This is a genomic window from Chryseobacterium sp. Mn2064, from assembly GCF_049319685.1.
Lineage (GTDB): Bacteria > Bacteroidota > Bacteroidia > Flavobacteriales > Weeksellaceae > Chryseobacterium.
The window spans coordinates 922,745-979,595 of the sequence record NZ_JBMOUE010000002.1 but is presented as its reverse complement, the minus strand read 5'-3'; the positions used below and the strand labels follow the sequence as shown (position 1 = coordinate 979,595).

At 35.9% G+C, this 56,851-nt stretch carries 59 protein-coding genes and 1 riboswitch (2 of these 60 cut by a window edge); of the genes, 32 read left to right on the top strand and 27 right to left on the bottom strand.

The genetic code is table 11. The features are described from left to right. Both ACL9RH_RS11530 and ACL9RH_RS11525 read right to left on the bottom strand, forming a co-directional pair. Positions 1–518 carry the beginning of a lysophospholipid acyltransferase family protein gene (locus tag ACL9RH_RS11530; protein WP_422693510.1) on the bottom strand. The gene continues 1,324 nt to the left of window position 1, outside the view, so the window shows 518 of its 1,842 coding nt (coding positions 1–518); its start codon is at positions 516–518; its stop codon lies off the left edge, out of view. A 22-nt stretch (positions 519–540) separates the two neighbouring features. Further along, positions 541–1,779, bottom strand: a complete 1,239-nt coding sequence (locus ACL9RH_RS11525; RefSeq protein ID WP_422693509.1) for an aspartate kinase — start codon at positions 1,777–1,779, stop codon at positions 541–543. Positions 1,780–2,103: 324 nt separating this feature from the next. Here ACL9RH_RS11525 and fbp point away from each other — a divergent pair, with 324 nt between their 5' ends. Together fbp and ACL9RH_RS11515 are read left to right on the top strand one after the other, a co-directional pair. Next, a complete protein-coding gene (gene fbp, locus ACL9RH_RS11520; RefSeq protein WP_422693508.1) occupies positions 2,104–3,120 on the top strand; it encodes a class 1 fructose-bisphosphatase in 1,017 nt (338 codons plus the stop codon). Continuing rightward, on the top strand, positions 3,121–4,125 hold the full coding sequence (locus ACL9RH_RS11515; RefSeq protein WP_422693507.1) for an o-succinylbenzoate synthase: 1,005 nt from the start codon (positions 3,121–3,123) through the stop codon (positions 4,123–4,125). A 14-nt stretch (positions 4,126–4,139) separates the two neighbouring features. Here the strand turns inward: ACL9RH_RS11515 and ACL9RH_RS11510 are convergent, their stop codons facing one another. Together ACL9RH_RS11510 and ACL9RH_RS11505 are read right to left on the bottom strand one after the other, a co-directional pair. Next, positions 4,140–4,307, bottom strand: a complete 168-nt coding sequence (locus tag ACL9RH_RS11510; RefSeq protein ID WP_422693506.1) for a bacteriocin-like protein — start codon at positions 4,305–4,307, stop codon at positions 4,140–4,142. 508 nt (positions 4,308–4,815) lie between these two features. Next, a complete protein-coding gene (locus ACL9RH_RS11505; RefSeq protein ID WP_422693505.1) occupies positions 4,816–5,949 on the bottom strand; it encodes an alpha/beta hydrolase in 1,134 nt (377 codons plus the stop codon). 154 nt (positions 5,950–6,103) lie between these two features. On the opposite strand from ACL9RH_RS11505, the gene ACL9RH_RS11500 reads away from it, so the two are divergent. Then, the gene (locus ACL9RH_RS11500) at positions 6,104–7,777 is read left to right on the top strand and encodes a glutamine--tRNA ligase/YqeY domain fusion protein (RefSeq protein WP_422693504.1); all 1,674 of its coding nucleotides are present in this window, start codon (positions 6,104–6,106) and stop codon (positions 7,775–7,777) included. 82 nt (positions 7,778–7,859) lie between these two features. Here ACL9RH_RS11500 and ACL9RH_RS11495 read toward each other — a convergent pair whose 3' ends face one another. The 3 genes from ACL9RH_RS11495 to ACL9RH_RS11485 all read right to left on the bottom strand — a co-directional run bounded on the left by ACL9RH_RS11495 (position 7,860) and on the right by ACL9RH_RS11485 (position 11,937). Beyond that, positions 7,860–8,756 (bottom strand): 3-hydroxyacyl-CoA dehydrogenase, encoded by an 897-nt coding sequence (locus ACL9RH_RS11495; protein ID WP_422693503.1) that lies wholly within the window; start codon positions 8,754–8,756, stop codon positions 7,860–7,862. Positions 8,757–9,028: 272 nt separating this feature from the next. Beyond that, positions 9,029–10,969 (bottom strand): oleate hydratase, encoded by a 1,941-nt coding sequence (locus ACL9RH_RS11490; RefSeq protein ID WP_422693502.1) that lies wholly within the window; start codon positions 10,967–10,969, stop codon positions 9,029–9,031. A gap of 89 nt (positions 10,970–11,058) precedes the next feature. Beyond that, positions 11,059–11,937 carry a helix-turn-helix domain-containing protein gene (locus ACL9RH_RS11485; protein WP_422693501.1) on the bottom strand — a complete coding sequence of 293 codons (879 nt, stop codon included), beginning with the start codon at positions 11,935–11,937 and terminating at the stop codon, positions 11,059–11,061. A 302-nt stretch (positions 11,938–12,239) separates the two neighbouring features. Between ACL9RH_RS11485 and ACL9RH_RS11480 the strand changes: the two genes are divergently transcribed. Beyond that, on the top strand, positions 12,240–13,421 hold the full coding sequence (locus ACL9RH_RS11480) for an MFS transporter (RefSeq protein ID WP_422693701.1): 1,182 nt from the start codon (positions 12,240–12,242) through the stop codon (positions 13,419–13,421). A gap of 90 nt (positions 13,422–13,511) precedes the next feature. On the opposite strand, the gene ACL9RH_RS11475 is transcribed toward ACL9RH_RS11480, so the two are convergent. Beyond that, a complete protein-coding gene (locus tag ACL9RH_RS11475) occupies positions 13,512–14,483 on the bottom strand; it encodes a YpdA family putative bacillithiol disulfide reductase (protein ID WP_422693500.1) in 972 nt (323 codons plus the stop codon). 361 nt (positions 14,484–14,844) lie between these two features. On the opposite strand from ACL9RH_RS11475, the gene ACL9RH_RS11470 reads away from it, so the two are divergent. Then, complete coding sequence (locus ACL9RH_RS11470; RefSeq protein WP_422693499.1) at positions 14,845–15,489, top strand: hypothetical protein; 645 nt, start codon at positions 14,845–14,847, stop codon at positions 15,487–15,489. Positions 15,490–15,529: 40 nt separating this feature from the next. Here ACL9RH_RS11470 and ACL9RH_RS11465 read toward each other — a convergent pair whose 3' ends face one another. From ACL9RH_RS11465 to ACL9RH_RS11435, 7 genes are all read right to left on the bottom strand, one after another. Then, entirely contained in the window at positions 15,530–16,816 is a 1,287-nt protein-coding gene (locus ACL9RH_RS11465; protein ID WP_422693498.1) for a glycosyl transferase family 1, read from the bottom strand. Positions 16,817–16,892: 76 nt separating this feature from the next. Further along, the gene (locus tag ACL9RH_RS11460; protein ID WP_422693497.1) at positions 16,893–19,433 is read right to left on the bottom strand and encodes a YfhO family protein; all 2,541 of its coding nucleotides are present in this window, start codon (positions 19,431–19,433) and stop codon (positions 16,893–16,895) included. 33 nt (positions 19,434–19,466) lie between these two features. After that, positions 19,467–19,697 (bottom strand): hypothetical protein, encoded by a 231-nt coding sequence (locus ACL9RH_RS11455; RefSeq protein ID WP_422693496.1) that lies wholly within the window; start codon positions 19,695–19,697, stop codon positions 19,467–19,469. Between the two features lie 111 nt (positions 19,698–19,808). Then, a complete protein-coding gene (locus tag ACL9RH_RS11450; RefSeq protein WP_422693495.1) occupies positions 19,809–20,858 on the bottom strand; it encodes a DUF6263 family protein in 1,050 nt (349 codons plus the stop codon). 15 nt (positions 20,859–20,873) lie between these two features. Beyond that, on the bottom strand, positions 20,874–22,001 hold the full coding sequence (locus tag ACL9RH_RS11445) for a serine hydrolase domain-containing protein (RefSeq protein WP_422693494.1): 1,128 nt from the start codon (positions 21,999–22,001) through the stop codon (positions 20,874–20,876). A 4-nt stretch (positions 22,002–22,005) separates the two neighbouring features. Continuing rightward, a complete protein-coding gene (gene rlmB, locus ACL9RH_RS11440) occupies positions 22,006–22,764 on the bottom strand; it encodes a 23S rRNA (guanosine(2251)-2'-O)-methyltransferase RlmB (RefSeq protein ID WP_422693493.1) in 759 nt (252 codons plus the stop codon). A 103-nt stretch (positions 22,765–22,867) separates the two neighbouring features. Further along, on the bottom strand, positions 22,868–23,341 hold the full coding sequence (locus ACL9RH_RS11435) for a DinB family protein (RefSeq protein ID WP_422693492.1): 474 nt from the start codon (positions 23,339–23,341) through the stop codon (positions 22,868–22,870). Positions 23,342–23,592: 251 nt separating this feature from the next. Here ACL9RH_RS11435 and ACL9RH_RS11430 point away from each other — a divergent pair, with 251 nt between their 5' ends. From ACL9RH_RS11430 to ACL9RH_RS11385, 10 genes are all read left to right on the top strand, one after another. Continuing rightward, positions 23,593–24,597: an AAA family ATPase gene (locus ACL9RH_RS11430; protein WP_079243966.1), complete on the top strand. Its 1,005-nt coding sequence runs from the start codon at positions 23,593–23,595 to the stop codon at positions 24,595–24,597. 2 nt (positions 24,598–24,599) lie between these two features. Next, complete coding sequence (locus ACL9RH_RS11425; protein ID WP_422693491.1) at positions 24,600–25,058, top strand: GNAT family N-acetyltransferase; 459 nt, start codon at positions 24,600–24,602, stop codon at positions 25,056–25,058. A 49-nt stretch (positions 25,059–25,107) separates the two neighbouring features. Continuing rightward, positions 25,108–25,971, top strand: coding sequence for a DUF58 domain-containing protein (locus ACL9RH_RS11420; protein WP_422693490.1), 864 nt, complete (start codon positions 25,108–25,110; stop codon positions 25,969–25,971). Between the two features lie 58 nt (positions 25,972–26,029). Continuing rightward, positions 26,030–26,926 carry a BatD family protein gene (locus ACL9RH_RS11415; RefSeq protein ID WP_422693489.1) on the top strand — a complete coding sequence of 299 codons (897 nt, stop codon included), beginning with the start codon at positions 26,030–26,032 and terminating at the stop codon, positions 26,924–26,926. Next, positions 26,919–27,911 carry a VWA domain-containing protein gene (locus ACL9RH_RS11410; protein ID WP_422693488.1) on the top strand — a complete coding sequence of 331 codons (993 nt, stop codon included), beginning with the start codon at positions 26,919–26,921 and terminating at the stop codon, positions 27,909–27,911. The genes ACL9RH_RS11415 and ACL9RH_RS11410 overlap by 8 nt, the downstream gene beginning before the upstream one ends. Next, positions 27,911–28,918, top strand: a complete 1,008-nt coding sequence (locus tag ACL9RH_RS11405) for a vWA domain-containing protein (protein WP_422693487.1) — start codon at positions 27,911–27,913, stop codon at positions 28,916–28,918. Before ACL9RH_RS11410 ends, ACL9RH_RS11405 begins: the two co-directional genes overlap by 1 nt. Before the next feature lie 100 nt (positions 28,919–29,018). Next, positions 29,019–29,759 carry a tetratricopeptide repeat protein gene (locus tag ACL9RH_RS11400; RefSeq protein ID WP_422693486.1) on the top strand — a complete coding sequence of 247 codons (741 nt, stop codon included), beginning with the start codon at positions 29,019–29,021 and terminating at the stop codon, positions 29,757–29,759. After that, complete coding sequence (locus ACL9RH_RS11395) at positions 29,759–31,498, top strand: BatD family protein (protein WP_422693485.1); 1,740 nt, start codon at positions 29,759–29,761, stop codon at positions 31,496–31,498. Before ACL9RH_RS11400 ends, ACL9RH_RS11395 begins: the two co-directional genes overlap by 1 nt. A gap of 44 nt (positions 31,499–31,542) precedes the next feature. Beyond that, complete coding sequence (locus ACL9RH_RS11390) at positions 31,543–32,145, top strand: MarC family protein (protein ID WP_422693484.1); 603 nt, start codon at positions 31,543–31,545, stop codon at positions 32,143–32,145. A gap of 5 nt (positions 32,146–32,150) precedes the next feature. Further along, positions 32,151–32,348, top strand: coding sequence for a hypothetical protein (locus ACL9RH_RS11385; RefSeq protein WP_422693483.1), 198 nt, complete (start codon positions 32,151–32,153; stop codon positions 32,346–32,348). 183 nt (positions 32,349–32,531) lie between these two features. Here the strand turns inward: ACL9RH_RS11385 and ACL9RH_RS11380 are convergent, their stop codons facing one another. The 5 genes from ACL9RH_RS11380 to ACL9RH_RS11360 all read right to left on the bottom strand — a co-directional run bounded on the left by ACL9RH_RS11380 (position 32,532) and on the right by ACL9RH_RS11360 (position 37,184). After that, a complete protein-coding gene (locus tag ACL9RH_RS11380; protein ID WP_422693482.1) occupies positions 32,532–33,500 on the bottom strand; it encodes a chorismate-binding protein in 969 nt (322 codons plus the stop codon). Positions 33,501–33,715: 215 nt separating this feature from the next. After that, positions 33,716–34,144 (bottom strand): PaaI family thioesterase, encoded by a 429-nt coding sequence (locus ACL9RH_RS11375; protein ID WP_422693481.1) that lies wholly within the window; start codon positions 34,142–34,144, stop codon positions 33,716–33,718. A 70-nt stretch (positions 34,145–34,214) separates the two neighbouring features. Next, a complete protein-coding gene (locus ACL9RH_RS11370) occupies positions 34,215–34,802 on the bottom strand; it encodes a 1-acyl-sn-glycerol-3-phosphate acyltransferase (RefSeq protein ID WP_422693480.1) in 588 nt (195 codons plus the stop codon). 316 nt (positions 34,803–35,118) lie between these two features. After that, complete coding sequence (locus tag ACL9RH_RS11365; RefSeq protein ID WP_422693479.1) at positions 35,119–36,843, bottom strand: PspC domain-containing protein; 1,725 nt, start codon at positions 36,841–36,843, stop codon at positions 35,119–35,121. Between the two features lie 11 nt (positions 36,844–36,854). Continuing rightward, positions 36,855–37,184 carry a PadR family transcriptional regulator gene (locus ACL9RH_RS11360; protein ID WP_002977573.1) on the bottom strand — a complete coding sequence of 110 codons (330 nt, stop codon included), beginning with the start codon at positions 37,182–37,184 and terminating at the stop codon, positions 36,855–36,857. Between the two features lie 414 nt (positions 37,185–37,598). Between ACL9RH_RS11360 and ACL9RH_RS11355 the strand changes: the two genes are divergently transcribed. After that, complete coding sequence (locus ACL9RH_RS11355) at positions 37,599–38,297, top strand: XAC2610-related protein (RefSeq protein ID WP_422693478.1); 699 nt, start codon at positions 37,599–37,601, stop codon at positions 38,295–38,297. Between the two features lies 1 nt (position 38,298). Then, the gene (locus ACL9RH_RS11350; RefSeq protein WP_422693477.1) at positions 38,299–38,889 is read left to right on the top strand and encodes an HD domain-containing protein; all 591 of its coding nucleotides are present in this window, start codon (positions 38,299–38,301) and stop codon (positions 38,887–38,889) included. 193 nt (positions 38,890–39,082) lie between these two features. On the opposite strand, the gene ACL9RH_RS11345 is transcribed toward ACL9RH_RS11350, so the two are convergent. The 4 genes from ACL9RH_RS11345 to ACL9RH_RS11330 all read right to left on the bottom strand — a co-directional run bounded on the left by ACL9RH_RS11345 (position 39,083) and on the right by ACL9RH_RS11330 (position 41,561). Next, on the bottom strand, positions 39,083–39,466 hold the full coding sequence (locus tag ACL9RH_RS11345; protein WP_422693476.1) for an acyl-CoA thioesterase: 384 nt from the start codon (positions 39,464–39,466) through the stop codon (positions 39,083–39,085). Positions 39,467–39,581: 115 nt separating this feature from the next. Beyond that, positions 39,582–39,761: riboswitch (cobalamin riboswitch) on the bottom strand. Between the two features lie 34 nt (positions 39,762–39,795). Next, a complete protein-coding gene (locus ACL9RH_RS11340) occupies positions 39,796–40,596 on the bottom strand; it encodes a hypothetical protein (protein ID WP_422693475.1) in 801 nt (266 codons plus the stop codon). A 30-nt stretch (positions 40,597–40,626) separates the two neighbouring features. Continuing rightward, positions 40,627–41,289 carry an ATP-binding cassette domain-containing protein gene (locus tag ACL9RH_RS11335; protein ID WP_422693474.1) on the bottom strand — a complete coding sequence of 221 codons (663 nt, stop codon included), beginning with the start codon at positions 41,287–41,289 and terminating at the stop codon, positions 40,627–40,629. Then, a complete protein-coding gene (locus ACL9RH_RS11330) occupies positions 41,286–41,561 on the bottom strand; it encodes a hypothetical protein (RefSeq protein WP_422693473.1) in 276 nt (91 codons plus the stop codon). Before ACL9RH_RS11330 ends, ACL9RH_RS11335 begins: the two co-directional genes overlap by 4 nt. Positions 41,562–41,655: 94 nt before the next feature. Between ACL9RH_RS11330 and ACL9RH_RS11325 the strand changes: the two genes are divergently transcribed. Next, positions 41,656–42,738, top strand: a complete 1,083-nt coding sequence (locus ACL9RH_RS11325) for a GEVED domain-containing protein (RefSeq protein WP_422693472.1) — start codon at positions 41,656–41,658, stop codon at positions 42,736–42,738. A gap of 104 nt (positions 42,739–42,842) precedes the next feature. On the opposite strand, the gene ACL9RH_RS11320 is transcribed toward ACL9RH_RS11325, so the two are convergent. Next, complete coding sequence (locus ACL9RH_RS11320) at positions 42,843–44,990, bottom strand: endonuclease MutS2 (protein ID WP_422693471.1); 2,148 nt, start codon at positions 44,988–44,990, stop codon at positions 42,843–42,845. A gap of 62 nt (positions 44,991–45,052) precedes the next feature. Here ACL9RH_RS11320 and ACL9RH_RS11315 point away from each other — a divergent pair, with 62 nt between their 5' ends. From ACL9RH_RS11315 to ACL9RH_RS11300, 4 genes are all read left to right on the top strand, one after another. Next, positions 45,053–45,337, top strand: a complete 285-nt coding sequence (locus tag ACL9RH_RS11315) for a hypothetical protein (protein WP_422693470.1) — start codon at positions 45,053–45,055, stop codon at positions 45,335–45,337. 61 nt (positions 45,338–45,398) lie between these two features. Then, the gene (locus tag ACL9RH_RS11310) at positions 45,399–45,929 is read left to right on the top strand and encodes a GNAT family N-acetyltransferase (protein ID WP_422693469.1); all 531 of its coding nucleotides are present in this window, start codon (positions 45,399–45,401) and stop codon (positions 45,927–45,929) included. Between the two features lie 38 nt (positions 45,930–45,967). Further along, entirely contained in the window at positions 45,968–46,972 is a 1,005-nt protein-coding gene (locus ACL9RH_RS11305) for an acyltransferase family protein (protein WP_422693468.1), read from the top strand. 37 nt (positions 46,973–47,009) lie between these two features. Then, positions 47,010–47,651 carry a uracil-DNA glycosylase gene (locus ACL9RH_RS11300; RefSeq protein ID WP_422693467.1) on the top strand — a complete coding sequence of 214 codons (642 nt, stop codon included), beginning with the start codon at positions 47,010–47,012 and terminating at the stop codon, positions 47,649–47,651. A 12-nt stretch (positions 47,652–47,663) separates the two neighbouring features. Here ACL9RH_RS11300 and ACL9RH_RS11295 read toward each other — a convergent pair whose 3' ends face one another. Together ACL9RH_RS11295 and ACL9RH_RS11290 are read right to left on the bottom strand one after the other, a co-directional pair. Next, positions 47,664–48,152, bottom strand: a complete 489-nt coding sequence (locus tag ACL9RH_RS11295) for a hypothetical protein (protein WP_422693466.1) — start codon at positions 48,150–48,152, stop codon at positions 47,664–47,666. A gap of 14 nt (positions 48,153–48,166) precedes the next feature. Then, on the bottom strand, positions 48,167–48,661 hold the full coding sequence (locus tag ACL9RH_RS11290) for a DUF456 domain-containing protein (protein WP_422693465.1): 495 nt from the start codon (positions 48,659–48,661) through the stop codon (positions 48,167–48,169). 226 nt (positions 48,662–48,887) lie between these two features. Here ACL9RH_RS11290 and ACL9RH_RS11285 point away from each other — a divergent pair, with 226 nt between their 5' ends. The 10 genes from ACL9RH_RS11285 to ACL9RH_RS11240 all read left to right on the top strand — a co-directional run. After that, positions 48,888–50,156: a mechanosensitive ion channel family protein gene (locus ACL9RH_RS11285; RefSeq protein ID WP_422693464.1), complete on the top strand. Its 1,269-nt coding sequence runs from the start codon at positions 48,888–48,890 to the stop codon at positions 50,154–50,156. 174 nt (positions 50,157–50,330) lie between these two features. Continuing rightward, on the top strand, positions 50,331–51,050 hold the full coding sequence (locus ACL9RH_RS11280; protein WP_422693463.1) for a pyridoxine 5'-phosphate synthase: 720 nt from the start codon (positions 50,331–50,333) through the stop codon (positions 51,048–51,050). A 138-nt stretch (positions 51,051–51,188) separates the two neighbouring features. After that, positions 51,189–51,968 carry an alpha/beta fold hydrolase gene (locus tag ACL9RH_RS11275; RefSeq protein ID WP_422693462.1) on the top strand — a complete coding sequence of 260 codons (780 nt, stop codon included), beginning with the start codon at positions 51,189–51,191 and terminating at the stop codon, positions 51,966–51,968. Between the two features lie 116 nt (positions 51,969–52,084). Continuing rightward, positions 52,085–52,312, top strand: coding sequence for a microviridin/marinostatin family tricyclic proteinase inhibitor (locus ACL9RH_RS11270; protein WP_422693461.1), 228 nt, complete (start codon positions 52,085–52,087; stop codon positions 52,310–52,312). 38 nt (positions 52,313–52,350) lie between these two features. Beyond that, the gene (locus ACL9RH_RS11265; protein ID WP_422693460.1) at positions 52,351–52,593 is read left to right on the top strand and encodes a microviridin/marinostatin family tricyclic proteinase inhibitor; all 243 of its coding nucleotides are present in this window, start codon (positions 52,351–52,353) and stop codon (positions 52,591–52,593) included. Between the two features lie 50 nt (positions 52,594–52,643). Beyond that, positions 52,644–52,868, top strand: coding sequence for a microviridin/marinostatin family tricyclic proteinase inhibitor (locus ACL9RH_RS11260; protein WP_422693459.1), 225 nt, complete (start codon positions 52,644–52,646; stop codon positions 52,866–52,868). 81 nt (positions 52,869–52,949) lie between these two features. After that, the gene (locus ACL9RH_RS11255) at positions 52,950–53,906 is read left to right on the top strand and encodes an MvdC/MvdD family ATP grasp protein (RefSeq protein ID WP_422693458.1); all 957 of its coding nucleotides are present in this window, start codon (positions 52,950–52,952) and stop codon (positions 53,904–53,906) included. Then, on the top strand, positions 53,899–54,903 hold the full coding sequence (locus ACL9RH_RS11250; RefSeq protein ID WP_422693457.1) for an MvdD family ATP-grasp ribosomal peptide maturase: 1,005 nt from the start codon (positions 53,899–53,901) through the stop codon (positions 54,901–54,903). The genes ACL9RH_RS11255 and ACL9RH_RS11250 overlap by 8 nt, the downstream gene beginning before the upstream one ends. 153 nt (positions 54,904–55,056) lie before the next feature. Then, positions 55,057–56,142 carry a DUF5700 domain-containing putative Zn-dependent protease gene (locus tag ACL9RH_RS11245; RefSeq protein ID WP_422693456.1) on the top strand — a complete coding sequence of 362 codons (1,086 nt, stop codon included), beginning with the start codon at positions 55,057–55,059 and terminating at the stop codon, positions 56,140–56,142. 180 nt (positions 56,143–56,322) lie between these two features. After that, positions 56,323–56,851: the 5' portion of an NAD-dependent epimerase/dehydratase family protein gene (locus ACL9RH_RS11240; protein WP_422693455.1), read on the top strand. It continues 485 nt past the right edge of the window; only the first 529 of its 1,014 coding nucleotides appear in the window; the start codon lies at positions 56,323–56,325; the stop codon falls past the right edge of the window.

The following is a 56,851-nucleotide window of genomic DNA, read 5'->3' as shown; positions in this document are numbered from 1 at the left end:
TAAGGATTGTTTTTATTGGAAACTTCTCCTGCCGGGAAAATACCTACACAGCCTCCGTTTTGCAAATGCTTGAGAGTTTCACGCATTCCTGAAGAGCTGCTGTAAGCTTCTTTTCTACCTTCAAAAGGGTTTACTGCAATTACATACGGTTCCATAGGCTTTATCTTCTCCAAAAGGAAATTACCCATTACCTTGAAATCCGGACGAACCTCGGATAAGACCTTGCACATCAAAATCCCGTCAATAGCACCCAGGGGATGATTGGAAACCAATACAAACGGTCCTGTTTTCGGAATTTTTGCCAGGTCTTCTTCAAAAGCTACATAGCTTAAGTTTCTCTCTCTCACAAATGAGTCGAAAAAGTCTTTGCCTTCCTTGTCTTTTAGTTTATCGTATAATTTGTTTACTTCGTTTATTTTGGCAATGCTCATTACAGCGGATGCTATCGGATTCTTGAGGAACCCGATTTTACTTAAGCCGGAAGCTTGGATTAGATCGTTTTTCGAAATTAAACTCATGTGTGTTTAGTCGCAATTATTATTATTGTGTTACCATTTGAAGAGTATTCTTGGAAATTTGTTCCAACAATACATTTTTTTCATGGTAAAATTTGTCAATGTGATCCATCTTCGCATTTCTTACTGTGAATAAAGATACATTTTTAATTGCTTCGGTTTTAAAAATTTTTTGAAGTTCTTCGTTAAGCTCTTCAATGTGATTAAATTTATCCTCAAGGCACAGTGCCAGTGAGATTGCAGAATTCTGCATCAGAGAAACCTTGATTTTATATTTTGATAAATATCCAAAAATTAGGCTCATATGATCTTCAGCAATGAAAGAAAAGTCTCTTGTTGAGATTTTCAGCAATGCCTGGTTTTCTTTTAAAATATAAGATTCCTCCTGTTGGTTTTGGTCAGATGCACCTACTTTTGTTCCTTCTTTGGTAGGATCTACGAAAGATTTTACATAGAAAGGAATATTTTTTTGCTGTAATGGCTGTAATGTTTTCGGGTGAATAACACTTGCTCCATAATATGCCATTTCAATGGCTTCTTCATAGGAAATATTGGAGAGAAGAGATACATCTTCGAATTTTCTTGGATCTCCTGTCATTACTCCAGGAACATCTTTCCATATCGTCATAGCATCAGCATTTAAGCAGTAAGCAAAAATAGCCGCAGAGTAGTCAGAACCCTCTCTTCCTAACGTCACCGTAAAATTATTGTCGTCAGAACCAATGAATCCCTGCGTTACATAGCAGATTTCAGGATTCAGATTGGAAATAAATTCTTCCGTTCTTGCCCAGTCTACCGTACCTTCTCTGTACGAATTATCCGTTTTGACATAATCTCGGGCATCAAGCCACTGATTGGTAAATTGGATTTCATTCAAATATTCGCTCACAATCTTTGTGGAAATCATTTCCCCGCAGCTTACCACTTGGTCATACACAAAGTTGTAATTAGGAGATTTATTTCTTCTTAGAAAAGAATCAATATCATCAAAAAAAAGATTGATTTCAGCAAAAACGGCATGATTTTCAGGAAAAAGTCCTTCCGCAATCTCAATGTGTTTTCGTTTTATCTTCTCAATCTCAGTTTGATAGTTATCCTTTTTGAAATAAAGTTCTACAACTTTTTCCAACTCATTGGTCGTTTTGCCCATTGCTGAAATTACCAGCAAACATTTGGCAAATCCCTGGCTTTTTAGAACCATAGACACGTTTTTCACACTTTCGGCGTCTTTTACAGACGCTCCACCAAACTTGAAAATTTTCATTAAATTGTTAAAAATAAAATTGTTAGATAAAAAATTACATGAGTTTTTTACGGACGTCAAAATTATAAATTTACAACGAGATATGAAATAGCCTATTGCGATGATAGAATTAAGATTTCCTTAAAATAAGGAATTCATGAAATAAACTGAATTTTTCATCTGTTTGTGATAACAAATTGGGTACTGTCATATTCTGAAATTCTGTGATGTTAAGTCAAGTTACGATTGTATTGTATTGAAAAACAATGATTAAAGTCTTTTTTAATTAAATTTTCTTAATGCAATAAATTTTCCGAAATTTGGGCAAAACGTAAAAAGAAAAATATGTCAAATCAACCATTACAGACTTTAGGAGAATTTCTTATTGATAAGCAGGACGATTTTCAGTATTCCACAGGTGAATTCTCTCGTCTTCTGAGTGCAATAAGATTGGCTTCGAAAGTGGTAAACCGAGAAGTAAATAAAGCCGGAATTGTAGATATAACAGGAGCTGCAGGAAACCAAAACGTTCAGGGAGAAGAGCAGCAGAAGCTTGATGTCATCGCTAATGAAATTTTTATTACGGCTTTGTCTCAGAGAGAGGTTGTTTGTGGTATAGCTTCTGAGGAAAATGATGATTTTATCGATATCAAATGCGGTGAAAATGGTCATCTAAGCAAATATGTAGTACTTATTGATCCTTTGGATGGATCTTCCAATATTGATGTAAATGTTTCTGTGGGAACTATTTTCTCTATTTACAGAAGAGTTACAGAACCAGGAACTCCGGTACAGCTGGAAGACTTTTTACAGAAAGGAATTAATCAGATTGCGGCAGGATATGTTATTTACGGATCTTCTACCATGATTGTGTATACAACAGGAAATGGTGTGAACGGGTTTACATTGGATCCATCTTTAGGTACTTATTATCTCTCTCATCCAAATATGACTTTCCCAAAAACAGGTAAAATCTATTCCATCAACGAAGGAAACTATATTAAATTCCCTCAAGGTGTAAAAAATTATCTTAAATACTGTCAGATGGAAGAAGGAGACCGTCCTTACACTTCCAGATATATTGGCTCTTTGGTAGCAGACTTCCATAGAAATATGCTGAAAGGAGGAATTTATATTTATCCTTCTTATTCACAGGCTCCGAACGGAAAGCTAAGATTACTGTATGAATGCAATCCAATGGCATTCCTTGCAGAGCAGGCTGGAGGTAAAGCAACAGACGGATTCAGAAGAATTCTGGAAGTAGAACCTACAGAACTTCACCAAAGAATTCCGTTTTTCTGTGGAAGTATTAATATGGTGGAGAAAGCAGAGGAATTTATGCGTATTGACAGCGTGAAATAAATGAAAGCGACGTATTTAAAATATTTATTAGAATTCAAACGCCCGAGTGGAACATCTCGCGGCGTTTTGCTTGATAAAGAGACCTTTATTTTTGAAATTTCGGACAACGGAAGAAAAGGAATAGGGGAATGTGCTATTTTCAGAGGCCTGAGTTTTGATGACAGACCAGATTATGAAGATAAACTGAAATGGCTTTGTGAAAATATTGGTAAAGAACCAGAATATTTAAAAGAAGAACTGAAAGAATTTCCTTCCCTATGGTTTGGTTATGAACAGGCAGTTCAGAATTTAAAATATGGTGACAGTCTTTATTTTCCAAGTGAATTTACAGAAGGGAAAGCAGCCATTACCATCAATGGACTGATTTGGATGGGAGATGTAGGATACATGGAAGAGCAGATCCAGGATAAACTGGAAAAAGGATTTCACTGTATTAAACTGAAGATCGGAGTCGACTGGAAATCAGAACATGTTATTCTACAGGAACTAAGACAGAAATTTTCTAAAGACCAGCTGGAATTACGGGTGGATGCCAATGGAGGATTCAGCAAAGATGAAGCAGTGATTGTTTTACAACAGTTGGCAGATCTGAATATTCACTCTATTGAACAACCTATAAAAGCTGGAAATTGGGCTGATATGGCAGAACTGTGTGCCCAGACACCTACTCCAATTGCCTTAGATGAAGAACTGATCGGAATTACAGATCCTGTAGAGAAAGAAAAGTTATTAAAAGCAATAAATCCACAATATATTATTTTGAAACCTGCCTTGGTGGGCGGATTTTCAGGATCTGATGAATGGATATCTCTTGCCGAAAAACAGAACATAGGCTGGTGGATTACCTCTGCATTGGAAAGTAATATAGGACTGAATGCTATTGCCCAGTATACATTCACAAAAAAAAGTCCAATGCCTCAAGGTTTAGGCACTGGAGCTTTGTTCGTCAATAATTTTGAATCCGATTTAGAGCTCAGGAATGAGTTGCTATGGTTCAAAATATAATTGAGAAAATTAGATTAACATGATGGGGCCGGTGAATTTGGACAAGTAGCTTGCCCACAATAATCAGTAGCCCAGGATCTGCAGCACATGGCAGCAGGATTCCAGTTGTTGCATCCAAGAGGTGGTCTTCCACCTTTGATGGTCTTTAATTTGTCTCTTTTGATTTTTTGTAGATTTTTCATAATGAATATTTTAATTGATTGGAAAGTAAATATCGAAAAGTTTTGTCAGATACGCAAAATAAATCAATAATTATTGATTAAAGTAAATGTGTTTGTTTTAAATCTATTATATTCAATAAATAAAAAACAGGGCTTTATGTGAGTCCTGTTTTTATATTTTATAGCGAGTTTGAATAAAAATTTTCTATTAGCGGTCTTTACATCTCATAGCAAAGTTCCCGCATTTTTGTAGGAATTTTAGATTTAAATTTGATTGTATGTAAAGAATAAAATAATGATTGGATCGGATAGTTTTTCTGTTTACAGGATTAAAAATTCAGTTAAATCACATCTTTTACGAAAATGGCTTTCTTTATATAATCTAAGAAATAAGAAAACCTCTTTTTAATTTTTTCCATAATAAAAAATTGTAATTCTCTATGCTATGAATTGGCAATCTCTATGCCATTCTGAAAAGCCCGCTACAACTTTAACACAGAGTTAATTTCTGTAATATTTTCTTAATAAATCAGTGAGATGCAATGGTGAAAATATTTTCACTCTCCTTTATTCTATTCGAAATAAGGTTTCGGTCTACTCCGTATAAATTCTGAAATATATCGTTTTGAACCTGCGAACTCGAAAGATATCCCCAATGATTTCCTACGTCAAACCTAAGGCCGCTAAGAAGATCGTCCTTCACAAAAGTACAGTCGATAATAGAAACTGTATCTTTATATTGAATGATGTCGCTAGGGCCATTTTTACCCAATCTTGGGGTAAGTATATTCTTGGTGAATTGAGAAATCCCCAGAATAACATCCTGTCTGTTCAGATACACAGAAATTCTGTTGGCCAGAAGAGGAAGTTTGTTGAAAGAATCTTCTGAATCCTCAAACACCTTATAACTCACATCAGCATTCAATAGCAGAACCTGATCAATTACTCTCATAATATTTTCTCTTTTGAAGCTGTAAAGCATACTTTGAAGAACCCGGTTTCCCATAGAATGGGCCATCAGATGAATTCTTTGGTTGCACGGAGCGAGATCGCGATTGGAAAAAATATCTTTTAAAAACTGAGTGTAAAAGTAGAAAAGCCTCAGAAGAGAATTTCCGGAATTGATACTGGAAGCTTTATCATCAAAATAAGTGAGTGGAACAATACTGCTGGAAGCCGGCCAGCTTACAAATAAAATATGTTCTACAGGAGAAGCTGGATTATCGATGAATATCTTCTTAAGATCCAGAATTGCTTTTAATTCATCATCGAAAGTGTAAGCATACCCGTGAATAAAAATTAATACATCACTTCGATCTTTGGTAGACGACATATTTTTGTACAGCTCATAGAACATTCTCTGGGTTCCACCGAGGTTGTTGGCTGTAAGGGAAGATTTTTTAAGTCCCTTTTCGTTCAAAAGAACTTCCAACACATTTTCGTAGCCTTGTTTTTCCGGTTCTGAAAAAAGCTTGTAATCCAGTATATTACGATTGGTGTAATCTTTTTTCTTTTTGGCTTGTGCAGAAGGCTCCTTGTAATCTTCAAAATTACATTTGGCAATCCTAAAATTAGGAATGGAGTATTCATCATTGGAAAAAGAATCTACTTTTTCGTCTTTATGACGCACAATTTTCCGGTTGCTTACGATATAAACGGCCATGATTCTTAATTTGATAAAATGGTTTTAGCTTTCCCTAAATTAATGAAAAATACTGAATAACAATACGTAAGGCTTTTAAATTATCACTTTCACAAACACTTATTTTTCCGTAACTTTGTATAACTTTTTTTGCTAAAAAATAAAAGCTAGTTTAATGGAAGAAGAAAAAAAATCCCTCAATTTTATTGAGCAAATTATTGAAGATGATTTGGCAAACGGACTGAAAAGAGAAGAAATCCGTTTCCGTTTTCCCCCTGAACCCAATGGTTATCTGCATGTAGGACACACAAAAGCGATCTGCATCAACTTTGGTTTGGGAGAAAAATACAACGCTCCCGTAAACCTTCGTTTCGACGATACGAACCCTGAAAAAGAAGAGCAGGAATTCGTAGATTCTATCATGAAAGATGTTGAATGGTTAGGTTTCAAGTGGGATAAAGTTTTGTACGCATCCGATTACTTCCAGCAGCTTTACGATTGGGCCGTTCAATTAATTAAAGAAGGAAAAGCTTATGTAGATGAGCAGCCGTCTGAAGTGATTACTGAACAAAGAAAAAATCCTGCAGAACCAGGAATAGAATCTCCCTACAGAAACCGTCCTGTTGAAGAATCGTTAGATTTATTCGAAAGGATGAAAAACGGAGAATTTGAAAGTGGTTCAATGTCTCTTCGTGCAAAAATTGACATGGTTTCGCCAAACATGAATATGCGTGATCCTGTTATGTACAGAATTTTGAATAAACCTCACCACAGAACAGGTACAGCCTGGAAGATTTATCCAATGTACGACTGGGCTCATGGGGAATCTGATTATATTGAACAAATTTCACACTCGCTGTGTTCTTTAGAGTTTGAAAATCACAGACCTTTATACAACTGGTATTTGGATCAGGTATACGAAGAAGGAAAAGTGAAAAACAAGCAAAGAGAATTTGCGAGGATGAATGTTTCCTATATGATTACTTCCAAAAGAAAACTTCAGCGATTGGTTGCTGAAGGAGTGGTAACAGGATGGGATGATCCTAGAATGCCTACTATTTCAGGGATGAGAAGAAAAGGTTTCACACCGACAGCAATCAGAAACTTTATTGAAAAAGTAGGGGTTGCAAAGAGAGAAAACCTGATCGAAATCCAGTTGCTTGACTTCTGTGTACGTGAAGACCTGAATAAAGTAGCTAAGCGTGTAATGGCTGTTGTAGATCCGGTAAAACTGGTCATCGAAAACTATCCTGAAGATAAAGAAGAATGGTTGGAGACTGAGAACAATCCGGAACAGGAAAACGCGGGGACAAGAGAAATTCCTTTCTCAAGAGAACTGTATATTGAGCGTGAGGATTTCAAAGAGGAGGCTAACAATAAATTCTTCCGATTGAAACTGGGAGGCGAAGTTCGTCTGAAGTCTGCTTATATCATTAAAGCAGAAAGAGTAGAAAAAGATGAAAATGGTGAAATCACTACCATTTATGCTACTTACGATGAAAAGAGCAAGTCAGGAAGCGGAACAGAAGAAAGTTTAAGAAAAGTAAAAGGAACTTTACACTGGGTATCTGCAAAGCACGCTATTCCGGTAGAGGTAAGAATCTACAACCAGCTGTTTACAGTAGAGCAGCCGGATGCTGAGAAAGATGTTGATTTCTTAAATTTCATCAACCCTGAATCTGTAACTACCGTAAAAGGTTTTGCTGAGCCAAACCTTAAAGAGGTTGCTATAGGTGAGCCATTGCAGTTCCAGAGAATAGGTTACTTTACAAAAGATCAGGACTCTACAGAGGATACATTGGTATTTAACCGTACCGTAACACTAAAGGATTCTTATAAACCTGAATAATTTTCAGGGTACATAATATAAAAAGCAGGGCTTCATTGAAGTCCTGCTTTTTTTAATAGTTTAAAATCTGAATTTTAATACTCTATTTCAGAAAATCTTTGTCTTTATAAGCCGGGTTGGGGTATTTATAAAACCCTTCACCAGTCAGAACACCAAGTTTTCCTTTATCAAGGTATTCTTCTTTTAACTTTTCAACTGCTTTGATCTTTAATGGATCTTGGGTTTCTTCGGCTTCCATTTTATTGATATTATACGCTGTGGTAATTCCTACAACATCCAGAATCCCAAAAGGACCTGTAGGCGCTCCGGTAGCCACCATCCATGTTTTATCGATGGTTTCAATATCTGCTACTTCATCAATCCACAAGTTAACTGCTGCTCCTAATAAGGGGACAAGTAGTGAATTGACAATATATCCGGGCTGTTCTTTGTAAATAGGAAGTGCTACCATTCCGATGGCTTTTGCAAAACTGATTACAGAATCAAATACCTCCTGTAATGTTCCGGGGTGTCGCATAACTTCTCCCGTATTGTGTTTCCAGATTTCATTGGCGAAGTGAAGTGCTACAAATTTTTCTGGTCTTCCTGTGGCTTCTGCAAACTGACTGGGAAGGAGCGTTGAAGAGTTGGTGGCAAACACCGTTTTTTCTGGAGCTACTTTTGCGAGTTTATGGTAAAATTCGATTTTAATGTCAGGATTTTCTGGAACGGCCTCTATCAGAAGATCTGCATCTTTTACTGCTTCGGCAAGATCAGATGAATAGCTGAGGTTTTTCAACGTAGTATCCAACTGTTCCTGAGTAGCATTCAAATCCTGTTTGTAGGCATCACTTAAAGCAGTAAGCTTTCCTTTGGCTTTTTCCAATACTTCATCATTGATATCATATACGGTAACTTTGAATCCGTGATAGGCTGTCTGGAAGGCGATCTGATATCCTAATACGCCACTTCCGGCTATCGTTATGTTTTTAAAATCCATGAGATTTATTTTTATGGTGAAATATGTTGTTTTAAAAGTAATCTATACCTTATTTTTTAGACGTAAAGCTTTTTATTATATATTGAATATTTTTAGTAAACAAAGGCAGATAAATCTGCTGCGCAAAGCCGTATGCTTCATCAAATCAACTTGTTGATTCTCACTTTGCTTTCCTTAAATAAAGCACTATGAACTTTTTCTTTGCGTTAAAATATACCTCATAATAACATTATAGTTTACTTGTAAAACAACTGATTATACAAATTGTTATTCTAACCTTTTACTCCTTTTACCCATTCCTGGAATCTGCCAATCTGCTCCATGATGAAAGATTCATGTTCTTCTTTCTGTTCAGGGCGGTCAACCAAAATATGTTCGAAATAGCTTCCTTTTAATATTTTTCTTAATATCCCTTCTCCAAGGAACGGTTTATAGTCATTAAGAGCTTGAGTGGCTTTCAGTAAATGTCTGATGTCATACTGCAGCGGGTTGATATCCGGAACCTGTTTGTTGAGGTTAAGGAGATTGTATACGGCTATTCTGGCTGTTCTTACAGAACTTTCCATGGTGAATACAACATCATTATTGGTTTCTACAAACTGCCCTACTAGGCCTAAATTGCTACATCCTTCAGGAACGACTCTTGGACGGTCACCTTGCGCTCTAGGCATAAACATCGAAGTGATGTAAGGCATAAAAGCAGTACGTACAATGGTATTATCTACAACATTATCCAGCTGATCTATGATATCAAGGTGATAAGATAACTCTGCAAGGATTTCATTTCCTGTACACTGAGGCATTGTTTTTTTAATATAATTACCTTCTTTATCCATTAGTAAGGCATATACCCATACCACAAGAATATCGTCCGGCTGAGTAGGGAAGTGTGGCTGTCTGTTACAGGTAAAACTCATTACCCAGTTGGAGTCTGTAATAGTAATAATACCACCAGTAGCTGTTCTTCCTGAATAAGGATCGTTTACACACAGCTCTTTCAGTTTTTCGGTGAAGGCAGAAGGTCGGCAGGTTAATGTAGCAGATTCCCATGAAGATTTTTCAATATGGCTACAGAATTTTTCCGGTTTCCCGAATACTTCAGATTTGGCAGCAAGGTTTTTCCACAGTTTCCATCCTGCACTTTGTCCTGCACTGTTATTGTCTATAGTAACTTCCGGAACGGTATCGTTATTTCCATAGAATGTGCTTTCTGTCATAGATCCGGTAGTAACGATCACGTAATCATCCTTTCCAACAGGAATTCTTACTTCCTCACCATCTTGTTCCGTGATAATTCCTTCTACTTTTTTTCCTTCGGTGTTGATATGAATATCAAGATCTTTAACCAAGGTATTGAACTGAATCTGTACTCCTTTTTCAATTAAAAAGTTTTTTAAAGGGGTAACATAAGTGTCGTACTGGTTGTATTTTGGGAATACAAGACATGAAAAATCTTTCATCCCGTCAATCGCATGAAGGAATCTGTGCATATATAATTTCAGTTCCAGTAAGCTGTGCCAGTTTTCAAAGGCAAACATAGAGCGCCAGAAAAACCAGAAATTACTGTTAAGGAATGATTCTGAGAAATAATCTTCAATACTAAGATCATCAAGTTCTTCTTTTTTCTTTAATAAAAGTTTGACAATCGCCAGCTGGTCTTTTTTCTCGAGGCCGAATTTACTGAAATCCTTGATTTGTCCTTGATTGTGAATCAATCTTGCCTTTGAATAGTTAGGGTCATTATCATTCACAAGACGGTATTCGTCCAATACGCTGTAAGGCGCAGGGAGCTCTAAAGCAGGGATGTCCTGGAACATATCCCATAAATTTTCATAGGTCATATCCATTTCTCGTCCTCCTCGGATGATGTAGCCGTCTGTTGCATTACCGGCTCCATCAAGAGATCCTCCCTCAACATTAAGCTGATCCAGGAATATAATGTTTTTGCCGGGAACACGGCCATCACGGATGAAATAATACGCTGCGGACATTCCCGCAATTCCGCTTCCAACAATATAAATTTTACTGTTCTCGTAAGATTGTAAGGGAATTCCTTTATTGCGTTGATAGTTTCCGATCTGGTCGGAAAAAGGCATTGTTTTTTCAGGGGTGTTAATCTGAACTTCTTTACTTGAATCCGGTTCGTGGTTTACTTTCCCAAACTGGTCAGAGGCATTTAAAACTTTGTCGAATTTTGAATTGATCGTACTCATTGTTTATTGTTTTTAATTAACAGTATAAAGGTACCTCTATTCACAAAGCAGTATATATCCCTAATGTCAGAATTACTGTCCCCAAATTCTCAGGACTGGATATTTTCTTTTATTCTGTATTCTGAAGGAGAGAGAGAAGTGTGTTTTTTGAAAAAACGCCCGAAGGCCGACGCCGAATTGAACTGAAGCTCAAAGGCAATTTCTGAAATAGTGATATCGGGATTTCCAAGCATCATATAAGCTTCCTTCAATAGGGTTTCGTCTATCACTTCGTGAGGCGTTTTTCCGCAAGCTTTTTTAATGATATCAATAAGGTATTTGTTGGAAATACAAAGCTGATCCGCATAAAACTGAACTGTTCTCTGTCCTCTTATATTCTCCCGAATCAGTTTACTGAACTTCAGGTAAAGGTCCTTTTTTCCTTCCTCTTTTTCAGGATGAGCACCATTTTCTTTTTCTACAATCTCTGCCGTTTCAAGAAGGAGGTTGAAGATGATGGTTCGGATAATCTCTTCGGTAAATTTTCCCTGTTTTCTGGACTTCTTTTTTAGATAATCAAGCAAATTCTGAAGTAAAGATGAGTTTTTGGGAGTGGTTTTTATAATACTATATGAACCTTGAGAGAAAAGATTCATTTTTTCAATGATAAAAGGATTGGAAATATTTTTGATCAGAAAATTTTTATCGAAGAACAGTAGCTTCATCATAAAGTCTTCGCTGGTTTTGAGGAACTTTACGATGGTAGAAGGAGCAGCAATGAGAAAACTGTCGGTATCCACTTTATATTTCTGTCTGTCTATTTCAATGGTTATTTCTCCGGCTGTACAAATGCACAGTGCATAATAATCCATTCTGAAAGGAGCTTTAGGAAAATCAAAAATTGGTTTGCCGGAGGAGATATAATAAGACTGCCGGCAGTCAATATTGTAAAAAGATAAAGTGTCGTGTAAATTTTCGTAAGTCACCATTCTTTTGTGTTGATTAATATTTTATTGTGTATTTCAGTTATTTAAGGCTGAAAAGTATTGTTGTTACTGCAATTTACGAATTTTATAAATGTTTGTACATTGTATATTTTAAAAAGAATTGGTTTTTTCAGGATACAGATAATGGTTTGATTGTATAGAGGTTATTGATAAAAAATGGTTTAAATAAAGGCTTTTGCTTTATTTTTATCTACCTTTGTGCTTTCAAATTCCCCCAAAATATTATCGTGAAACTTATTAACTTATATACGAGTTCTTTCAAAGGACTCTCGCAGGAGTGTTGGATGCTGGCGTTGGTAATGCTGATCAACAGGGCGGGTTCTATGGTGCTTCCTTTCTTGGGAGTATATATGACAAATCATTTACATTTTAGTATAGAAAATTCCGGAATTGTACTGAGCTTTTTTGGAATAGGTTCAGTGATTGGTTCCTGGCTGGGAGGGATGATCACCGATAAAATTGGTGAATACAGAGTACAAAGTCTAAGCTTACTTTTCAGTGTGCCTTTATTCTGCCTTATTCCTTTATTTACTACAGAAGCAGGATTGGCAGGGATTATTCTGGCTCAAAGTATTGTAAGTGAAACTTTTCGGCCGGCGAACTCGGTGGCTATTACGAAATATGCCAAACCCGAGAATATTACCCGGGCTTTTTCCCTGAATCGTATGGCCGTTAATTTAGGATTTTCTATAGGACCGGCACTAGGAGGAATTTTATCTGCTATTTCTTATGAATTTTTGTTTTATAGTAATGCTTTGGCGGCTTTATTGGCTGGGCTGATGTATATCTGGTTTTTCAAAGACCGTACAAAAAGAGCTAAACAGGCAGCGAAAAAAGTAAAAGAAGCCATAGCCGTAAAAAAAGAAAGCTCTCCTTACAGGGATGGAAAATTTTTGATATACAGTATTTTCTGTATGCTGTTTGCGATATGTTTTTTTCAGTTATTTAGTATACTGACTATTTTTTATAAAGATACAGCCCACTTAAGTCAGCAGAATATAGGATATATTCTCGCCTATAGTGGTATTTTGATTGTATTGCTGGAAATGGGATTTGTACAGCTGGCAGAAAAGTATTTTACCCTAGCTTTCACCATGGCTATCGGAACTTTCTTATATGGTATTTCGTATGCAATGCTTGCTTTTGATTATAGCATTGTTGTTCTATTCCTTTCCATGACAATACTTTGTATAGGAGAAATATGGACACTTCCTTTTATGTCTACCATTACCGCTTTACGTTCGGGTAAAAACAATAAAGGAGCTTATATGGGGCTGAACGGAATGTCTATTTCCATAGCATTTATTATCACACCTTATATTGGAACTCTGATTGCAGAAAAACTAGGCTTTGATGTTTTATGGATCGGTACCGGAGTATTGGGAGCTGCCATTGCTGTTGGCTTTTACTTTATCATTCCGTGGATGCTTAAAGATAAAAATAAAGTGGAAGAAGAGATAGTATAAATAGATCTGCTTACCATTTATATGAATACAAAACCCCAGTCGTTTTATCGGCTGGGGTTTAAATTTGATATTACAGACTGCTGTAATCTGTTAAAGAATATTTTTAGCCATAATATTATGAATGATCATATTGGCATGAACCCTGGAGTTTTCTATGAACCACAGGTGAGTATCTTTTCCGCCACATACTACTCCTGCAAGATACAGATTGGGAACATTGGTCTCCATTGTTTCAGGATGATATAACGGATTCAGGCAGTCCCCATTCAGTTCAATTCCTGAATTCTTCAGAAAATCAAAATCGGGAAGATAACCTGTCATAGCCAGTAAAAAATCATTTTCGATTTCATGAAGCTTGCCATCTTTATCTTTGAAAATCACCGTGTTTTCTTTTACCTCAAGCATTTCAGCATTGAAGTGAGCGGTGATCGTTCCTTCTGCAATTCTATTTTCAATGTCAGGTTTTACCCAGTATTTTACACTTTTTGAGATTTCGGAATGGCGAACAATCATGGTAACTTCAGCTCCTTTTCTGTAGGTTTCCAGAGCTGCATCCACCGCAGAATTGCTAGATCCCACGACAACTATTTTCTGTCGGGCATAAGGATAAGGTTCAGTATAGTAATGTTTGACTTTCGGAAGATCTTCTCCAGGAATATTCATAAGGTTAGGAATATCGTAAAATCCTGTAGCTATAACTACATTTTTAGCCTTATAGTCAGCTTTCGTAGTTTTAATTTCAAAGATTTCGCTGTTTTTTGAGACGTTTAAAACCCTTTCATAAAGATGAATATTAAGTTCTTTCTGTCTTGCAATTCCCTGATAATATTCCAATGCATCTTGTCTTCCAGGTTTGGGAGCCGTGGAGATGAAAGGTGTACCGTCTATTTCCAGTTTTTCTGCAGTAGAAAAGAACCGCATATATAAAGGATAATTGTACAGTGAATTGACAATGGTTCCTTTTTCTATAATTACATATTTCAGGTTGTTTTTTTGAGCTTCAATGGCACAGTTTAAACCAATAGGCCCGGCTCCGATAATAAGAATATCAAAAATTTCCATCTAACAAAGGTACGATGTAATTTATAGAAAATAGAGCTTGATCATTAGATATTGAAGGTTATCTCAATAGAATTTAAAAATGATTTTCTTAAAAAAATATACTGGAATGATGCTTTACTTTTTATCGCAAAGAGACAATTCATAATGATGTATTGAAGGAAAGCAAATGGAGAATTGGCAAGATGATTTGATAAAATGTATTGTTTTGCGTAGCAGATTTATCTGCCTTTGTTTGCTAAAATCATCAATGTTTACTAAAAAAATGCGTTTAGAAAAGGATATACTTAAACACCTATTATTCATTAGTTTCAAAATCTCTGGCATTGGTTTTGGTATTTTTATCCAATACAAAATTGAAACTATGAAAAAAATGATTACTTCCCTGGCAGTGGTTACCTTGATGATCGCCTGCAAGAAGGAAGTTCACAAACCTGTCCCCAACGAGATCGATTCCATGGCACAAGCCAAATCAGAGAATGCGGCAAATACTGTTAAAAATAAAGCAGAAAAAGAGTCGGCTCTTAAAAAAACGAATGATGAACTTTTACAAGCTTTAAAAAATAAAGATTATAAAACATTTGCTTCATACATTCATCCTGAAAAAGGAATTCGTTTTTCGATGTATGCTTTTGTAGATTTGAAAGAGGATAAGCATTTTTCTAAAGCGGAGTTTGAACAGTATCTTCCTACTAAAACGTTATTTACGTGGGGCGCTCATGATGGTTCGGGTGATCCTTATAAGGCGACCATTAATGATTATCTTGGAAAATGGGTGTTTTCAAAAGATTTTACCCTATCACAATATGCTTTGGATACATTTTTAGGAGGAGGTAATTCCCTGAATAATTTAAAGGAGATTTATCCTAAACATGATTTTACCGAAAACTACAGTAAAGGCACTGAAAAATCTGGAGAAATGGACTGGAAGACACTTCGGTTTGTATTTGAAGAATTTCAGGGCAAATATTATTTGATTGCAGTGGTAAATGACCAATGGACAATATAGATGTTAAAAAAAGAGCGGAAAGTATGAATTTCCGCTTTTTTTATAGTATTTCTGTAAGTTGTTGGGTGAGGTTTTTCCTTGAAAACTGTTCAATATGTTGAGTGTTTTCCTGTAGATTTCCACTTTTCCAAAGATTAAATTTTTCGAGGATAAATGTTTTTACTGTTTCTGTATCATGATAACTGAAATGTTTCCCCGCCTTAGTTTCTTCCAAAATTTTTGCTACATCAGCCTGATCCGGACCAAACGACAGAATTTGTTTTCCTGAAGCCAAATATTCAAATATTTTTCCGGGAATGATTCCTTTTGAAGACTCGTTTGGGAAATTGGTAATCAGAAGCATTTCTGAATTCTGCATTTCTTCTACGGCTTTTCCATGAGAAAGATAACCTAGGTTCAGAATATGATTTTTTAGATTAGAACTTTCAATAAATTGTAAAATCTTGTCATCAATTCTTCCCACAAATTTCAATTTAAAATTCGAAGCAAAATCATGATTCTCCTGAATCAGTTCATGAAGTGCTTTCCAAAGATTTTCGGGGTTTCTGAGTTGCTCTAAAACGCCAATATAACTCAATGTGAAATTTTGATTTTTCTGTCCTGTTACTTTCTCTCCGGAATCACTTTCGTCAAACCCATTGGTGATGCAAAAAGCATTGGCTCCTGCTTTGCGGAAGTTTTCAGCATCGGTATAGCTTGTTGCAAGAGTAATATCTGCATTTTTGAAAACAGCACTTTCAAGTTTTCGGTGTTTGTTGTCTGAGCTTTTGGTTAATTTCAAATGTTTATAATACGAAATCTCAGTCCAGGGATCACGAAAATCAGCAATCCATTTCAGGTGAGGCAGTTTATCCTTCAGTCCCAATCCAATCAAATGTAGAGAGTGTGGCGGGCCAGAAGTAACAATCGTATCTATTTTATTTTCTTTCAGGTATTTTTCTAAAAACTGAATAGATGGTTTAACCCAGAAAACTCTCGCATCAGGAATGAAAAAATTCCCTCTTATCCAGATCGAAAGTTTAGATTTCCAGCTTTGGTTTTTTCCTACATCAAACTGTCCTGCTTTAAACTTTTTATTGCTTTTGTTCAGTTTTTCCGCCAATTGATAAGGTTCCCATATTTTGGTTCTTACCATCTCAATATTTTCAGGAACATCCTTCATCAGGGTTTCATCTATTAAAGGATAGCTTGGATTTTCCGGAGTATAAATGATGGGTTTCCAACCAAAATCGGGGAGATATTTGGCAAACTTCAGCCATCTTTGAACACCAGGACCTCCCGCAGGAGGCCAGTAATAGGTGATAATCAGTATTTTCTTCTGTTCCATTTTCTTAGCTTAAATGGTCTTTGTGATTCTTCGTTACACTATGCTTCATTCAGAATGAGATAATGCAATAGTTATTTTAAGCTTTTTGCTCAACTAAGTCTGCTTTCTTTCTGTTTTTGTTCATCCAGAAAATTCCAAATGCTGCTAAAGCAATAAATAATCCAAATGAAAGAAGAGAAATCCATTTTCCTTTTTCAATCACTTCAGGTTCGAAAACCATTCTGATATGGTGATTTCCTGCCGGAACGTGTACTGCACGAAGAAGGTAATCAGCTTTGATGTAAGGAACTTCTTTTTCATCAACCAACACTTTCCATCCATGAGGATAGTATACTTCAGAAAATACAGCCAATTGCGGCGTTTTCGACTGAGATTTGAACTCCAGCTCATTAGGCTGATACTGAGTAAGAGTGATGAATGCTGTTGAATCTGCCTGAACAGGTTTGTTGGTGAAATACGACTTATCTGAAGAGGCTATAACTGCGGTCTTTTTATTATCAACAACTCCAATAGATTTAATTTCTTCATTAGGAGTGTCTACAAACTTCAAGTCACTTACAAACCATGCATTTCCATTGGCTTTTGGGTTAGGAACAACCTGTGGCTGATCCGGACCTCCGAACACCATGTATTTAGCGTTCAGTAAGTTTAATATTTTGGGTGTTTTTACACTGTCGATGTTATTGATATATTCATTCAGAACGTCATCATATCTTCTTAATTTTACAGCGTGATACCCCCCGATAGAAGCCTTGAAATAAGAAGTATTTGTCTCACTGGTTACTCCTAAAGTCTGATTGTAAATTCTGTAATGGTTTTTGTCTTTGTCAGCAATCGTTTCTAACGTTTTATTGATGTTCACATTGGCAAGAATGGATTCCAAATTAGGATTTCCCTGAACTTTTTCTGCCAACAGATCTGAACTTTCCGTCTGGAAAGGATTTTCTGCAAAGATTTTATCTACATAGTTTTCATCATTCAGATAACGCTTATTTACCGTCCAAAGGTCGAATAAACTTACCACTCCGATAATGATCAAGGCAATATTCTGGCTTAGTTTTTTCTTTAAACTTAAGAATAACGCTGCGGCGGCAATGGCAACATAAATAAATGCTTTTATCGCATCTATTCTAAATAGTTTATATCTTTCATCTACAAGATAATCTAGAAGGAAAGGAGGGAAGTATGTTTTTTCACCTTCCGTGGCAAATCCTAATAATGATTTTCCGAAGAGTAAAAGAATTAATAGCAAACCTAATGTTCCGCCACTTATGTACATCAGAGTTTTCTGTTTGTATTCTTCTGACAGTTTTTCGTCGGTGAAGAATCTGTATATTCCTATAATAGCAATCAGAGGGAATAATAATTCTACAACTACTAAGATGGAAGAAGGAGCTCTGAATTTATTGTAAAAAGGAACATAATCTATAAAGAAATCAGATAAAGGCATGAAGTTGCTTCCCCAAGCCAGTAAAATTGTAAGAACAGAGGCTCCCAAGATCCAGTAACGGTATTTCTTCCATGCAAAGAAGAAGCCTAACAGAGCAAGAAAACATACAATAGCTCCCTGATAAGCAGGCCCCGAGGTTCCCGGCTGGTCTCCCCAATAGGTCATTCCGCTGAATCCTTTTGAAATCCTGTCCATCTCAGCCTGTGATCCTACATTTTCCTGAACAAGTTCCTGAACTTTGTTCATCATTACTTTTCCTTCCGGTTCCTGGCTTCCTCCACCCATTAATCTTGGGATGAAGAGGTTTAAGGTTTCAAGTTGTCCGTAGCTCCACATTAGCATACTTTCCTTATCCATCCCTGATTTTCCGGAAGTATGGCTGTCGTTGGTTAAGATTTGCTTTCCACGCACGGTTTCTTTTACATATTCCGAATTGGCCATAATTCTCTGTGAATTCATTCCAACTCCGATAATGCATGATGCCGCAATAATTCCTGATGAGATCAGAAAATGTTTCATTGGAGTCTTTTTCTGAATGGCTCTGATCAATTCAGAAAGGAATAAGAATCCTAATGCCAGAAACAGATAATACGTCATCTGCGGGTGATTGGCAGCGATCTGTAATCCCATAAAAAGGGTTGTGACAATAAATCCCCAGATATATTGTTTTCGGATATAAACCAATAAAATTCCGGCCAATAAAGGAGCGAAATACTCGATGGTATTTACTTTTCCGTTATGTCCGGCTGCAATAATAATATAGAAGTAGGTGGAAAGTCCAAAGAAAGTAGCACCAAGAAGGGCATACTTCCAGTTTCTTACCACGACTATTCCTAAAAGGAAAAAACCTGCAAAAAGCAAGAATAGATAATTGACCGGTCTTGGCAGAAAATTCAGATTGCTGTCGATCTTTTTGATGATATCACCTTTAAACTGGCTTCCCATCTGATAGGTCGGCATTCCTCCAAACATGGAGTCACTCCAATACGTTTCATTTCCGGTATTAGCTCTATAGTCGAGCAGTTCTTTTGCTCCTCCGCGGTATTGTACGATATCATGCTGGAAAAGCTGTTTCCCTGTAAATACAGGAGTTGAATATAAAAATGCTAAAACTATAAATACTACTAATGAAGCTGCAATATAGATTAAGTTTTTATTTTTTGCCATGTGCTGGTTATTATCTTTTATTTCTTGGAATTTTTACCTTTTGTCCTTACTCTCTTTCACCTCTTCATAGTCTACAGTTTCTGCATCCCAGTTGAGGTTCTGCTTGTTATTCTTGTTAGCGTTGTGTATGTCCTGCTGACCGTTGTTTTGATTATTGTTATTAAAACGGTAACTGTAAAATGTCTTAAAGAAGATTCTTTTCAGAATATTCCAGACAAAGAATATGATAATAGCAGTGAGTACTAACTCAAGAATGTATTTCATAATGTTAAAATTTAAAGTTGAAGGGTGCAGATGCCAAAGTCCGAGATTTTTCAGATTACTTGAAAGTCTCAGACTCTATAACATTTTTTCCTTCAAAGGTATTTGCTTCAATTATTTAGCAGAAGGATTTACCATTACAGAAGAATTGGAAATACTTTTCATAGACTGAGTTTGTTTTCCGTCTGTAATACTTTCAATCTGTGTAGTTTTCACATTAATATTCTGTGTTGTAATCCATCCTGTGCTTTCGTCAAACTTAATGGTTCCGTTCTGAACCAATTCGCTGCTAAGGCTATGGGTAATAGGACCTTGAGCTTTCTTTTCTGTTTTCTTAGGAATACCTCCGGTTACTGAAATTTCTGCAGTTCCGTTTCCTAGGCTCTTTAAAACATAGTTGGATGTTACTTTTACAGCACCGCTTGGGTCTGCATTTTCAGAAGTCGTCCATTTTTCACCTATTTTTACACCTTTTTTAGGAAGAATAGTTAAGTTTTTATGGAACTGATCTTTCAGTACTTTTTCGTTGAAAGATTGTTTAAGACTTGCTACAACATTTGCTTTTTCATTAGCATCTTTGATCATAGTTCCTACAGCGTTCAATACTTTAGTATAAACAGCATCAAAACCTGTGATGGAAATTACATTCCCTTTGGTATCCATTTTCATGGCAAGCTTATTACCGGTAAGCGCTTTGTTTACATTCCAGATCATTTTAAGCTCGTCTTCTTTAGGGATCGGAAGTTTAGTATCTACAACAACTGTTTTTCCCTGTGCAGACTGAGAGCTTCGTTTAGCAACAAGATTAAGGGTCATATCATATACATTTCCTTTAACATCATTTACCACGAAGTTCATTTCATCTGTAGATTCGCTGGTTGCAGTGATCGATTTTCCCTGAGGATCTGTCATCGTCTTTACATCTCTCTGATACGTTGTAAGCGGGTAAGTTTTCCCTTTTTCAAGTTTGAAAGACTGCGTTACAATTCCTGCAGAATCTTTGATAGCGGGGTTTGCTGTTACTTTTGCCACAGAATCAGCCGGAACTTCTACTGTTACTGTTTTCCCTGTTTTAGGATCTACTTTAGTTATTTTTGCTGTTTCTTTTTTACAAGATACAAGAGCTATAGATGATATAAGCGCAAGCGCTGCAATGTTCTTCATTCGATTTTTTTAAGTTTATTTTTTACTACTGTTTCTTAATATATTTTCGGCAATATTATACAGTTTTCCCTGAGATTCCCCATCTGATTCATTGGACAATATTACCACTCCCATATTTTGGGAAGGATAAATCTGAAGTACGCTTGAAAACCCAAATGTACCTCCGGTATGATACACTGTTTTGGTTCCGTCTTTATAGGTATGCACTCTCCAATACAGGCCAATAGCATCTCCATCTTCATCCGCTTTTACAAGAGGAGTGTGGGAAACGTTTACATAATTATCACTTTCATTCAAATGATACTGCATATATTTCACCAGATCTCCTGTTGTGGACAGAATTCCGCCAGCCGGGGCAAATATTGTTGTAAAATTCTTTGGCATCACCTTTCCTTTATCGTTATAACAGGTCAGTAGATGTACAGAATTCGTACCAACAATGGTTTGGTTCATTTTCAGAGGCTTTGTGATGTATTCTGAAAGCAGTTCTCCATAGCTTTTATGATATACATTCTCCAGAATATCTCCGGCAATCTGTGTTCCTACATTGGAATATCTATATTGTGTTCCCGGAACAAAATCTATTTTGGCCTGATGAAGATCTTCATCAAACTTCTTTTTTGAATAATTTTTATAAAAATTAGCCAATGCCATCGCAACAGAGTCCATCGGTTTCTTGAACGTTTCCGACTGATCCGGTAAAAACTGAGGCAACCCTGATGAATGATTGGTAAGATTACCGATTGTGACCGGTTGCTTTTCAAATTCAAGGTTAGGATAATTTCCGTTTATATATTTCCGGATATCATCATCCATTTTAATTTTTCCGTCTATTAAAGCATGAGCCAGAAGTGTTCCTGTAAATGTTTTGCTGATGGATGCAATCTCATAAAGACTTTTGGAAGTAGGAAGATCAGATTTTCCGATTTCCGTGGTTCCGTAATTATAAAAATAACTTTTACCATCTTTAATGATACCTATTGAAATTCCTACGCGGGCAGGATTTTGCATATAGGCCATTGCTTCTTTCTGAACCATCTTATCAAGTTCTGTAACCTGACGGTTGTCTGTAGCTATATTTTTTGTCTGGGCATTCAATACGAATGGGGCAAAAAATAATGGTAAAAGGTTTTGTATTTTCATGGTTTTAAGGATTGGGTATCACGGTCATTTTCTGTCGTACTGCCTCATATAGAATGGCTCCACAGGCTACAGAAACGTTTAGTGATTGTGTTTTTCCTTCAATAGGAAGTTTTATTTTTTCGTCAGCGTGATGCAGAACTTCTTTAGAAATTCCAGTTTCTTCATTTCCCATCACGATAGCACATGGTTCTGTTAAGTTGACATCATAGATCAGTTTCTGAGCTTTTTCACTGGCTGCATATACTGAAATTCCACTTTGTTGAAGGAAATCTACAGCGTGTGCCAGGTTATTTTCTTTACAGATTTTAATATTATAGATTGCTCCGGCAGATGTTTTTATAGCATCAGAATTGATAGGTGCTGCTCCTTTTTCAGGGATAATAATAGCATCAATACCTACACATTCTGCGGTTCTGCAGATAGCCCCGAAGTTTCTTACATCCGTCAGTCTGTCCAGAATCAATAAGAAAGGTGTTTTCCCTTCTTCGAATAACTGTGGAACAATATCCTCCACTTTATGAAACGGAACATCCGAGATAAAAGCAACCACTCCCTGGTGGTTTTTTCTTGTAAAACGGTTCAGTTTTTCAACCGGAACATAATTGGGACGGATTTTATTTTTAGCCAAAATTGCTTTCAGTTCAGCATAAATAGGACCTTGAAGTGCATTTTGCACAAAGATCTTGTCAATCGTTTTTCCCGCTTCAATTGCTTCAATTACGGGACGCAGCCCGAAAATAAAATCGTCTTTTTTATCTGTCATTTTATTAATTTAAATAGTGAATTGTACAATGTGAATTTTACTTTATAAGTCGATCTGGCGAATTCGTGTTCCCATGATATCATTGACTTGCATAGAAAATTCACTACCTTCCTTCTTCTCCCAGAATCGCTCTTTTTTGCGCCATCACATAACCATAGTGAAGACTTTCATGCATATTGTTGAAGATAATGGCGTCCTGAATGCTTTTCAGGTCCATTCCGAAGCTGGTCGTATAAGGGGTATAATCTGAAAAGAAATCACTGTCATAATCTTTCATCAGGATTTTCGAAGTTTCTGTAAGGAGAAATTCCAGATCTTCCACTTCGGATTTCTGAACATTTAAATTCGGTAATGTACCCTTCTTATAAGTTTCAATCCAATATTTATCAATACGGAAAGTGTTTCCGCTTAGGTAATAATGCAGCAGCTGTTGGGTGGCAACAGTATGTGCAATATTCCAGTAAATATTGTTGTTGAAACCGTCAGGAATCAGAAGAAGATCCTCATGAGAGGTGTTCTGAAGGATCTCCAGAAGATTTTTTCTTACCTGTCTGTGTGCTTGAAAATGATAATTCATTTTGCAGATTTTTTAATCTCCAAAAATAGTTTAATAAACTGGAAATGACAATTTTTGAGCAGAGGATTCAAGTGAATTTTATATATTTTTATGAAAAATTCTGATAATCGTATTGAGTTTTAAGGCCTCAGATATTCTGAACCTTGCATTGATACTGGAATATTTAACAAACTTTAACTCAAAAATAGCATTTATTGTGTTGATTAGTGCAAGTATTTATCAGAAATTTACCACTTATTTTAAATCAAGCTATGTCAGAGATATATCAAGCTGAAGATATCCGCCAATTGACGGAAAAAGTAAAAGAAAAAAACTACTTATTTTCTCTTCTGAGACAGGAAATCAACAAAGTTATTATTGGACAGGAATATATGGTAGACCGCCTTTTGGTAGGACTTTTAGGGAACGGTCATGTTCTTCTTGAAGGAGTACCAGGACTGGCTAAAACTTTGGCAATAAAAACCTTAGCAGATGCCGTTCATGGAGATTTTTCCAGAATTCAGTTTACGCCCGATCTGCTTCCTGCAGACGTAGTAGGAACCATGATTTTTAATATCAAAGATAATGATTTCTCTATCAAAAAAGGACCTGTATTTGCCAACTTTGTATTGGCAGATGAGATCAACCGTGCTCCGGCAAAAGTACAGTCGGCTCTTTTGGAGGTAATGCAGGAAAAGCAGGTGACTATTGGTGACGAAACGATGAAACTTCCAAAACCGTTTTTAGTACTGGCCACTCAAAACCCGATTGATCAGGAGGGAACTTACTTGTTGCCGGAAGCGCAAAGCGACCGTTTTATGTTGAAATGTACCATAGATTACCCTGCTTTTGAAGATGAAAGACAGGTGATGAGAATGGTTTCCACTTCACATCAGCCAACGGTGAAACCGGTGATTTCCCTTCAGGATATTGTAGATGCCAAAGAACTGATCAATCAGATCTATCTGGATGAGAAAATTGAAAAGTATATCCTTGATATGGTTTTTGCAACCCGTTATCCAGAGAATTACGGACTGTCGGAATTGAAAAATTACATCAGCTTCGGGGCTTCCCCAAGAGCTTCTATTAACCTTGCGATTGCTTCAAGAGCATATGCATTCTTAAAAGGCAGAGCTTTTGTAATTCCTGAAGACGTAAAAGCATTGGCTAAAGATGTATTGAGACACAGAATGGGATTAACATTTGAGGCAGAAGCAGAGGAAATTTCAACAGAAGAAATCATCAACAGAATTTTAGCAAAAATCCAGGCACCCTAATAATGAATGAAGTAATGATCAGAAGAGCAGTTCAGGAAGATTGCAGTGCTATGCTGGAGCTTATTAAGGAACTGGCTGAATATGAAAAAGCTTTGCACGAAGTTACGGTAACACTACAGCAGTTTACCGAAGATGGCTTTGGGAAATCTCCTGTTTGGGGAGCATTTGTAGCAGAAGTGGATAATGAAATTGTGGGAATATCATTGTACTATGACAGATATTCAACATGGAAAGGAAGAAGACTGTACCTTGAAGATCTTGTAGTGACGGAAAGAATGAGAGGAATGCAGATTGGTAAAAAACTCTTCGATGCTACATTGGAACATGGGAAAAATAACGATTATAGCGGAATGGTATTTCAGGTTTTGAACTGGAATGAACCTGCTATCAATTTTTATAAAAAGTACAGTCCGAAATTTGATGATGAATGGTTGAATGTTTCCATCGAGTTTAAAGATTAACCCGAATCTAATCATTCAATTAACTCAAAATTTTGAATTTTAAACATCTATGCAGATAAAAGATATTGTAAAAAAAGTAAAGCAGATAGAAATCCGGACCAGAAAAAAGACGGAGGCTGCTTTGATGGGGCAATATCACAGTGCCTTCAAAGGGCAGGGGATGACTTTTTCCGAAGTACGCCCCTATCAGTTTGGTGATGAGATCCGAAGAATCGACTGGAACAAAACAGCGCGCTTCCGTGAACCTTTCGTTAAAGTAATGGAAGAAGAAAGAGAGCTCACCATGATGATTCTGGTAGACATATCGGCATCCATGGATTATGGGACAAAAGTTCAGCTCAAGCGAGAATATGTTGCAGAAATTGCTGCCAGTTTAGGATTTTCAGCGGCTGGAAATAATGATAAAGTAGGGTTGATTCTGTTTGCAGATAAAGTATATAAGGTAATCCCTCCACAAAAAGGAAGAAAACACATTTTATCCATTATCAGTAATATTCTGACTGCAGATTATGTTCCGGCTGAATCCAAAATAGATAAAGCTCTGGAGTATATGATGGGTATATTCAAAAGGAAATCACTGGTTTTTCTGTTTTCAGATTTTGAAGAAGAATATGATTCCAAAATGTTGAGAGTGGCCTCCAAAAAGCATCAGCTGCTTGGAATGAGGATTTATGATGAAAAAGATAACGAAATTCCTGATGTAGGCTACACCCTTTTGTATGATGCCGAAACAGGAAAACAAATATGGGCTAATACTTCCAGTGCAAGGTGGAGATATACCTTTGCAGAAGCCCAGAAACAAAAATTAAGAGCTCTGGAGGAAGATTTTGCCAACAGTTCGGCCAGTTTTATGAATATTAATACCGGGTCGGATTATTCAAAATTATTGTATAATTACTTTCAGAAAAAGTAACTTCGGATTTCAATCCGTTATAAAAAACATCAGGCGGTAAGCCTTTATTATTTTAACATTGAAAAAAATACTTTTAATATTATCTTTTCTGATCTGTGCGAATGCTTTTTCACAGATGCTGTCTTCCAACGTAGAAAAGAAAACCCTTGCACTAGGCGAAGTAAACCGTCTTGTTATAAAGATTGATAACCTTCATGAACAGCCGGTAACCTCTGCTCCGAAAAACGAATTGCTGCCCTTTCATTTCGAAGAAACAAAAGACAGTATCGGACAGAATGCCAATTCTTATGAAAGAACAATAGAATTTGCTGTTTTCGAAGAAGGTAAATTCACCATTCCCGAACTTGAATTTAAAGTAGGCGATAAAGTTCTTAAAACCATTCCTTACGAAATAGATGTTATCAATACGGCTCAAAAAGCCGATCAGATTAATGATATCATGAAAAATAAGGAGGTAAAACTTGCCCCTACAGATTATTGGGAACTTTATAAATTTTACGTGCTGGCAGCATTGGCCGTTATAGCCCTTATTGTTGCAGTCATTATAATTCTGAAATGGGGAAAGAAAGTAAAAAGCTCACCGGTTGTGGCTACCAATCAGACATTGAAGGAGTTGGATTCGCTTAAGAAGAAAAAATATATTGAAGGAGGCAATTTCCGTTCTTTCTATGTAGAACTGATTGATATTTCCAGGAACTTTATTTCCAGACAATACAACCTTCCGGCAGATGTACTTCTTACCGATGACCTTATTGAAGTCATGAAAAGAAATAATACCATCTCTCAGGATAATGAAAAAATAGTGGAAGACGTCTTTTTAAGAGGAGATTTGGTGAAATTTGCCAAAACATTTCCGGATCAGGAAACAATGGAGAAAGACTTCGCCAATATCAGAGACTTTGTGAAAAGATCATCCAAAGATCTAGAATTTGAAAACTTGAGAAAGGATGCTTAATTTTGAGTTTTATAGTCCGTGGTTCCTACTGCTTTTTCTTCTGTTTATCCCTCTTTTTATAAAAGATGCAGGAAAACGGAAAACAAAAGGAGTAAAAGTACCTACTATTAAAAATATGGACGACAGCAGTGGAATCCGAGGGGTACTTTTTGTATTGAAAATATCAAAGTACATCATTCTTTCTGCCTTAATTATTGCAATGGCCAGACCAAGAACCTTTACCGTTTCTCAGGACAGAGACGATACCAAAGGTGTTGATATTATGCTTTCAATAGACGTTTCGTTGAGTATGTTGGCCAAAGATTTGAATCCGGACCGTATTACTGCACTGAAAGATATTGCTGTAAAATTTGTTCAGAAAAGACCGAACGATAGAATAGGAGTTGTCGCGTATGCTGCAGAAGCTTTTACGAAAGTTCCCGTTACGTCAGATCATCAGGTAGTGATTGATGAAATTAAGAATCTTAATTCTGAAGGTCTTGAACCGGGTACCGCTATCGGAGAAGGTCTTTCCGTAGCTGTTAATCATTTAATTAAAAGCAAAGCCAAAAGTAAAGTTGTGATTCTGATGACAGATGGAGTGAGCAATATTCAGAATGCCATTCCTCCACAAATCGCAGCCGAGCTGGCTAAAAATAATAATATAAAAGTATACGCAATAGGAATAGGAACCAATGGTTATGCATTGATGCCTACTTCACAGGATATTTTCGGAGAGCTTATTTTCACTGAAGCTGAAGTGACAATTGACGAGAATACCTTACGGGAGATCGCACAGACAACCGGAGGGAAGTATTTCAGAGCAACTTCGAACAGCAGTCTTGAAGGAATTTATGATGAGATCAATCAATTGGAAAAATCTGATGTGAAGGTTTCAAAACTGTATAATTATGATGAATATTTCAAAATATTCCTTTGGATTGCATTGGGAATGCTGGTGTTGGATGCATTGTTAAGATGGGTGTTTTATAAAATTTTAAGCTGATGAGTTGGTCTTTAGGTAATTATTGGTATTTGTTTTTACTGTTGCTTCTGCCGCTGTTAGCCTCTTTTCTGATTCGTTTCCTGAAATGGAGAAAGAAGAAGAGAGAAATTTTTGCAGCCAGTCAGTTTCACGATACTCTGTTTGAAAAAAGTTCGGGATTTACGAAGCTTTTTCCCACATTATATCTGCTTGGAACCCTTTTTCTAATCTTTTCAATTATCGACCTTTTGAATGGCTCTGAAGAAGTGAAAACCAATCAGAAACTAAATAATGTCATTTTTATGCTCGATGTTTCCAATTCTATGAATGCGGAAGATATTGATCCCAGTCGTCTCGCTGAGGCGAAAAACTTAATGTTGGGAACAATGCGTAAAATGAAGAACGATAAAGTTGGGATTGTCATATTTGCAGGGCAGGCTACGTCGATTATGCCGCTTACTACCGATTATAATTCCGCAGAAACCTATATCAGCGGTATTGAAACGAATTCTATGCAGATCCAGGGAACTGATTTTCTGAAAGGAATGCAGGCTGCAGCTGAGAAATTTAAGAATGTAAGCAAAGGTTCCAGGAAAGTAATATTACTGAGCGATGGTGAAGATAATGAAGGTAACGATAATGCTGCCATACGACTTGCCAACAGAGAAGGAATAAGTATTACTTCGGTGGGTGTTGGTAGTGATGAAGGAGCACCGGTTCCGGAGTATGTATACGGACAGCTTATGGGCTATAAGACAGATATCACTGGAGGAACAGTAATCTCAAAAAGACAGACAGAAGCTTTGAAAAAAATGGCAGAATCTACAGGCGGAACATATATTGACGGAAACAATATCAATGAAGCTCCAGATAGGATTTTAGAAGCGGTTAATAGAAAGTCATCAGGCACTGAAACACTGGTGAAATCACAGAATGCAAAACATTATTACCAGTATTTTTTAGCAATTTCAATTCTTTTCTTCTTTTTAATTTATATTTTTAATCCTAAAAAAGACTTCAATGTGTAGTTTTTTTTCATTCTATAGAAGAAATTCTACAAGTACTTTAACCCAATTTTAACAAATAAAACTCTCTTTCTTAACATATAAAGGAATAATTTTGCAAGTGATGAATACTAAAATCATTTTTTTATCGTTTATTCTTTCTTTCTCATTCTCAGGCTTTTTGTTTGGGCAGGAAAACTACCGAACTTTAGTTCATGAAGGAAATCAGAAATTTGACGGTAAAGACTATGATGGAGCATCCTCAAAATATATGGAAGCTGTAAAAAGTAATGATAAAGATTTTACAGCTCATTATAATATGGGAAATGCTTTGTATAAAAGTAAAAAGTATGAAGATGCAAAGGCAGAGTTTGAAAAAGCCGAAAAACTTTCCCAGACTCTTCCCGATAAAACAGCAGCTCTTCATAATCTTGGGAATACTTATATGCAGATGAACCAGCCGGAAAAAGCGGCGGATTATTATAAAAAAGCCCTGAAACAAAATCCTTACAGCGAGGCAACAAGAAAAAATTATGAAATTGCCAAACTGAAGGAAAAAGAAAAGCAGAGCAACCAACAGAGCAACTCAGGAAAAGACGGTGGCGGCGGAAATGATCAGAACAAAGGCGAAGATCAAAAAGGTGATAAAGACCAAAGACAGGATCAGGGCAATGGCCAGAAGAACCAAGGTAAAAGTGACCAGGGCAACGACCATCAGCAGAATCAGAAAGATGAAGGCAAGATGCCAAAGAACCTTGAAAATGCGATCTTAGATAAAATAAACGAAAAAGAAAAAGAAACCGCCAGAAGAATTTTAAACAAAAATTCTTATTCGATGCCTGAAAGCAACGAGAAAGATTGGTGATGCAGCACAAATTGATATACATATTGCTTACTCTAGCTTCCGTAATTACTTATGGACAGGTAAACCTTTCCCTGGATGCAGATAAAGCCGAATATGGTGGAAAAGATATCGTAAACCTTACCATTGTGCTGGAGCTGAACGGAACAGACCTTGAACAGCAAACTAAATTCCAGCTTCCTGACCTTTCAAAATTTAATATCATAGGAAGCGGTTCCGTTACCAATACCGTTATTGATCCCGCTACCAATACACTTGTTACCCAAAAAGTTTCCAGAATAGCCCTTGAACCTAAGAAAAAAGGGAAGATCAAAATTGGTTCGGTACTTGTTACGGTCAATAACAGAATTTACAAAACAGAACCTTTTGAGGTTACCATTAAAGATATTGTAGATAAAAGGTCCTTAGCCAGTAATGTTTCCAATGATGTATATCTGAACATGGAAATTGAGGATAGGGATATTTATCAGGATCAGCCGACCATTGCTGTTCTGAAAGTGTATTCCAGAAATATGGATAATCTGAGAAAGGTGAAAGATATCCGTCTCCCTCAGCAGGATAATATCAATGTACACCCTGTTAATTTCAACAAATCCGAAATAGATCCTTCAGGTTATGGCAATATGCCGTCTCAGGTACTTGCCGTATTTATGGTATTTCCTAATGAAGCAGGCTATGTAGAAGTTCCTGCAGTATCGGCCTCTGTAAGCTCTTATTCCAATAAAAATAAAATTGTTTCCAATAAAGTAAAACTTACGGTAAGAAAACTTCCGGAGGGAGCCCCTGAGTGTTTTAAGAATGCTGTTGGGAATTTTAACGTAAATGTTTATAATGCCTCTAAAGAAAAACCGGAAGCAAAAAAACCTATGAATGTGGTGGTGAAAGTTTCTGGTGAAGGTAATTTACCGGATATGGAACTTCCTAAAATTGCCGCATCTCCCGATTATGAGGTTTTCGCTCCTAAGATTTCTTCCCATGTTTCTCCGGGAACAACCGGTATGAAAGGAGAAATTTTAGCAAACTATGTAGTCATTCCGAACAAATCCGGAGCTATATCCATCAAAACGGAGCAGTTTGCCTTTTTTAACCCTGAAAACAGAGAATATGTAGATCTTGGCCAGAAAACATTAGCATTGAATGCTTTCTCTCATGATCAGATCTTGGAATCCCGTTCCACAGTAGAAAAGGTAAATGAATACACCAACAATTTACTGGAAACCGTTAATACACCTGTTTTAAAAACAACCTCATTAAAAGTAAAAGAGAAAAGTAAATTCCACTGGAATATTCTTTTAACCAATATTGCCATTCTTTTAGGCTTATTTGTAACATATCTGTTATTTAAGACTTGGCAAAAAAAACGTAAATTAATTAGAGAAACCGTACCATCAAAACCCTTAGGATCAGTGGCTGAAACTGAAAAAGAGCTAAGAGAATCGATGAAAACGGATATCAACGATTATTTCGGTTATCTTGAAAATCTCAAAGATAACAGCGAGTATGAAAAGTTCTTTACCACATTGGATGAATTGGATCAGGAAGTGAGAAACCAGTATGAGCAAGGCTCTGTTGCAGAGTTTAAGGCTTTTCTTGAAAATCACAGAGGTTCTTCAATTGCAGAAGACTACGGTAATTTGCAAAGAAAAATTCAGATGGAGAAATATGCTCCTATAAAATCTGAACATGGTCTGGAAGAACTTTTGAAAACAATTGTTAATTTGTATTCACAAATTAGTAAATAATCAGTTTATTTTCATATTTTTGCGAAATTTTTAATTACAAAGAGATGGAAATTTTAGAGGGTTTCTCCATTAAACAGATTGTAACCAGCTTTATGGTTCTTTTTGCCGTTATCGATATTATCGGCTCAGTTCCTATTATTGTAAGTCTTCAGCAGAAATTTGGAAAGATAGAAGCTGGGAAGGCTTCCATCACTGCCGGAGCTATTATGATTGTTTTTCTTTTCGTAGGAAACAAAATTCTTAAGCTGATAGGAGTAGATGTGAACTCCTTTGCTATTGCCGGTGCTTTTGTGATTTTTGTCATAGCCTTGGAAATGATTTTAGGAATTGAAATTAATAAAACGACCGAAGCAAAGGCTGCATCCATCGTTCCCATCGCATTTCCGCTGGTTGCGGGTGCCGGAACACTTACTACAGCATTATCCCTGAGAGCTGAATTCCATGATATTAATATTATTTGTGGAATCATTCTTAATACAATTTTCGTATATTTGGTCCTGAAATCTGCGAAGTGGTTAGAACGAAAAATTGGGGATGCTACCCTTATGATTCTTCAGAAAGTTTTCGGAATTATCCTTTTGGCAATTTCAATTAAATTATTCACCGCAAATTTTGCTCAATTGGTGCAGAATTATATTAATTTTTAAGTATCATGCAGAAGTTTTATAAAGTATTTCTAGTAGTATTTATCGTGTTCATCGCTATCAACCTTTATGCTATCAATTGGCAGAATGATATTCTGGGCGACGAAGACAATTTGAGATTTGTATTTTCAGCATCAGCTGCAGCGCTTGGGCTTCTTCTTCTTTTCGTTATGGATACATGGAGTAGAATCGGTGCCAGAAAATAATTAGAATATTGATTTATAAATATAGCCTCTTTCCAATGAAAGAGGCTTTTTTGTGATGTCTAATGAAATTTTAAAGTAAGTTTAATTGAGTAGTAAAACAATCATTCAAACCATATAAAAAGCGATACAATATCTACGCAATCATCTGTGAAAATCCGCGAAATCTGTGGTCAAAAAAGAAGCCTAATAAATGACCAGATTCTTTAACACAGCCTCAGACTTTAATTCCGTTTCAATCCATTCTTTTTCAGGATTGCTTTGAGCCGTAATCCCACCACCTACAAATAGATGTACTGCATTTTTATAAAGTCTGGCACAGCGAAGATTGACAAAATATAGAATACTTTCTTCAGTTTCTATTGTAATATAGCCTGCATACAGCTCTCTTGGGTATTTTTCATACTTACGGATATTCTCATTACAAAAATCTTTCGGAATTCCGCAAACTGCTGGAGTAGGGTGCAGATCTTTAATAATACGATCAAGATCTTCGGGCTTTATTGCTGTTTTAAAATCAGTTCTCAAATGCTTTATATTTCCGGAAATATGATCGTATGTCTCCGATTGCTCTATCTGATTTGAGTAGTTTTTAAGGATATTGTAAATATAATTTGTGACAGGCTTCTGTTCTTCGATTTCTTTTTCAGACCATTCTTCAGCAACAGGAAGAGTTCCAGCCAGGGCCATCGTTTCAAACTCATGAGTACCTTTGTTAAACTTACCCAATACCTCAGAAAAAGCTCCCATCCAGGCATTTTCACCATCGTTAAACAGATACCTGAATGCATTTGGATACGTTTCACAAAGATTCTTAAAACTTTCTTTATAATCGATGGTCGTAAAATCTGTAAAAATCTTTCTTCTTGAATAAACTAGCTTAGGTAAATCATTTTCTTTGATTACGGCAATCACTTGTTGCAGAGTATTACAATATTCTTCCTTACTTTCTGCTGTATAATTGGCTGTATTCTCTGTCAGCTCTTCGTTGGTGATCGATGTGTTCTTAAATTTAATAGGATCAATTTCAAAAATATCTCCGTTGAAACTGATTGTCGAAAGACCATTATATGAATGAAAATTGACAGCACTTTTATTGTTTTTTTGATCTACAGACAGCAGTCTTTCATCGAAAGGAAGTTTGAAATAAATCATGAGTTATGAATGGATTTTGAAAATTACCGACCGGAAATCACATAAGAAATTCTGCCATTAATTTTCCTTTCTGCAAAGGTATTATTAGTCTTAAAGATGTCAAAATTAAAAGAGCTGTTTTTTGAGATTAAAATTCAACCATATTGAAGTAAGTAGATAAAAAAAAGCTCAATTTTAATTCGAGCTTTATATTTTGTATCAATAATTATTCGGTTCTATTTGTGAATAATAGCATTGGTCATTGTCGTATGATTGATCAACGTTCCCTTTTCATCGCGAATTTCAATCTCAGATACGTGCATTGTTTTTCCTTTTCTAATGAATCGGGCAGTAGCGGTTACGATTCCGTCTTTTTTACTTCTCAGGTGATTGGAGTTGATATTGGTTCCCACTCCATAATATTTTTCACCGTCAATAAAAATATTAGACAGGCTTGAACCTAAAGTTTCTGCCAGTACACAACTTGCTCCTCCGTGCATAATACCAAAAGGCTGGTGTGTTCTTGGAAGAACAGGCATGGTAGCAGTAAGGGTTTCATTTTCGAGATCTACATCAATAAATTTGATCTCCATTGCTTTTGCCAGCGTTTCTCCACCCCAGTCATTAATAAATGCTAATATTTCTTCTTTTGTCTTACCTTTCATTTTTTAATAGATAAATTGATTAATGGTTTTTAATAGATCGTTAAGCTAAATAATGTACACGAGCTTCTATCTATTCATTACCTGTTCCCATAATATTAGGATTCCAGTTTTCCGGAACTTTAGGAACAATATCATTTTTAATATAATACTCCTGAATTTCCTGCATAATTTCTGAAAAAGGAACCGATGCTATTCTTTCATAAGGAATGGTATACCCCAGATAAACGATATTTCTTTTAAAATCACCTGCAGCCAGTACAATGGGAACTTTTGCTGCCAATGCCATATGATAAAATCCTTTTCTCCATTTTGGAACCCAGCTTCTTGTCCCTTCCGGAGTAATCACAAGGCTGAAATCTTCTTTCGCGAATTGATTGGCTACAAAATTAACAAGGTCATTTTTCTGGCTTCTGTCTATACCAATGCCTCCAAGTCCTTTTACAATACTTCCGTACCAGGCTTTGGTGTGAGCATCTTTGATGATAATTTTCAGAGGTTTATTCAGAGACCAGTAGGCGAAATTTCCTAAAATGTACTCCATATTGTGGGTATGTGGTGCAACCACGAGGATACATCTGTTCAGACTGTTGACATCGCCCTGCAGAACGACTTTCCAGCCTATTAATTTTAACATCAGTTTGCCTATCAGCTTTTTCATAGATTCTTGGATTAAAAACAAAAAAGTATAACCAAACTTTGGTTATACTTTACAAATATATTGAAATATTATCGCTCTTAAAACAAACCGCTAATTAAATCTACGATTTTCATTACGAATTCCATTGCTAATTGTATCATGATAAGGCTGTGTTTTTTGGTTGGTTGGTTATTAAATTTTAACTCTACGAAATTAAAACTTTTTTTCCATATAGAAAACTAAATATGATGTTTTTTTTCACTTTTCTGAGAGAAGAAGGGTGTGAATTTCAAACGGTTGCCTTCCATTCACACCTTCTACCACTCTCTGAAGTTAATTATTTAGTTTGTATGGAAATTTCGTTTTTTCCGTCTTTGATTTTGATGTCCACATCTTTGTTGATTTTCTTGATGTTGGACGCTACAGAATCAATTACTTTCTTTGCCTGATTACTTGGAACTTTTTTACCGTTTACGATCACACTGTCTTTATCGTCTGAATTGTATTCGAAGGTTGCTCCGTTTACCGTAATCTTATTCTTTTCAATTCTGATATCGTTATTATCACTATTTGAAGTTTCAGTGTCATCATCCATTCCATCACCATCAAGATCACCATCCAGGTTGAATCTGTCTTTGTTTACAGGAATTACTACGGTCTTTTGAGGAATGACCAATTCATACTCAACTCTGTAGCTTCTGAATCTCTGATCGTAAGGATATTTGATGAAATTAGGGAACATTACTTTGTTGTTGACAATTTCTACTGGAACTGTAAGCTGAAGAGGAACATTGTAACCTTCTCCTTCTTTTTTGATGATAAGGTAAGGCGTTTTTACGTCCGCTTTTCTTGTTACATTTAAGTTAACGTCATAATCTTTTTTGTAAACATACTGTTTGTCTGAATAAAGATTGTCATCATACGCTTTGTAGCTTTGCGGGATATTAACTTGCTTTACGTCTACATAAAGAGTATCAGAAGTTGTATTGATTGCTACATTCTCAGTATCTTCTTTGCTGCCCTGATATTTAAGCTCTTTTTTAGCCATACTTACTCCGAAATAAGCACCAAGTCCGATCAATAAAAGGAAGATACCTCCTAGAACCCAACCTATATTTCTAAGTTTTGTTTTTGGGGAAAAGATTTTGATACTTAGTAAACTGAAGATAATTGCAGGAATTAAGCTTCCTAATACCATCATGGCTACTAATATTTTATCAAGTCCGTTTTCGCCCATATAGAATTCTATTTTATTGGCTCCAGGAAAATCTGCTCCTGTTCCGAACAGTCCGAAGATCACGAAGATTCCAATAATACTTCCTACAGCTGCCAGTACAAATAATACACCTACTACATATTTGAATACATTCCAGATTCCGCTCCCGGCATTGTTGATGTATGGTTTGTTTTCGGTGTAGATTTCTCCAACTCTCTGAGTAGATTCGTTGGCAAACTGAACCAGTTTATTAGATTCGTTCTTCAGGTTATCGAAGTTCATAGGCTTTCCCTTCATTTTCAAAAAATCGGCTGCTGTTTCCGCTTTTGGAAGTACGATCCAAAGGATAACATAAAGAAGCCCAATTAATGAAGAAGAGATAGCCTGGGTGAAAATTCCTAACAGAAATACCCCTAGCCAGATGGCTCTCATCCCTGTGATATCCATTCCTACATACTGAGCCAGCCCGGCACATACTCCTGCAATTTTTTGCTTTTCAGGATCACGGAACAGTTGTTTTTTGTCTGTATACTCGTTATGGGAATTGCTGCTTCTGTTTGTTGTTTTTTCAGAAAAATAAGCCTCTTCCTGTTCTTCGATTTTCTCAGGGCTTCCGATCTGTGCAATTACCTTTTCTACATCGGTATCGTTAATCACTTCACGTTTTCCCAGAGAATCTCTGAAGATCTCCACCATTCTTATTTCTATGTCATGCATTACCTCATCTGCTTCAGAAGCTTCCAGTGAGCTTCTCAGAGCATTCAGGTAATCGCTGAGCTTTATATATGCGTGTTCTTCTATTGTAAAAGAAAAACCTGCGAGTCCTATTGAGAGTGTCTTGTTCATAGCTTTGTTTTTTAATTTTGTTGGGTGATTTGGTTTACTGAGGCTGTCAGTTCGTTCCACGTGTTGAGAAGTTCATCCAGGAAAAGTTTTCCTTTTTCTGTAATCTGATAGTATTTTCTGGGTGGTCCTCCTGTAGATTCTTCCCATCGGTAAGAGAGAAATTCTCCGTTTTTAAGCCTTGTAAGAAGAGGGTAGAGGGTCCCTTCCACTACATCCAGTTTTCCTTTTTTCAGTTCATCAATCAGATCAGAAACATACATTTCGCGATTATTGATGAGACTTAGAATACAGAATTCCAGAATTCCTTTTCGCATTTGCGCTTTGGTATTTTCAGTATTCATCTTTGATACGTTTTGTTAATTAGTTATATTTTTAGAAAAATGCTCCTAGCTAGTTGAGCCTATTCTAATTTTACATTACAAAGATATGTAAATAAAATGGTATTATGCAATACAAAGTAGTGTAATTTTAAAAATAACTTATTTAAATATTTGATAATCAGTATTATAAATTTTACTAAGATTTTTAAAGGATCTTGAGAAATATGAAAAACCTTCCATTCTTTTAAATTTTAATTCTATTTCAGGTGTCAAAATCATAAAGATTATTGTATTTAATAAAAAAATAATACTTCAATAGGTGATTATGCGTTATCGGCGATTTAATATCAATTACTTCCATAGCATTTTGTGATCCTTATTATGATTCGTATTTTTGTTGTCAATTAAAAAACACCTAAATCATTTACTATTACTATGAATATTTTAAATAAGTATAGGCATTTTTCAGCTTTTATGCTTCTGGGCCCCCTGTGTTTTGCGCAATATCAGTTTGAAATTAAAGATGCCTCCAAGAATTACAGTGCCGTTGTTCAGATAGAAGATTGCATGGATGGACGTTGTGGCGGCAAAGGAACCGTAGAATTATTTGATAATAAGAACACCAAAGTTCAGACATTTACTTCTGATGATTTGATTGTTTATCTCGCTGAGAACAGAAAACTCTTATCGGGAAAAATGAATTCATTAACGAAGGAAGAAAGTCCTATTGTCATCAATGATTTTAATTTTGACGGTACCGAAGATATCGCAATACGAAACGGCAATAGAGGAAACTATAACGGTGCGTCTTATGATGTATATGTGTTCAATAGTACCCAGTTAAGTTTTGTAAAAAGTAAAGAGCTTACAGAATTAGCCTCCAATGCTTTGGATATGTTTGATGTAGATTCTCAACGCAAACGCCTCATTTCTTACGGAAAATCGGGATGCTGCAATATTTTTACCATAGAATATACCGTTATTCCTAATAAAGGACTGGATAAGGTTCTGGTAAAAGAAGAAGACAAAACGGAAGAAGATCGGGTAAAAGTAACCATCAAAGAAAAAATAAAAGATAAATGGGTAACCAGAAAGAAGGTATACTCATTAGAAGAATATAATAAAGAAAAGTAAGATGAAGATTCAGAAAGAGATTGATTTTATTCTGGCAGTAGATGCTTTGAAGAATGTACAGCGAAGAAATTATAATGCCGACGACTCCAGAAGAGAAAACACTGCAGAACATTCCTGGCAGATTGTTATTTTGGCGCAAATCCTTTATCCGTATGCCAAAAACAGAGAAAATATCGATCTGTTGAGAGTAATAAGAATGCTTTCAATCCACGATCTGGTAGAAATAGAAGCCGGTGATACTTTCCTTTTTGACGAAAAAGCAATGGTAGGTAAATTCGAAAGGGAAAAAATTTCTGCACAGAAGATTTTCGGAATCCTTGATGAGCCGTTGCGAACAGATTTTTTCAATTTATGGCTTGAATTTGAAGAAGAAAAAACTACTGATGCCATATTTGCATGTTCTATCGACAGAATTATGCCGTTTATCCTAAATTCTCATACTTCGGGAAAAAGCTGGACAGAAGCTGGAGTTACAGAAAAACAAATCAGAAATATGCTTGAAAACGCAATCAAAAGAGCATCTGATGAAATGGGAGAAGCTTTTGATGTATTGTTGGCCAGAAGTCTGGAAACGGAAAAAGTGGCGAAATAAGAATTATATATAAACATTGCTCAGTATCTGGGCAGTGTTTTTTTATACAAAATATATAGAATAATTCTTCAATTTGATAAAAGAATTAATCAAAAACCAAATGCCATAAAAATTCTGGAAATCTAAAGCTGTACTCTGGAAACCGTAGAGAAAACTGTCAACTTCTGGAATAATTATGGCAAAAAAATCAAATTTATAGTATTTGGATTGGTTTTTTGAATTCGTCAATAGCTACGAAAGTGAAATCTCCTACAATTGCTTTCTCTCTTTCATAAGAATACATTTGTTCTGTAAAAATTTCCACATTAACTTTCATACTGGTTTTTCCAACGTAAGAAACTTTTCCGATCAGCTCTACAATAGTTCCAGCAGGAATCGGCTTTTTAAAATCGATCTTGTCGCTGCTTACCGTTACCACTCTTTTTCTTGCAAAACGGGTAGCTGTGATGAAGGCAACTTCATCCATCAGCTGCATTGCTGTACCTCCGAAAAGAGTATCATAATGGTTGGTTGTGTTAGGAAAAACCGCTTTAAAGATTCTTGTTTCGGATGTTTCAATTCTTTCTTCTGTCGTCATATTTCATTATTAATTAAAGCGAAATGAAATTGTATCAAAACAACAGAATAATGACAGGAATCTTAGAAATCCCTGAAACAATCCATCAGATCAACAAACTTCAGATCGCGAAAGTTTTTTGTTTAAGAAATAGGCAGGTCTCCTGACTTGTAACATCTTTTATCTCCTTCCCATGCCCCGCACAGTGGATCTTTGATAAAGATTACAGTTACTTACAGTTGCGCGACAGTCCGTGATTTTCACACGGTTCCCTTTTAATTTGCGGTTAGGCAAAACCAATTTCTATGATGAATAAGCGTTACACTTTTTCGGGTGCAAAAATAATGAATTTATTCCGGATTATGATAAATAATCTGACTGATTACTCTTCCTTTTTTGATGGTCCAAAGAGTTGTGTATCTGTTCTCTCCTGTACCATTGATCATGTAAAGAAAAATGTTATCATTATCAAGAGCTGTTACCCCAACATTCTCAAAATCCATTGTAGGCTGGAACATATTTTTAATGGCTTCTCTTACAAAGACAGAACCTCTTCCCGGTTGCTGTACTCTGATAGATTTGATTTCCGTCATCCCTTCAGGAAGATCATTGCCAATTCCCCATGGTTTTACTTTATCAATAGTAAGAAGTTTTCCTTCAGCATCTTTTTCCTTTTTACGATATCCGGCGTTGGAAGGGTAGACGTCAATAACGACTTTGCTTCTTTGAGCTGTTGGGATCTTCGGGTCAGAATTGTCTGTGAAAATAAGTGACCTTCCGTTTTTAGATTTGGAAGGAGTATAAGCAGGAAGCTGATCAATATAAGCAATACGCTCTTTATTTACCATTCCTTCTTTATCAAGAGTTTCATAACGTACAAAAGGTTTATCGTCATCCTGCTTTTCAGGATATTTGATCCAGATCCATTCTGTTTCTCCGGGAGCTGGTTTTACATAAACAAAAACATCTCCTTTACGCATACGGATCTTATCTACGATTTTTCTGTAATTATCCTTATGTACACGTACATTGGCATATCCTTCTTCTGCTTTTACCACTCCAAAAGGAACTTTATTCTGGCCTTTAACAAAAGCTAAAGAAAAAATACTGAAAGCGGACAGATAAAATGCTTTGTTTATGAAAGTCATCATGAAAATTTTTTGATCCTTCAAATATATAAATTAAATGCTGTTCGGAAGATAATTATATTGACGGAGTTCCTGTAAGTTTTGTATGGGCTTTAAATATCCACTAGAAAGCAGATATATTTTATCCGCGATATCTACCACATCCTGATAATGATGATCAGAGATAATGAATCCTTTGTTTTTTGCCTGTGAACGGATGATCGCTTTTAATTCATCAATAATCTTGGGAGAAAGACTGTTAAAGGGCTCATCCAGCAATACAAAATCAGCTTGGGAATAGGTGAGAAGCATTACTTCGATCATTCTCAGTTCTCCGGAAGACAAATTTCTGGGTTTTTCATTCAGAAATGGTGAAAGAAGTTGAGAATGCAGAAGTTGATCCGCATATTCCCGGTTACAGAAAAGATGAATCAGTTTTGTTAATTTTTCACTTTTAGGTAGAAAAGAATGTTGTGGCAGATAAGCAATTCTGTTTTTTCGGTCGGAGATATTTCTCAATACCTGATCATTCCATTTTATAAACTGGGTATCACTTCCAAGAACGCCGGAAATAATTTTAAGAAGAGTAGATTTTCCGGAACCGTTTCTTCCCAGTATACCGGCTATATTTCCAACTTTACACTCTAGATAGATATCCTGCAGTATTTTTTGATCATTGAAAGATTTGGTAATACTGTCAATATGGAGTCTGCTCATACAAATGCCATTATAGTTTTTACGATTAGACTGAAAGATAAAGTAAATCCCCAAAGAAACAATTTTGAAAATCCAAAATGATAGTAGAACAGATACTCATTTTTAAGCCTTACTTCATATATAAAATAATGAAGCATTGGAAGAAGTAAAAGAAAACTCAGTCCAAAAGTTTCTACTTTAAAAGGAGACAGCAATGAAAATAGCAAAGAAAAAAGAACAGAGGGAATGATAAGTTTTTTATAAAAAATCCAAAGGATGGTAAGCTGTTTCATGTTTTGAATGGAATAATTAAAATATTTAATAAAAATAAACTATTGTTATAGGAATTTATGCTATTTTTTATCAATTTTTTTTAAACTAATAATTATGACCAAAAAACTACTTTTGGGTTCCTTGCTTTTATTGGGAGCTATTTCTACGTATCAATCTAAAAATGTTGAGGAAACAATAATGATCAAAAATGTATTTATTGTTCCCACTAATGTATTGGTTTCTAATATCACCACGACTTCAGCAAAGGTAAGCTGGGATCCTATTCCCGGTTCTTCAAATTTTACCATAAGAATTAAACCTGTTAGTGCGGGTTCATGGCTCTCTATACCAGTAATGAATGCCAACAGTTTTGATCTTACCAATCTTCAAGCTTGTACAGCTTACATGGTACAGGTAATGGATAACGCTTCTGGAGATATGTCATCTTCTGTTACTTTCTATACTTCACTCAATTATTGCAGTGCTGCATTTACAGATTCGGGGTTGTTGCATATTTCAAATGTTACAGTAAACTCAACGGGAATTTCGAATCCTATGGTAAGTAATTCCGGAGCGTCCAATTATACAGATTACAGAACCGATCCCAACCGTAGGATAAAATTGAACGTAGGAAGTATGGGAAATAATATTTCTGTAACTCATACATGGATAGGAACTCCGGGTACAACCACTGTAACAGCGTGGATTGATTTTAACGGAAACGGTGTTTTTGAATCCAGTGAAAGAATGATGATTGCCAATAACGTTACGCAAACCTCTCAGTCTGTATTTTCTGTTCCCGGCTATCCGATATTACCCAGTTCGGTTATTGGCGGATGTGGTGTTGTAATGCGTGTCATTTCCAGTCAAACTTTGCCAGGTAGTGCTTGTGGCACCTTTACCTATGGAGAAGTCGAAGATTATGGAGTAGATTTTTTAGATCCCCTTCTTGCAGTACAAGAGCCTGGAAAATTTCATCAGCCGGAAATTTATCCTAATCCGGCTTCAGACGTTTTAAATATTTCAGGAATCTCAGATGCTGTGAATTTCGAAATTTACAATGCAGTTGGCCAGAAAGTAGGTGAGGGGAAAGTTTCAAACCATCAGGTAAATCTGCAGCACTTATCTAAAGGGATTTATTATATTCAGTTAAAGAATAAGGAGAATACAACCCGTTTGAAATTTATTAAAAAATAAGAGACGTCTAATATTTATGTTACCTAAATGATAAAAAAAGAGAGTACTTATAAGGTACTCTCTTCCTATTTGCGAATCAATTTTAATTGATTTTTTTCAATGTGTTAAATTCTTTCTAACTCATCCGAATCAATGGTCGTTTTGAAAGTTCCGTAGTTCACAATCACCTTGTTTCTGGAGATTTTTTCAATCGTTCCTACACTGGTGCTTCCTGTAATACGAACGCGCTGCCCTACTTTCATCCAGATCGCACGGTCTGTTTTGCGTTGCTCTTCCAGTTTTTCATTGGTTTCTGCAATTTTTTCGATGACTTCCTCTTTTTTCAGCTGTTGAGTGATCTTTCTTTTAACCACCTGAAGGCGTTTGGATTCATCTTTGTCAGCTCCAATTTTTCTGAATTTTTCCTGTTCCAGAAGTTTTACAAAGTCTTTCACAACGTCCTTTCTGGATTTTCCTTTGGTATAGCTGTCTATGAAAGCCTCAATTTTGTTTCCAAACTGAAGTTTGCGATGTTCCTCTTCATACAGTTTCTGGAAATTGAAAAGCTTTTGCTGAAGCTGATCATTCAGTTTCTGAAGGTTATCACGCTTATCTTCTACAGATTCTTTTCTTTCGGCAAGATCAGATTTCAGTTTTTCAACTTCAAACTTTTCCTGTTGCAGTTTTACAATGGTTTTATCCAGATTCACAATATCATGCTCTACTTTTTTCTTCGCAGAATGGATAATAAATCTTGGAATTTTGTTCTTTTCCGCCACTTCAAAAGTAAAGGAACTTCCTGCTTGTCCTACTTCCAGCTTGTACATGGGTTCCAGCGTTTCCTCATTGAAAAGCATAGCCGCATTTTGGGCATTAGGAAGCTGCTCTATAACCAGTTTTATATTGGTGTAGTGAGTGGTAATAATGGCAAAACTCTTTTTGTCATAGAAAAACTCCATGAAGCTTTCCGCCAAAGCACCTCCCAATTCAGGATCAGAACCTGTTCCAAATTCATCAATCAGTAAGAGCGTGTCAGAATCTGCCTCACGGATAATTCCTGACATTTTCTTCAATCTTGATGAATAGGTGGATAAATGGTTTTCAATGGATTGATTATCACCGATATCGGTCATGATCTTCTCAAAGAAAAACATCTCAGATTTTGGATGAACAGGGACCAGAATACCACTTTGAATCATCAGCTGTAACAAACCAACAGTTTTCAACGTAATAGACTTTCCACCGGCATTCGGTCCGGAAATACATATAATTCTGTTATGTTCCGTTAAAGCAAGAGTTTGTGGATGAATGGTCTTATTCTCTACCTTATTTCTAAGCCATAATAAAGGGTGAAAGGCATCCTTCAGCCTTAAGGTCTTATGACGGTTAATTTTCGGAAGAACACCATTAATCTGGTCTGCAAACTTGGCTTTCGCTCTGGTGAGATCAAGGTCAAAAATATAGACCTGATACCTCCAAAGCTGAGGTTGAAACTCGGCCAGTTCAGCAGTCAGTTTTCTAAGAACTTTGTCAATTTCTTTTTTCTCCTCCTCTTCATTTTCACGAAGCTTGAAGTAATGCTTTACAACGCTGTCGGGCTGGATATACGTGATAGAACCAGTTTTTGAAATTCCTAAGGTTCGTCCCGGAACTCTTTTTTTAAATCCTGATTTTACAGCCAGAACCCTCTGATCGTCAATAATTGTTTCCCGGATATCATCCAAAAAGTCACTCTGTCCATACGTGGTAAGGGCGCGGTTGAAATTTTCCTGAATGGCTTTTTTGGCAAGTTGGATTTCTGTTCTCAAACCCTTTAAAGCTGGAGAAGCTTCACTTTTTACTTCTCCAAAACGGTTGAAAACTTTATCTACTTTCTCAATAATCTCTTTTCTGAATTCCAGTACCGAAGCTTCACCCATTAAAGTAGGGAAGGTTTCCGGCATAGAGGGAAAGAACTTTTGCAGTTTTCCGATCTGTTCCGTGATGGATTTGATTTTGATGAAAGCATTGTTTTCTAAGCGGTAATTTTCGATCAGCATCAGTTTCAGCTCACTTTCGATATCTTCATATTCATCAAACGGAATCGCATTTGAACTTTCAAAACTCGACAGATATTCTGACGTTTTTTTTAAAGAAAGTTCCGCCTCGTCTATATCCATTGGACGAAGTTGAAGAATTTTTTCTCTTGTTTTCGGAGAATACGCAAATGGGGAGATTTCCGCGAGCAATTGCGGAAACTCTAATTCGTCTAAATCTTCTTTATCTATATACACACTGCAAATTTAGTGAGAATTTTGATTATTCCGTATATTTGAGCGATTTACAAATACTATCCATGAAACAATTATTCATTATTCTCCTTTTTCTATCGGCAGGAGCCCAGGCTCAGGTTAAAAAACATGGAGGGAAAAAAATAGAAAAAAGAACGGTTCTCAGGAAAAATAAAAAATCTATAGTAAAGAATTTCAGAGATAAAGAAGAAAAGAGAATCATTGATCTCAGCCAGCAAAATGATGGTCCCAGAAAAGAAATCGTAAAAAAGAGCAGTGCTTCTAAAGTAGAATCATTTGATTATGAAGAAACACGTTCTTCGAGAACCCGACTTTATTTGTTTATCTAAAAAAATGTAGGTTGAGGAGATTGTAATCTACAGCTTTACACTACTATTAATACACAATCAGATGAAATTGGAAACACCGAGATTGATTTTAAAAGAAATTGATGAAAGCTTTACCGAGGATATTTTGCGGATTCGGGGCAATGAAGTGATCAATAAGTTTGTGCGAAGAAATTCACCCAAAAATAATTATGATGCACTTCAGTTTATCTTAACCATTAAAGAAAGAACTAAAAATAATCAAACAATCTATTTGGGAATTTCCTTGAAAGATCAGTGGAATCTTATCGGAACGATTTGTCTTTGGAATTTTTCTGAGGATCGGAAAACGGCAGAAGTCGGTTATGAATTGTTGCCCGAATATCACAGACAGGGAATAATGTCCGAAGCTTTGAAAGCGGTTTTAGATTACGGATTTAATGAATTGCATTTACATGAAATTGTAGGAATTACCCATAAATTTAATGAGAACTCGAAAGGGCTTCTATTAAAACATGATTTTATTTTGGAAGAAGGAAAAGAAGATGAAGGGTTTCCAGATAATATTATTTTCAGTTTAAAAAGATTGTCGGGTAATGATGAATACAAAAGCTAAGAGGTGTTTTTTATCTTTATCAGCGATTGGAATTTTATATGAAAAGTGAAGTAAAATCATTAACCGGTCTTCGTGGAGTGGTGGCACTATGGGTGGTCTGTTTTCATTTTTTTGCCCACTTGAAAAGTGATTTTCTTCTTAAAACAGTAGGAAACGGCTATCTTGCTGTTGATGTATTTTTTGTTTTGAGTGCTTTTCTGCTTACGGTTTCCTATTCCGAAAAATTCAGAATTTTGAATTCTAAAGGAGTTTTGAGTTTTTACAAGAAAAGAGTCAATCGTATTTATCCTGTTTATGGTATATCCATTGTTTTTATTATTCTTTTCATAGAAAAAAGCTCGTGGGCCGCATTTTTTATTAATGCCGGATTGGTACAGTGCTTTTTTAATCCTAATTATTTACTGAACGTCGTCTATTGGTCTTTAAGTACAGAATGGATCTGTTACTTGTTATTTCCACTCATGCTTTATCTGATAATACGATTGAAGATCCGTGGCGAAATCCTGATTATAGCAGGTTTGGTATTGAGAGTTATTTTACCGCATCTTCCTGAAATGTTTATTGGATCAGATATTCCTATGGAGATGGGAAAATCACAAAGATATCTGGATATTCCGTATGGTCTCAATTCATTAGCAAGAACAATTGCTTCGTATTTATTGGGGATTGGAATCGCCTTGTTGCCAAAGTTTAAAATAAAAGAAAATTTGCTGATCTATCTTTCGTTGGGTATTTCGTTGGCATTACTGTTATTTACGGTAAGAGGGCTGGTTTTTATTCCTTTATTATCTGCAATAATTATAAAACAGCTGTATACGGGGGAGAAAAATTATATTCAATTATTTTTGGGGAGTCCTATCATTCATTTTTTAGGCAATATTTCTTATTCATTATATATCATCCATTATATAATCAAGAAACAGAATATTGTTTTGTTCAGTTCTGAGAATTTGAATAGCTTGATTCTGATTGCTTTATCTATACTGCTGTCTTACCTCTCTTACGTTCTGATAGAAAGAAAACTGAAGATATTTAAAGTATAACTTGTGCTTTTGTTTGAATATTAATTATTTTTGCATCATGACCTGGACAGAAATTTTAGCACCTATAAAAAGCACCCAATACTTCAAAACCCTTTGGGAAAAAGTGAAAAATGAATATGCAACAACAAAAGTTTTTCCACCCAAAAATCAGATTTTCAGAGCATTGGAACTCACTGCTTTTGATGATATTGAAGTAGTAATTATTGGTCAGGATCCATATCATAATGATTTTCAGGCTAATGGGTTGTGTTTTTCTGTTTCTGAGCAGGTGACAGCACCTCCATCCCTTAAAAATATCTTTATTGAGCTGAAAGATGACCTTGGTATTGAAAGAACCTCTAAAGAACTTGATGACTGGGGAAAACAGGGTGTTCTATTGCTGAATGCTACTCTAACGGTTCGTGCTCATACTCCTAATTCACACAAAGATTTGGGATGGGAAAAATTAACCAATTTTATTATCAAAGAAATTTCTGATAAAAAAGAAAATGTAGTCTTTGTATTATGGGGAGCTTTTGCACAAAAAAAAGCCGAATTCATAGATCCGACTAAGCATTTTATCCTGAAATCTGCACATCCGTCACCATTCTCTGTGTATAGAGGATTCTTCGGAAGCAAACCTTTCTCCAAAATTAACGAGTATTTGGTTTCCAAAGGGAAGAAACCAATTTCGTGGTAGAATGGGAAGGTTTTACTGTGCTTTTTTGATGGTAATTCCGATTTTGTATTTTCCGTTTAAAGCTTTGGCCCCTTCTTGTTGTTGAGGATAAGGAGTTACTTCCTGCAATGTAATCATATATCCGTTAAAATTGGCCGACTGTCTGTAATCTCTTCCGGGATAATCTGTACTGGCAAGACTTAGTATAGTAGGTCTGGTAGAAGTTCCCATTACTTCAATCTGGGCAATAGCAGCACCAGCCATAATACAATTAACACCTTCTGGGCAGCGGTTGTCTTCAGAAATACCTTTAAAAGTTACATTCATCTGGTATTCTCTCAAAAATTTATTTTCACCCTCATTGAAGTAGATAAGGGAGCCTTTCTGATCAGGTAGATGGGTCTTTTTTGCAGATTGAGACATATCAATGGATTTTTTTGTATCCGCTTTAGCCTTCTTTTGGGCATTGCATCCCGTTAGTGCAAATATTGCAAGGCTAAGGATAATGGTTTTATGGAACATAGTTTCTTATATTTTTATTTAATGATACTAAACATATTCAATAATACTACCAAAAACATTGCCACACCTACTACAAAACTGAATCCTGTACTATAGATGAATCCTATTAAGGCTCCTTTGGTAGACTGAAGGGCTTTGTTCATATCTTTGCTGTCATGAAGCATTTCACCAATAAAGACTCCGGCAAACATTCCTATAAGAAAGCCTAAAGGAATAGGGATAAAAATACCGACAATGGTTCCTACGACAGATCCGATGCTTCCCCAGCGTGTTCCTCCGTACTTTCTATTCGTTTTAGCAGGAATTACATAGCTTAAAATAACAGATGCCAGAGTAAGAGCCCCAAAAGCCCAGATATAGATCATCGAAAGATCTGCATCTGTCCCGAATTTATATATCAGAAGCCCGCAAATACTCAGCAACAGACCTGGCAAAATAGGCAGGAACGTTCCCAATATTCCGATAAACAGCAGAATAAGGCAGAATATATTAATAATTGTTGTATCCATTCTTTACAAAAAAATATAATGCAATATATAAAAAGTGACCTTATAAAAAGCCACTCTGGAAATGGAGAAATAAAATTTTCTTTCCAATTTTCATTTCTGATGAAGTTTGAAAGGCCTTCCGCTGTTGGAAGAATTTTCATCAAATATTTTAAGAGGAATGCTTTTTGGGATGAAAATTGATTGTGAATAGTAAAATCATGATTCTTAATTTCATAAATTTGCTGTAATGAATGACCAGTTACAAGAAACCAAGAACTTTATACAGGAGCTGAGTGAACAGCTTTATATTTATATCACCAGGATTTCGCCGACTGGTTTGGATTGGGTTTTTCATATCATTGTAAAGCTCAGTCTACTTCTTGTCCTGTTTCTTGTGACGGATTTTATTTTTAAATTTTTGATCAATTCTGTTTTCAGATTATTTCATAACGAAGAAAAATTTCCGATACTTAAATCGGTGTATCAGTCCAGGATCACCAATTCTGTTGCTCATTTTGCCGCGTTGATTGTAGTGGGAGCTATACAAGGTTCTATTTTTCCCGAAAATGCATTACCAAAAACAACAATTTTTATTATCAGGTGTGTTAATTTAGGGTTGGTTCTTATTTTGGCTGGAATGCTTTACAGATCGCTGAGTGCGTTTAGAAATTATTTCAGTATAAAACAGGATTTTTATAAGATTATGGCTCTTAATGCCATTTCGGAAACGGTAAAAATATTGGGACTTTTTATCTTTACTGTTTTGGGAATTTGTGTGATTTTCGGAATTAAAGGAACGACCATTGTAGGAAGTTTAGGGGCGATAACTGCTGTTTTGGTACTCGTTTTCAGAGATACTATTTTAGGATTTGTCACCGGGCTTCATGTAGCGACTTCCAAAAACCTGAAAGTTGGCGATTGGGTAAGTATTCCAAAATATACAATTGAAGGAAATATCACAGAAATCAACCTTCTTACCACAAAAATTACCAATTTTGACAAAACGGTTTCCACCATTCCTACTTATGATCTGATGACAACGGAGATCAAAAATATGCAGGTTATGTCGGAATCCAATACCCGAAGAATCAAAAAATCTATCTATTTTAATATTAATTCCTTTAAATTTTTAACGGATGAAGATATTGAACGTTTAAAGGAAATCAACCTTATTTCAGAATATCTTGAGGAAAGAACTTCAGAGATTAAAAAAGAAAAAGAAAGCCTTGAACACAATGATATTGTTGTAAACGGAAGACAGCTTACCAATATTGGAGTATTCCGATATTATGCCCAAAAATATATAGAAAATGACCCGGATGTAGATAAAAACGGTACAAGAATGGTGCGTCAGCTGGATATTACTCCGCAAGGACTTCCTTTGGAGATTTATTGTTTTGCCAATGATTCGAAGTGGGAACGATTTGAGCAGATTCAGGCAGATATATTCGATCATCTGTTGGTTGCATCCAAAGAATTTGAACTTCAGGTAATGCAGGTAAGTGTTAAAGTATAGAGTAACTGGAGATCTAAAGAGGAAGCTGAAAATTTCAGCTTTTTTAAAATAAATTGTAATAAAACTATTAAATGATTATGAATGTAGAAGATTACACAAATACAGAGTCAGGATTGAGTTCCTGCTGTGTTTTTCCATCTTCTGACATCTCATATCTAACATCTTAAATATAAAATGACAAAACTAAGCGTAAACATTAATAAAATTGCGACGTTAAGAAATGCAAGAGGAGGTGAAACACCAAGTGTTACTGAAGCCGCTGTAAAAATTCAGGAATTTGGCGGACAGGGAATTACGATTCACCCAAGACCTGACGAAAGACATATCACGAGAAAAGATGTCTATGATCTGAAACCTTTGGTTACCACAGAATTTAATATCGAAGGAAATCCTCATCAAAGTTTTATTGATATGGTGTTGGACGTAAAACCTGAGCAGGTGACATTGGTTCCGGATGCAGACGATGCCATTACTTCAAACGCTGGTTGGGATACCAAAAAACATTTGGATTACCTTACAGAAATTATTTCAGAATTTAAAAAAGCAGGAATCCGTACTTCTGTCTTTTTAGATCCTATACCTGAGTTGGTAGAATATGCTGCTCAAACTGGTGCAGACAGAATAGAGCTTTATACAGAAGCTTATGCAAAGAATTATCTGAGCAATAAGGAAGCCGCAATAAAGCCTTATTTTGATACCGCTGTGGCTGCAGCCAATGCCGGACTGGGAATCAACGCCGGACACGATCTAAGCTTAGAAAACTTAAAATATTTTGCAGATACTATTCCTAATTTGTTGGAAGTATCAATTGGTCATGCTTTAGTTTCTGAAGCACTTTATATGGGGTTGGAAAATACAGTACAGGCCTATTTGAAGAGACTGGCAAAATGGTAATACATTAAGAAGCCGGAAATTAGATGAGAAGTTAGTAATAAAACTTCATGTTTAGCCCTTTATAGTATTTATAATGTAGGAACTATAAAGAACTTTATGGTCTAGTTTCCGTCTTCTCACATTTAATTGTAAGAAAAAATGGAAATCTTAAATTCAAAAATATTCGGCGAAAACTTAACCGTTACGCCACTTTTAGTATTCCACGGACTGTTTGGAATGCTTGACAATTGGGGAAGCTTTGGAAAAGATCTGGGAGAATATCTTCCCGTACATCTTATTGATCTCAGAAACCACGGAAGAAGTTTTCATTCCGACAGTATGTCTCACGATGATCTGGCAGATGATATTGCCCAATATATGGATCATTACGGAATTCAGAAAGCGCATGTTTTAGGACATTCTTTAGGGGGGAAAGCAGTAATGCAATTCGCAATAAAATATCCTGAAAGAGTTGAAAAACTGATTGTTGTAGACATTTCCCCAAAAGCTTATCCACCACATCATCAGGGAATTATAAAGGCTTTGGAAACTGTAGATTTTAATACTGTGGGTTCCAGAAACGAAGTAGAAGCTGTTTTAAGTCAATATATTCCTGAAAAATCTACCATTCAGTTTCTGGCAAAAAACCTGTATTGGGATGACAATAAAAAGCTGAACTGGAGATTCAATCTTAAAACGTTATCAGAAAAATATACAGAATTTGTTTCCAATGCTATAAAATTTGGAGTTTTTGAAGGCGATACATTATTTATAGCTGGTGAGAAATCCAATTATATTTTGCCACAGGATGAATTCGGTATCAAGCAGCAGTTTTCTAAAGCGAAAGTGGTTACCGTAAAAAATGCAGGACACTGGGTACAAGCTGAGAATCCTGTTGACTTCGCAGTGGTTGTTAAGCAATTTCTTGGTTTGGGTTAATTTTATTCTTTGATTTTTTATTTTATGTTAAAGTTTTCTTAAAATTTGCCTTTATTTCTCCATGAGTTGAATTTTTTTGTACTTTGGTTTTATCAAAAAGATAAAACTATTAACTTATGGAAAACAAGAATTCAAAGAAAAAGCCTTTTTTCGCAACATTCTTAGAAAAACAGATCAAAGATCCTGAAACAGTAAAAGGTGGAGGTACTGCTACTTCTCCTATTAAAGATCATATTATTACTACTTCACTTGAGGATACTGTTGTTACTACACAAATAAATGATAATGTAAACGTTACGCTGAAATATCCTTCAGATGGTGACGATCATGTTTTAGATGTATAAAAACAAAACAAAAGCAATCAAGTCAAAAAAATAAGAGTATGGAAAACAAGAATTCAAAGAAAAAGCCATTTTTTGCAACATTCCTGGAAAAGCAAATCAAAGATCCTGAAACCATCAAAGGAGGAACTTCCACTTCATTGCTTACCGATACTGTAACTTCACCTATCAGAGACCATATTACTACTGCGGCTCTTGAAGACAGTATTACCAGACCAAACAATGATAATGTGACGCTGAAATATCCTTCAGACGGTGATGACCATGTTTTGGAAGTAGAGTAGATGCTTGAAAAACGAATCAAATCATTATATCAAACCAAAAACTAAACATTATGAAAAACAAAGATTCAAAAAAGAAGCCGTTTTTCGCTTCATTTTTAGAGAAGCAGCTTAAAGATCCTGAAACGGTAAAAGGAGGTGGAGACATCACTCTTATTCAGCAGGATGTTATCACAAAACCTAAAGCGGATGATGTAACTTCTCCACAAATGGACATGATGCATACGCTAAAATATCCTTCAGATGGAGATGATGATTCTATAACGCTTCCATTGTAAGACTACATAGAATATAATAATTTTATAATAATTATAAGGGAAACTTAATGTTTAAGTTTCCCTTTTTAATACCACCGGCAAATGATTCTTTGCATTACCCATTCACAGGATTTTTATAATATCGATCTGTTTTTCGAATACCTTACTTCCCAAAATATACCTTATTTTAGACTGAATTCCGATCGCCTGAACCATCTGCAAAAGATCAGCGTGAATGAAGATTCATTTGAATTAACAGATGAATCAGGAAATACGGTTCATTCTGACAATATCAAAGGGGTATGGCACAGAAAAGCATGGAAGATCAATACTCCGGAAGAACTTGACGAAGATTATGAAAAGATTTTTCTGGGAGAGTATGGAAGCCTTCGATACAACTTTATGACAGTTTTAGAAGATGTTCCGTGGATCAACCCTTATGAAAACGAAAAAAAAGTGGATGGAAACAAAATGTTTCAGCTGAAGATAGCACAGAAAAATAATCTCACAGTTCCCAAAACCATTTTTTCCAACGATGAAAAGAAAATAACCTCCTTTTTTCATCAATACTGCCAGGGAAAGGCAATCGCCAAACTTCACGGTACAGTAGCAAAAACAATGACGGGAGAAAACCTGATCTCTACAACAATTATTGAGGAAGATTCTCTGGAGCATCTTTCAGATATTGCGTACTGTCCAATGATTTTTCAACCTTATATTGATAAAGAATATGAACTGAGAATCGTTTACGTAGACGGCGATTTCTTCGTAGGAAAAATCAATAACAGTGAAAACCCGGACTGGAGAGTAGCTCATGCGGATCATTTCTGGTCTGCTTACGAATTGCCTGAGAATATTAAAGAAAATCTTACCGCAATGATGAAAGAAATGGGACTTTATATAGGTGCCATTGATATGATCAGAGGGAAAGATGGAAGCTATCACTTCCTGGAAGTAAACCCGCAGGGAGAATGGGGAATGCTGCAAAAAGAATTAGGCTTTCCCATTGCAGAAAAAATTGCCGACAACCTTATCAAAAGAATAAATTCCCATGAATAAAATTTTAATTATTACCCATACTGCCGATAATTTTTCAATAGAAAAAGTAACAGAATATATCGGAAAAAACAACTGTGAAGTTATCCGTTTTGATGTAGACGTATATCCTTTACACAATAAACTTTCCACTGTTTTTCAGGATGGAGAATGGATCAGTATCCTTGAAACTCCTGAGGCAAAACACCGCCTGGATGATATTTCAGCCATTTGGTACAGAAGAGCTTACAATATCGGAAAAGGATTAAAAGAAGAAATGGATAATAAGTTTTACGGAGCAGCCATGGGGGAGATCCGAAATACTCTTTTCGGATTCTTTGAATCTGTTGATGCTTATTCTTTAGGAAAACCAAGTGTTTACAGAAGATTGGACAGTAAAGAAGAGCAATTGAAGATTGCTGACAAAATAGGGCTTACCATTCCAGATACCTGCCTTACCAACAACCCTGATGAAGCAAGAAAATTCATCCTGAAACATCAGAATGTGGTGGCTAAAATGCAGACCGGTTTTGCTATTTACGAAGATGGAGTAGAGAATGTAGTATTTACAAACGTGGTAAGCGAAGACAAACTGGAAGAACTGGATTCACTGTTATATTGCCCGATGCAGTTCCAGAGAATGATTCAGAAAAAGAAAGAACTTCGTATTACGATTGTCGGAAGAGATGTTTATGCTTTCGAAATCGATTCTCAGCAATCGGAAGATGCTAAAATAGACTGGAGAAAAGACGGTGTCAACCTGCTTGATAAATGGACCCGGACAGAACTTCCAAGAGATGTGGAAGAAAAACTTCTGGAACTTCTGGACGTATACAATGTAGATTATGGTGCAATAGACATGATTGTTTCTCCGGAAGACGAATATTACTTCATTGAGATCAACGCAGCAGGAGAGTTCTTCTGGCTGGATAATCTTACAGAAGAAAACCTTATTTCTAAAAGTATTGCAGACCTACTTTGCGATAAAGCTCCAAGAAGAAATAATGAGGTGATGGCTTAAAAAAAATATAATCCTTTTTATACTATAAAAATCCTTAAATGATTTAAAAAATAAATCGTTTAAGGATTTTGTATTATTGTGGTTTAATTTTAAATGAATTTTGGTGAATGAATTATTTATTTAAATTTACATCCATAAATTATAATACGGTATATGATCAAATCTTTCCTCTTAATATTTCTTATATTTTCAACCAGTGCATATTCTCAAACCATTGATGACAGTGCTTGCTGGGAATATTTCAAGATCACTGAAAATCTGAAAAAAGACCAGCCATTAGATCAACAGACCTGGAAAAATTTTCTAAAAAATAAAGCCATACAGGTTTATCTAAAAGATCAGGGCGTAGATAGTACTTATCTGGAAAACTACCGAAAAATAATGGAGGTGGTTTACATGCCTAAAAACAACAGCAAATTACAGCAAAGATTGAAAGAGCCTACCAACAATTGGTGGACTTATATCGTAAACCAGTATAAGGAGAACGAAGATAAAATGAAAACGTACCTCAATACTTTGAAGAATAATCCTAAAGATTACCTTGCTTCGTGCTATCAGTACACCTATACTATGCTGCCTAAAAAAAATCATACCACCGCTCCTGAGTACAAAATAACCATTATACCAATTCATAATGATGCTCATGTTGAAAACGGATGGCTCATTTATACCCTTATGGCAGCTTACTTTAATGATTATAACAAACCTGGAACACTGGGTGGTCATGAATTTCATCATATCCTCAGACCACGCATGGATTTCGATGTAGAAAAAGAAGACGCTGTGATTGTCAGTTTGCTGCAGAGAATTCTAAACGAAGGTTCTGCTGACCTTATTGATAAAAGATATCAGGGTGAAGACGCTGTAAAACTTCTGGAATTCCAACGTGGTTATCCCGAAAGTTTTATAACCGATGGTTACAAGACCATAAAGCATATTGATTCCCTTCTATCCATAAAATCTTTGGATAGGTCAACCCTGAAACTTAATAAACTTTTCAACAGCTGGAATACCAGCGGACATATTCCAGGGTATTATATGGCAGATATTATTGAAAAAGGGGGCTATAAAAAACAGCTTGTCAAACATATTGAAGACCCCTTCCAATTCGTTTATCTATACAACAAAGCATCCCAAAAAGTAAAAGGAGCTTACATCCTGTCGGAGCCTACAATGGATCTCATTGAAAACCTGAATCAGAAATACAAAGGCAAATCCAGAATCATACAACATCAGTAATGAAAATAAACCTTGAAACCTGTCATCAGAATGATAATATTGGTTAAAATGGGCTGAATTATGCTTTAAAAATCGCAAATTTGCAAAAGCAGTTTTTCAAACGATCCTTCACCGGAATCTGAAGAATTGCCGGATCGAAAATATTGTTATATTTTAGTCAGCAATCAAGTAAAATAATTAATGGTTTTTGTAACGGGTGCTACCGGAATTTTGGGCAGAATAATTGTATTGGAGCTTCTTAAAAGAGGCAAACAAGTACGTGCTTCCAAAAGACCTGGCAGCAATATAAACGAAGTAAAGCATTCATACAGCTTTTATACAGATCATCCCGATGATTTTTTCAATAAAATTGAATGGATGAATGTAGATTTTGAGGATATTGATTCTCTGAAAGATGCTTTGAACGGAGTAGATGAGGTTTATCACTGTGCCGCAAAAGTAAGTTTCCATCCCAAAGATGAAAAAGAAATGTACCGTACCAATATCAACGGTACAGAAAATCTTTTGTATGCCTGCGAAGGTTCAGAGGTGAAAAAATTCCTGCATGTAAGCTCTGTTGCCGTTCTCGATAATTTCAATGAAAAAGGAGAACTCGACGAAGATTCCGATTTCAACCCGAAATTGGAACATTCTGCATATGCTATTTCCAAACATTTATCAGAAATGGAAGCCTGGAGAGCCTCTGCCGAAGGTCTGAATGTAGTGATCA

What these genes read in the sequence shown, in the direction of transcription:
- ACL9RH_RS11475 (WP_422693500.1), bottom strand. Translation starts at nt 14,483, where the DNA reads ATGGAAATTTTTGATATTCTTATTATCGGAGCCGGGCCTATTGGTTTA.
- ACL9RH_RS11370 (WP_422693480.1), bottom strand. Translation starts at nt 34,802, where the DNA reads ATGAAAAAGCTGATAGGCAAACTGATGTTAAAATTAATAGGCTGGAAA.
- ACL9RH_RS11480 (WP_422693701.1), top strand. Translation starts at nt 12,240, where the DNA reads ATGCTGGCGTTGGTAATGCTGATCAACAGGGCGGGTTCTATGGTGCTT.
- ACL9RH_RS11410 (WP_422693488.1), top strand. Translation starts at nt 26,919, where the DNA reads ATGCTTAATTTTGAGTTTTATAGTCCGTGGTTCCTACTGCTTTTTCTT.
- ACL9RH_RS11355 (WP_422693478.1), top strand. Translation starts at nt 37,599, where the DNA reads ATGAATATTTTAAATAAGTATAGGCATTTTTCAGCTTTTATGCTTCTG.
- ACL9RH_RS11505 (WP_422693505.1), bottom strand. Translation starts at nt 5,949, where the DNA reads ATGGCCGTTTATATCGTAAGCAACCGGAAAATTGTGCGTCATAAAGAC.
- ACL9RH_RS11490 (WP_422693502.1), bottom strand. Translation starts at nt 10,969, where the DNA reads ATGAGTACGATCAATTCAAAATTCGACAAAGTTTTAAATGCCTCTGAC.
- ACL9RH_RS11430 (WP_079243966.1), top strand. Translation starts at nt 23,593, where the DNA reads ATGTCAGAGATATATCAAGCTGAAGATATCCGCCAATTGACGGAAAAA.
- ACL9RH_RS11435 (WP_422693492.1), bottom strand. Translation starts at nt 23,341, where the DNA reads ATGAATTATCATTTTCAAGCACACAGACAGGTAAGAAAAAATCTTCTG.
- ACL9RH_RS11265 (WP_422693460.1), top strand. Translation starts at nt 52,351, where the DNA reads ATGGAAAACAAGAATTCAAAGAAAAAGCCATTTTTTGCAACATTCCTG.
- ACL9RH_RS11515 (WP_422693507.1), top strand. Translation starts at nt 3,121, where the DNA reads ATGAAAGCGACGTATTTAAAATATTTATTAGAATTCAAACGCCCGAGT.
- ACL9RH_RS11445 (WP_422693494.1), bottom strand. Translation starts at nt 22,001, where the DNA reads ATGAAAATACAAAACCTTTTACCATTATTTTTTGCCCCATTCGTATTG.
- ACL9RH_RS11465 (WP_422693498.1), bottom strand. Translation starts at nt 16,816, where the DNA reads ATGGAACAGAAGAAAATACTGATTATCACCTATTACTGGCCTCCTGCG.
- ACL9RH_RS11280 (WP_422693463.1), top strand. Translation starts at nt 50,331, where the DNA reads ATGACAAAACTAAGCGTAAACATTAATAAAATTGCGACGTTAAGAAAT.
- ACL9RH_RS11365 (WP_422693479.1), bottom strand. Translation starts at nt 36,843, where the DNA reads ATGAACAAGACACTCTCAATAGGACTCGCAGGTTTTTCTTTTACAATA.
- ACL9RH_RS11315 (WP_422693470.1), top strand. Translation starts at nt 45,053, where the DNA reads ATGAAACAATTATTCATTATTCTCCTTTTTCTATCGGCAGGAGCCCAG.
- ACL9RH_RS11250 (WP_422693457.1), top strand. Translation starts at nt 53,899, where the DNA reads ATGAATAAAATTTTAATTATTACCCATACTGCCGATAATTTTTCAATA.
- ACL9RH_RS11495 (WP_422693503.1), bottom strand. Translation starts at nt 8,756, where the DNA reads ATGGATTTTAAAAACATAACGATAGCCGGAAGTGGCGTATTAGGATAT.
- ACL9RH_RS11485 (WP_422693501.1), bottom strand. Translation starts at nt 11,937, where the DNA reads ATGGTGACTTACGAAAATTTACACGACACTTTATCTTTTTACAATATT.
- ACL9RH_RS11425 (WP_422693491.1), top strand. Translation starts at nt 24,600, where the DNA reads ATGAATGAAGTAATGATCAGAAGAGCAGTTCAGGAAGATTGCAGTGCT.
- ACL9RH_RS11245 (WP_422693456.1), top strand. Translation starts at nt 55,057, where the DNA reads ATGATCAAATCTTTCCTCTTAATATTTCTTATATTTTCAACCAGTGCA.
- ACL9RH_RS11400 (WP_422693486.1), top strand. Translation starts at nt 29,019, where the DNA reads ATGAATACTAAAATCATTTTTTTATCGTTTATTCTTTCTTTCTCATTC.
- ACL9RH_RS11385 (WP_422693483.1), top strand. Translation starts at nt 32,151, where the DNA reads ATGCAGAAGTTTTATAAAGTATTTCTAGTAGTATTTATCGTGTTCATC.
- ACL9RH_RS11340 (WP_422693475.1), bottom strand. Translation starts at nt 40,596, where the DNA reads ATGATGACTTTCATAAACAAAGCATTTTATCTGTCCGCTTTCAGTATT.
- ACL9RH_RS11330 (WP_422693473.1), bottom strand. Translation starts at nt 41,561, where the DNA reads ATGAAACAGCTTACCATCCTTTGGATTTTTTATAAAAAACTTATCATT.
- ACL9RH_RS11275 (WP_422693462.1), top strand. Translation starts at nt 51,189, where the DNA reads ATGGAAATCTTAAATTCAAAAATATTCGGCGAAAACTTAACCGTTACG.
- ACL9RH_RS11405 (WP_422693487.1), top strand. Translation starts at nt 27,911, where the DNA reads ATGAGTTGGTCTTTAGGTAATTATTGGTATTTGTTTTTACTGTTGCTT.
- ACL9RH_RS11325 (WP_422693472.1), top strand. Translation starts at nt 41,656, where the DNA reads ATGACCAAAAAACTACTTTTGGGTTCCTTGCTTTTATTGGGAGCTATT.
- ACL9RH_RS11380 (WP_422693482.1), bottom strand. Translation starts at nt 33,500, where the DNA reads ATGATTTATTTCAAACTTCCTTTCGATGAAAGACTGCTGTCTGTAGAT.
- rlmB (WP_422693493.1), bottom strand. Translation starts at nt 22,764, where the DNA reads ATGACAGATAAAAAAGACGATTTTATTTTCGGGCTGCGTCCCGTAATT.
- ACL9RH_RS11305 (WP_422693468.1), top strand. Translation starts at nt 45,968, where the DNA reads ATGAAAAGTGAAGTAAAATCATTAACCGGTCTTCGTGGAGTGGTGGCA.
- ACL9RH_RS11460 (WP_422693497.1), bottom strand. Translation starts at nt 19,433, where the DNA reads ATGGCAAAAAATAAAAACTTAATCTATATTGCAGCTTCATTAGTAGTA.
- ACL9RH_RS11350 (WP_422693477.1), top strand. Translation starts at nt 38,299, where the DNA reads ATGAAGATTCAGAAAGAGATTGATTTTATTCTGGCAGTAGATGCTTTG.
- ACL9RH_RS11375 (WP_422693481.1), bottom strand. Translation starts at nt 34,144, where the DNA reads ATGAAAGGTAAGACAAAAGAAGAAATATTAGCATTTATTAATGACTGG.
- ACL9RH_RS11290 (WP_422693465.1), bottom strand. Translation starts at nt 48,661, where the DNA reads ATGGATACAACAATTATTAATATATTCTGCCTTATTCTGCTGTTTATC.
- ACL9RH_RS11285 (WP_422693464.1), top strand. Translation starts at nt 48,888, where the DNA reads ATGAATGACCAGTTACAAGAAACCAAGAACTTTATACAGGAGCTGAGT.
- ACL9RH_RS11420 (WP_422693490.1), top strand. Translation starts at nt 25,108, where the DNA reads ATGCAGATAAAAGATATTGTAAAAAAAGTAAAGCAGATAGAAATCCGG.
- ACL9RH_RS11255 (WP_422693458.1), top strand. Translation starts at nt 52,950, where the DNA reads ATGATTCTTTGCATTACCCATTCACAGGATTTTTATAATATCGATCTG.
- ACL9RH_RS11260 (WP_422693459.1), top strand. Translation starts at nt 52,644, where the DNA reads ATGAAAAACAAAGATTCAAAAAAGAAGCCGTTTTTCGCTTCATTTTTA.
- ACL9RH_RS11455 (WP_422693496.1), bottom strand. Translation starts at nt 19,697, where the DNA reads ATGAAATACATTCTTGAGTTAGTACTCACTGCTATTATCATATTCTTT.
- ACL9RH_RS11345 (WP_422693476.1), bottom strand. Translation starts at nt 39,466, where the DNA reads ATGACGACAGAAGAAAGAATTGAAACATCCGAAACAAGAATCTTTAAA.
- ACL9RH_RS11395 (WP_422693485.1), top strand. Translation starts at nt 29,759, where the DNA reads ATGCAGCACAAATTGATATACATATTGCTTACTCTAGCTTCCGTAATT.
- ACL9RH_RS11300 (WP_422693467.1), top strand. Translation starts at nt 47,010, where the DNA reads ATGACCTGGACAGAAATTTTAGCACCTATAAAAAGCACCCAATACTTC.
- ACL9RH_RS11335 (WP_422693474.1), bottom strand. Translation starts at nt 41,289, where the DNA reads ATGAGCAGACTCCATATTGACAGTATTACCAAATCTTTCAATGATCAA.
- ACL9RH_RS11270 (WP_422693461.1), top strand. Translation starts at nt 52,085, where the DNA reads ATGGAAAACAAGAATTCAAAGAAAAAGCCTTTTTTCGCAACATTCTTA.
- ACL9RH_RS11525 (WP_422693509.1), bottom strand. Translation starts at nt 1,779, where the DNA reads ATGAAAATTTTCAAGTTTGGTGGAGCGTCTGTAAAAGACGCCGAAAGT.
- ACL9RH_RS11295 (WP_422693466.1), bottom strand. Translation starts at nt 48,152, where the DNA reads ATGTTCCATAAAACCATTATCCTTAGCCTTGCAATATTTGCACTAACG.
- ACL9RH_RS11450 (WP_422693495.1), bottom strand. Translation starts at nt 20,858, where the DNA reads ATGAAGAACATTGCAGCGCTTGCGCTTATATCATCTATAGCTCTTGTA.
- ACL9RH_RS11500 (WP_422693504.1), top strand. Translation starts at nt 6,104, where the DNA reads ATGGAAGAAGAAAAAAAATCCCTCAATTTTATTGAGCAAATTATTGAA.
- ACL9RH_RS11390 (WP_422693484.1), top strand. Translation starts at nt 31,543, where the DNA reads ATGGAAATTTTAGAGGGTTTCTCCATTAAACAGATTGTAACCAGCTTT.
- ACL9RH_RS11360 (WP_002977573.1), bottom strand. Translation starts at nt 37,184, where the DNA reads ATGAATACTGAAAATACCAAAGCGCAAATGCGAAAAGGAATTCTGGAA.
- ACL9RH_RS11470 (WP_422693499.1), top strand. Translation starts at nt 14,845, where the DNA reads ATGAAAAAAATGATTACTTCCCTGGCAGTGGTTACCTTGATGATCGCC.
- ACL9RH_RS11510 (WP_422693506.1), bottom strand. Translation starts at nt 4,307, where the DNA reads ATGAAAAATCTACAAAAAATCAAAAGAGACAAATTAAAGACCATCAAA.
- ACL9RH_RS11310 (WP_422693469.1), top strand. Translation starts at nt 45,399, where the DNA reads ATGAAATTGGAAACACCGAGATTGATTTTAAAAGAAATTGATGAAAGC.
- fbp (WP_422693508.1), top strand. Translation starts at nt 2,104, where the DNA reads ATGTCAAATCAACCATTACAGACTTTAGGAGAATTTCTTATTGATAAG.